This window comes from Actinoplanes sp. CA-051413, assembly GCF_050955795.1.
Lineage (GTDB): Bacteria > Actinomycetota > Actinomycetes > Mycobacteriales > Micromonosporaceae > Actinoplanes.
The window spans coordinates 2,617,731-2,675,401 of sequence record NZ_CP192100.1; the positions used below are offsets into that span (position 1 = coordinate 2,617,731).

A 57,671-nucleotide genomic window follows, 5' to 3' on the forward strand; every position below is an offset into this window, starting at 1 on the left:
TTCGGTATCGCGGCAGGATCCGTGCGGCTTGCGAGCGAGAACCGCTCGAAGAACTCTCGCACGGTCGAACAGAAGTACAGGTATGCGGCCGTCTCAGACACGATCTGAGCGAACTCGGAGCGGTGCCGGAGATCAGCGTCTGGCGCGGTGCTTGTAGGAACTTCGGCGAGAGCGTCGAACAAGCGAAGAGTGGAGTCGTGCATTTGCCTTCCCTCACTCGCCTCGGATGGGAGCCGGGCGACGAAGGCCGCGACCGCCGCGTCCAGACCGGTGTTCTGAGCGGCCAGGCGGGCCGCTGCAACCTTCCGCCGCACGTCGTTACCGGTGAGCACGGACGAAATCGTTGCCAGGTCTCCGGGCTTATCGACTGTCTGGGATAGCGCGACGAGGTCGCGGGTCACCCGAATGAGGTCGCGTGGAAGGCCACCCGACATCGCGTGGGCCAGTGCCACAAATTGTTCCGGCAAGCCGATCACCCGGCGCCGAAGTAGCCGACGGGATTGCGGGAAGTCTAGGCAGGGAACGTCGATGACCGCGTCGAAGGCGGAGTCAAACGCGTCGCGCAGCGGAAGGCCGCGGCGTTCGAAGGCGCTCATCGCATTTTCGGAGATGGAGATGAGGTAGTAGCAGCCGGGAATGCCGAAAATGTTCTTGATGTCATTGAGAAACTCGTAGATGTCGGTGCTGGAGTCGAACTTGTCCAGCTCGTCGATGCCCATGCACACCTGCCGTGATCCGGACACCTGTCGTAGGAACTCGCGGAATCTGCTGACGATCTCCGGGAGGCCCATGGGCTTTTCGGTCATGGTGGTGCTTGAGGAGATGCCGAATTCAATGCCGGCCGGCAACTTCACGCCGGTGCTCAGGCCTTGCCCGATCGACTGTTGAAACGCGAGTCCGGTCAACAGGGTTCGTGCCGAGGTGGTGAGAGTGTCTGCGTTTGTGGTCAGCGCCGTGGGTTGCGCGAATGCGGCTGCCGAGGAGCGTTGCCACTCGGAGGCCAGGTACAGGGTGGCGCCGGCCGCCAATACCAGGAAAAGGCCCGGCTGGAGATTCGGATCGGGCCTCCATCCACCTAGGGCGGCAACGATGAGGCACATACCCCAGGCCGCGCACAGTATCACTGCGACGGTCAGCGTGCGGAAGATCAGCTGGCGCCGGTATTCGCCGGCGTGGCCTCCGCGCGATTGGTCGAGCCGCCATGGATCGGCTGGACCAACGATGTCCTGGCAGACGCTCGCGAATAAGTGGAGGACAAATTCCCGCGGGTCGTACCGCACCGGAGCCGACAACAAAACTCGGACGGCTGAGGTGGACGCGTCATTCCGGGCGGCGAACTCGGGTGAACAGAAGTGTTGTAGGAGTGTCGTCTTGCCTGCGCCGCGCGGGCCCGAGATGCCGATACTTCCCCCAGGCATGGACCGGATGAGCTGCTCGACCTCTACCTGGGCGGTGGAGGGTACGACGTGGAGTGGATTGTGCATTTCAGCAAGCCCGTCGGCGCGACGTACCTGCAGGACCGTCTCGTAGCGGGGCAGCCTTATATTGATCTCCTCGCGGAGAATGCCCTTCAGGCCTCGATCGCGCAATGCCGTCTCCCAACCAGTTCTCGCGGCGTCCAGGCGGGCGACGAGTAGCCGAAGGTCAGATCCGTCGAGCGCCGCACGCTGCCGCCGGTTCACCGACCACGGGACGAGAGCGAGCACACTGACCGCTACTAGCCCGGACGCAATCCCCAGCCAGGTGCTCACCTGCGGCGACCGTGTCCACAGCACGCCCCACTCGCGATTGTGGAGAAGGCCCCACATGATCCAGGTGAAGATCGCGCCACTCGCCACAACGGCGAGAGCGACCGATGCGAGCGCTCGCGCCACCCGCACGTACGGATGTTCGCCCATGAGCTGTATGGCCTCCAAGCCTGCGGAGTGCTGCTTCTGCAGATCGGCCAGGAGGTTCTGCTCCTGGACACAACTGGCTCGCGCCTCGGAGAAACGTGGACGTACCGCTGCGCCGAGTTCCTCCAGCGAGACCTCGGCCGCCTGAGCGCCGTCACGAATTTCCTGGTCGGTCATCAGTATCTTGTTAAGCAGTTCTTCGAGAAGGGCCTCGTCCGCCATGCGGTCATCATCCACCCGCGAGGTGAGCAGACGGGAATCCGACAAGTGACTGTCGTTCATCGTCCAGGTCCGTGCGTGATGGGCTACGTGGATGGCACGACGGGAGTGAGGTCAGATCGTGGGTGACAGCACCGACGGCCGCCGGTTTCGAGATCTTTTCGAGAACCGAGCGGTCGTGATCGCCGAACTTCCGTCGGGAAGAGCCCGCGATCTCGCGGTGCAGGTCCATCGCCCCGCCAGCCCGGGTGACTCGACGCTGCGTACGGGTAAGGAGTTCGATGCACTGTTCGCCGCCATCTTGCATGAGGCCGGACCCGATCCCGCAGCGGTAGCGCGGCTTGTCGACCGCTACCGGGCCGCATCCGTCGGCAGAGAGGAGTTCTTTTCCGAGCCGATGTACCAGGTCCAGATCAGCGACTGGCAGGCGACCGAAATGCGGCCGGAGGAGCCGGTATGCGCCACGGGAGGCGCGCGGATCGCACTGTGGCGCATCGACCCTCAGGACCAGCAGCGGATACCGGGCCCCGAATCGGGGACGCTGTTCAGCAGCTCTGCGTTCACGTTGGTCAACAGCGGCAACCGTACGAAGTACGCGCCGAAACGCTCGTGGAAGATCGCTATGGAGCCGGGTGACGACGATGGCCGTATCGTCGGGATGGCACGGCTGAACCTCAAGTCGATGTACAACGACCCGTCGCAGATGCGCGAGGGCTTGGCGTTGGCGCTGTTCCGCCGCGCCGGTGTACCCGCCGCGCGGCGCACTTATGCGCGGCTGGCCATCAACGGCGCGTATCAGGGCTTGTACTCCCTGGTCGAGCAGCTGGACCGTGTCTTCCTATCGGAGTGGTTCGGCGCGAACGATCGGGGCAACCTGTACAAGACGTACTGCGGCGACGTCGGCTGCGCCACTCTGGAGAGACGGGTCGGCGCCGACGGTGACGACGGCGGTCGGCAGTACTTCACCCGTCAAGACAGCCCTGACCTGACGTACCGTCTCGAGACCAACGAGGACGATTCCGCGGCCAACGGCTATGACGATCTCGCGGAGTTCATCCGGGTCATCAACGGGACCGGCCTGCCTGGCGCAGGCGACCGGTTCGACACCGACCTGTTCCGTGAGTCGGTCGAGAGCGTCATGAACGTCCGCGCCTTCCTTCGGTGGGCCGGGTTGAACGTGCTCCTGGGCGCCTGGGACAACTATTTCGCCACACCTGCCAACTACTACCTTTTCAACTCAGGGCGCCATGGTGCTGCGAAACAGTTCATGACTGCACCTTACTTCACCTTCATCCCGTGCAACTACGACAACTGCCTCGGCATCGACTACTTCGACACCAGATGGCAAGACACTGATCTGCTCGACTGGCCGGGTAACACCGGCGGATATCACAGGTACGGCGGGAAGTCTCGCCTCCCGTTAATACAGAACCTGTTAGCCAATCACGAATTCGCCCAGTATTACCTCGACCATCTGGAACACCTGCTCGACACCGACTTCAACACGACCGCGATCGACGCGCGAACGGGCACGGCAGAGGCGCCGGGGCTGTGGCAGCGAGTCAGCCCTTCGGCCTACCTGGAGGCCGACTTTCCGAACTCACCGCCGTTCACTGGCCGCCCGTTCACCAACGATGAGGTGTACCGCGCCGGCTACGAGCAGCAGAACCTGCGGCACGGCAACGAGTCAATCCTAGGGATCCGCCACTACGTTTGGATGCGTTGCGACAGCGCGCGGGCGCAGCTGGCCATTCTTCGCAAGGCCTACCCCGCGGGCACGAGCAGTGGCCAGTTCACCGGTGCCCTCGAGCCGGTGCCGGGGACCGTCAAACGAACGATGTAACTGCGGATGTTGAGGGCTACTTGTGGGCCGCCGTGAGGCGGCCTTCGAAGGTCATCTCGAAGGCGTTCGGGGCCTTGAGCGCGAGCAGCGGAAGCGTTGCCGTAGCGCGGTCGGCTATAGCACATCCGCCGTGCTCGCCGCCGCCGTCACCCATCCGCAGACGTACCTGCCGGATTCGGTGACCGCGCTACGCACCAGTACCGGTGAGACCGATCCGCGGCTGGCGGCGGCTGTCACGGCGGTGCTCGCATACGTCGCCAACACCGCCTCGGTACAGCCTGGGATTGCGGTGAGCACCCTGACGGTGACGACACCGCAGCCGTGGGGGCCGAAGTCGCGGCACCGCCTCATCCTCGCCGCGACCACCGCGGGGCTCCCCGAACCGGCCGTCGTCATCGCCGCAGCCGCAGCCGCCGCCTTTGGCGGCCAGGGTCGTGACGGCGTGCAGGGCAGATTCGTGCTGGTTTTCACCCCGCGAACTCGCCAACGCCATCTGACGAGCAGGCGCGGTACAAGGTCACGCGCCGTCGATCTGCCGAGCCCCGGCGCTCAGCTGTCGCGGTCGGGGTGGTCCGCACCGGACTCTCGTCGAGCTGACGCTCTACCTTGCCTACTCGGCCGATGGCTATCCGCGATCTCCGTCGCTGGGTTCTTCGGCTACATGCCGCTCACCAGGGCCTGCCAGGGCCTGCCAGGTATTCGGCCCTACGATCTTGTCGACCGGGAAGCCGGCTATCTCGGCCGCGATCGCCTTCTGAAAACTGTTGGTGGCAGCCTCGGTGAGCGGGCCGAAAATCCCGTCCACGCGGAGCTTCTTGGCATCTCCGGGGAGGTCACGGGAGTTGAGTTCCTCCTGTGCTCCGCGTACGAAATCTCCCTTGCTACCCCGCTTCACGGAATCGATCAGGGCCTGACACGTCCTTGGCCCGGCGATGCCGTCGATCCCGACCTTCTTCTCCCGCTGGAAGGCCCGGACGGCGGCTTCCGTCGTCGGCCCGAAGGTGCCGTCCACGTCGACGGTGTGCTGACGCGCCCGGAGCAGATACTGCAGGGTCTTGCCCGGGTGTCCCCGGTGGCCCTTCCGGATCTCGGCCATGGGCGGAGGATGCCCGACGTGGCCGGCGCCGTCCGCAGCACACCGAGGCCGCGCACGCTGACGCCCGGTGTGCTCAACGGCTGGAGCTGCTCATCGCGGCTACGGCCGCTGGTGTCGACGACCCGGATCGCGGGCGTAGCTTTCAACTTGCCTGCGGCCAGTGAGAATGCTTGCGTGGTGCCCAACGACTCGCCCAGCTTCACCCACTTGCCGGTCGCCTTCGAGAGTGCCTCAACCAGGTAACCGCGCAGGTCTTTGTCGGCGGCGACGAACACGGTGACGTCGTCGTGCGCCGTGGCCACGACGGCCTTCTTGTCGACGCCGAGGACGACGCTGCCGCCCGCTCCGAGCGAGACGAACATGTCCTGGGGCTTCTTGACGACGTCGCCGAGTGCCGCCTTCGGGTCGGCGTGCCGATTCGCTTTGCGATCCGGGCCGGGGTCGTAAGAGACGACCTGGTCCGGGTACGTGAGCTCACCGAGCGGGACGACCCGTACCGGGTCGGTCACCCCCACCCCGCCGTACTCGAAGCCGATCGTCGGGGTGGCCTTGGGATCGAATTTCACCGTTGTCCGGTACGTGCCGTCGAGACCGCTGACGAGCGGCCCGACCTGGCCGTCGGAGGTCGTCACGGCGAACCCGCCCAGGGTCGCCGGATCGGCCAGCACCACGTTGCGGAATCGGTCGCGCGGGATGACCTGCACGGAAGCCAGGCCCGGCTGGAGCAGGGCCACCTCGAAGGTGCTGAGGACCGGGTCGGGGCGGACCAGCACGTGTGTCTCCATCTTGCCCTCGCACCGGAAGCTGACGCCGTCGGCGGTAACGCCGAACGCGGTGACGCAGAAGGTGTACGCCTCCGGCACCGAGGTGTTGGTGACAGTGGCACGATAGCTGCCGTCGTCATCGCGGTCGGTCATCGCGATGGTCGTCTGTCCGTCGCCGCCGGTGAAGTCGAACAAGGGCAGCCCGCCGCCAGTGCCGTCATCCACGCCGACGACATGATGGAAATCTACCTGTCAGCGGTGAGCTGGTTGACCCACACCGTGAGCGGCGCCCTCGCCGACCAGCCCCTGCGCCGTGCCCACCTGTCAGGTTGACCCCACCTACCTCGGCGAAATGGGGGTCACCGCGGTGGAGCTCGGAAGAAATCCGGGCGGCTACCACGCCCGGGCTTCGCCCGTCCGGTTGCCGTTACTGCCAGGGTTCTCCGGTCCAGCCGGCCGAGGACCAGCTACGGCCGCTCCAGGACCTGCCGAGCCAGGTGTCGGACGACCAGCTACGCCCGTTCCACACTGCGCTGGACCAGCTCCGGCCGGTCCAGGTTCCGCCGGACCAGGAGCGTCCAGTCCAGGTCACGGGTGCCCAGGCCGGTTGTCCGACGACGGCGGCGCCCCACGCGGTGCCGGTCCAGGCGGAGCCGTTCCAGGTGCCGCCGGTCCAGCTGCGCTGGGCCTTGGCCGCGGTCGTCCACGTGGAGGCGACCCAGGGCTTGCCGAAGATGTCCGTCTCTCCGGCCAGTGCGGCGCCGGTGACGGAGTCGTAGATGTGCGCCGAGCCGCGTGAGGCTTCGAGCTTGCCCGAACCGGTTGCGGCGGTGGTGGTCTGCTGGAAGACCGGTGTCTTCGTGGCAGCGGCTTTGACGACGTCGATTTGGCCCGCGCCGGCGGCGTACGGGTCGCCGTTCTTGATCGGCACAGCGGTCGACATGAGCAGCTTCTTGACCTGGTCGGGAGTCAAGGCAGGTCGCTGCTGCAGCAGCAGCGCCACGGCGCCCGAGGCGACCGCGGCGGCCTGCGAGGTGCCACTGCCGCGGAACAGCCTCTGCTCCGGATCGAGCGTGGTCGAGATGTGGGCGCTCGGGTAGGTGCGGTCGATGTACGAGCCGGGCGCGCGCAGCGACACGATCGATCGGCCGGCTGCGAGCACGTCGGGGTGGCGTGCGGCGTTACCGCGGTTGGTGAACGTGGCGACCGTGTCGTCGCCGCGGGCCTCGGTGCCCATCGGGTCCGCGGCGCCCACGGCGATCACCTTTGGGTTGGCGGCCGGCATGGTCAGGTTGCCGGCGGCGAAGCCGTCGTTGCCCGCGGCGACTACCGTCACGATGCCGTTGTTCCAGGCCTGCTCGACGGCGAACGACAGCGGGTCCAGCGCAGCGGACTGCACCGAGTCGGTGCCGAACGACAGGTTGAGGACGCGGATGTTGAGCCCCGGGTCGTTGCGATGCGCCACCACCCAGTCGATCGCGGCGATGACCTGCGACACGTCGGTGGCGCCGTCGGCCGTGGCGACCTTCAAGCTGATGATTTTCGCGCCGGGTGCCATGCCGTGCAGTCCGCTGCTGGTCGGGTCGCTGCCGGCGATGATGCCGGCCATGTGCGTGCCGTGGCCGTAGGTGTCGAGGTTGCGCAGGTTCGCGCTCTGCGACTCGAACGATAGGTCCGGGCCGTAGACGACCTGACCGACGTTGTAGAGACCCTTCACTGGCGCGACCCCGGAGTCGATCAGAGCGACACCGACACCAGCCCCGGTCAGGACCGAACCGGTCGCAGTGACACCGTCGTCGGGGTTGTCCTTGTCCGCCTTGTCGCCACCCGCGGCCTTGATGACCGGAGCCAGCATGGTGATGCCGATCTGATTCGCCCAGCTGTTCATGCCCTTCATCCGCACGGCGGCATCACTGGTGACCTGCACACCTGTCATGGCTTTCAGCTGGTCAACCGCGGCGCCCGGCACGGTGGCCGAGAAGCCGCGGATTAGACTCAGATCCTGCTTGACGGTGCCGCCGCCGCGCTGTACCACCATCTTGGCCGCTGTCACTGCCACAACCGAGTCGGCGCGTACCACCACGGCCACGGCGGCCTCATCGGTTGCGTCCACCGGCATGGACGCTACGCGACCGGCTGCGGCCGGGCTGGCCGTGGTGACGGTAGCGCCAAGCGTGAGCAGTACTGCCAGCCCGGTGGCTGCGGTTCTGCGTGACGTGTTCGCCCGCATCCGTGACTCCTTTTGTTTGACGCCGGTGCGCGGCCGGGGGAGGGGCCGTGATCTCGTCGTCAAGGTTCTCGGCCACTAGATCGGCCGCGCCTGCGAAAACTTGACCTGTTCGGCCGCCGCATCTTGCAGGCGCAGAGTGCGCCCCATGGCGGACGTCCGGAGCCGATCAGGCGGTCCGGGCCATGACCGTGCGGCCGTGGATCACCGCCCGATGCCCGACGATGGTCCCTTCGACTCGCATTGCCCCGCGAAGCTTGCCCTCGTTGACCCGAGATCGTTGGCGCATGTCAGCATAGGGCCGCGAATCGCGACCGATGTTTGTCTGCAAGCCTCGGCCGCCTGGCCGAAAGGCAAGGGCATGTACTCCTACGACACGGCAGGTCCTGTGCCATCGGAGATACCTGAAACCTTTCCCACCGGGCAGCGGCTACCGAGGACTGCCGACTGGTTCACCACCGCGGACGTGCTGGGTGACGCACTTGTCCCCGTGCTGGCGGACTGGTGCGCCGTACACGTGCGGGCCTCCATCGTCGAGGCGTTGCGCGCCGGCGCCGCTGTTCCCCTGGCCGAGCTCGGCCTGGCCCAGCCGGTCGACGGCGAGCTGTTGGAAATGGTCACGCTGCGCCACCGCGACGCCGAGCGTGAACCGATCATCAGGCAGTGGGCCGCCGAGAGGCCGGTACGGACCGGCGACGTCTACGGCGCGGGACGTGTCACCGCCACCGGGAAGACCCGCTACATGCCTCACGTCGCACCGACGATGGTGCATGCCGCGATCACCGATCCGGAGCAAGTGGCCCAGTTCCAACGCCTGGGCATCACCAGTTCCATCGTCGTGCCCCTGTACACCTCGACCGGCGCGCTGCTGGGCGCCATGACACTGCTGCGTGAGCTCGACACCCGCGAGGCATTCACCCCACAGGAGGTGGTGGCCGCCGAACATTTCGCCCGGTCGGCCGCCGAAGCACTCGACGCTGCCCGCATCGCGACGGTCATCGCCGAAACTCCGGCGCCGAGAACCGGCGATCAGCGCAGCGCCACCTGGCGACCGTCACACCCGCGTGCCGCCACCATCAGTACCGAAGGCCGCAACTGGGCTCGGCGCACGCTGCCGGAGATCTTGACGCATCAACCCCGGCGAGACCTGTACGACGACATGGACCTGGTCTTCACCGAGCTGCTCAGCAACGCCGTCCGGCACGGCGGAGGGCTGTGCGAGGCGCAGTTGTCCAACACCGGTGACCATCTACGCCTGGTCGCCGCCGACAACGATCCACGCGGCCCCGCGATCCGAGCACCCCGCTTCGACCGGCCCAACGGACGCGGTATGCATCTGATCGAAGCGATAGCCGACAGATGGGGCGTCCAACGGCAGCACACCGAGATCGGAAAACGCGTCTGGGCCGATCTGCGCATCACCGCGTAGGACCTGGGGAAGCACCTCATCCCACCTGAAGTCTCGATGTGATTGCCCCGGGATCGGGGGGATGCACCGCTCGCGACGCCGGTGAAGGTGTGCCTGTGCGGAGCCGCAACATGTCTTGAGCTGGAACCAGCAGCCATGTCGGCGGTTGGCGGCTGGCGGCTGGCGGAACCAGCGTTCGGCGGTATCGCCGGCGACGGATGGTCGACTGCGGCGTACGTGGTTCGGTCGACGGCAACGCTAGGCCGTTTCCGTGCTCGTTGGAGATGCGCCGGGTTCGCTGTTTGCCGTACGCACCCGGGAGCCTGCGTACGGGGTGCCTGCGGCCACTTCGTCGCGGAGGTCGTCCAGCCGGCCCCGGCTCAGGAGAACGTCGACCAGCTGCTCGGCGGCCGACCAATCCCCCTCGTCAGCGAGCTGGCGCAGCACGCCCACCGCTCTTCGACGTGATCGTGCTCCGCTAAAAGGGTGATGGTTCGGCCGACGTCGGCTTCCTCGCGCAATGCGGCGGTTGCCTCATCGAGACGGCCGTAGCGGGTAAGTAAGTCAATCTTCCGGCTTGCCGCGGACGGCTCGTACAACTTGCTGCTCCTCCAGAATGGCGATTCCATCGTCAAGCCGGCCTTGCCTAGCCAGCGACTCGACGAGGACGGGAACCGCCCGGTCGAAGTAGGTGTTTGGCTCGGAGATCGCGATAGCTCCGCGAGTCGGCAGGCGCGCGGTCATGCTGCCTCCACTAGTGGTCACGCTCGGCGGGCGGCTTCCGGCCTGCTGATCGCCGAGAACAGCGCGCGACTTTGGCATCCACGGCTCAAGCTCGCCGTCAGGACTGCCAGGCCGCAGCCACGCAGTAAGACCTTGCCCAGTTGATCGTCTCGGTCGGGTGCGACGTCCTCGCTACCAGGACACACAGGAAGTATGAGGGGCTCGTGCGTACGACCATCACAATAGGTCAGTGACCAAGGAGACCTACTTCGCGACGGCAGCGCAGGTTCTGCCTACGATCTTGATCGCCCTCGCAGTGGAGGCTAACTCACTCCTCCGACAGGTACGCAATGCCCTGTATGGCGCGTTCGACCGGGTGGTTGCCGCGCAGGAAAACCTGAAGCGGGAAAGTAATGCTGCGGACATTGAGAATGAAGCGGGTGCTGAGCACCAAGCTGAGCTGGACAGCGCCTTGCAGGCGGCGAGCTGGCACCAACAAAGTGCGAATGAGGTGCAACGGCGCGCGCTGATCATTGGCCTAACATTCATGATGGGCGAACTATCGGCCGTGTCGAGCCTCTTATTCGGTGCCGGCGCTCGCCTGTTTCCCACTTTTCCACTCTGGTGGGTTACCGCCCCGATCAGCATGACAGCACTAGTGCTCTTGTCGTTACTGGCGGCCACACTGCCGCGGTACAACTTGCCGCGGCTCCAGAACCTCAACTATCTCATTTCGTCGCCTGTTACCTCGTCGGAAGCGTTGACGGAACTCATCATGCGCGACGTGCGCCGTGCCCAAGTCGACCGCGTGCGGCGGACGGATTAGAAGCTCCCAACACGATTTTCTGAATCGACGGGGCTGATGGGGATGGGGTCTCGGAACTCGCCGGCCTGCCGCGGACGGCGTCGCCGTGGTCGGTAGACCAACCGGTGCTCAAGCTGCTGGCTGAACTTGGTATTCAGGAGATACCAATCGAGCGGTCCAGCGACTTGGTCGCGCGTTTCGCAGGGCATGCCGCAGGCCTGCGACCGAGTGCTGACGAATTCGCCGCAGTCCGGTTCCTAGCGCGGCTCGCCCCGGACCTCGACTATCCCGGCGGCCTCATCGGCGAGGCCTACTTCGCCTCTGAATGGTTGGACTGCGCGTGTCATGTCAACTCGCTCGAGCGAGATGCGGCGAACGCGCTGGAAGATGCCCTACGCACGAGTGATCCGGTGAACATCGGCGCTGGGCTGCTGGCGGCAGCGACCGCTACCTGGTTCTAGCCCATACGCCCCGACACCCGGATCTGCCGCCGACAAGGCGCGCATGCGCCGGCCGCCGCGCGACGAAGTAGTTCAGGGCGGCTGGGTCCGAGGGGTCGATCGACGGCCCGCGGCGGTACGCAGCGCTGGAGTCGGCGAGTACGCCGCTCGCGATCTCGACCGGCGACACTACGAAGGATCAGGCTTTGGTCGGATCTTGGCCAGTCGCCGCGAGGGGGCGGCGACTCGCCTTCTGACCTCACCTTTGCGTGGCGTTACGGTCTGGCGGGCAATGCGTCCAGCAATCGAGCGGTCAGGCTTCGGGCCGGCTGAGTGCGATGTCATCCCGCGCGGATCGGTACGGCAGTGCAGTGTGCGTCGGCCCGGTCGATCAGCAGGTCCTCGGGTGTCGGGTACCGGCGGTGCAACGCGGCAACGGCATGCTGGTGAGCCAGGCGGTCGTACGGTGTCTCCTGCATCCTGGCCACCGACTCTCGTACCACCGACAGGAAGCCGACCGGCCACCGAACCCGGTGCACCGCCCGGACCACCCTGCTGTCCCGGTCGGCCAGCACGATCCGTACCCCGTGCGTACCGTCGACGCCGGCCGGTCCCTCCTCGGCCGGAACCAGATGGGGGTGGAAGGTCACCTGCGCCCAGGGCAGCACCGGGCCGAGGCGGTACAACAGGACCCCCGCCGCGCCGACGTCGATCCACGCGAATCGGGTCGGGGCCGCGGTGACCGCTTGCACTTCCAGCTCGTGCGGGCGACTCAGCGCCAACAGCGGCTCCACCGGCGCCCCGGTGACCATTGTCAGGCCGGCATGCTCCGGGAGCGTGACGTCCGGATCCAACCGGCTGCCCTTGCTGAGGACGGTATGCACATCCCCAGCGTATTGGCACGGGAGCGAGCTCGTGGGCGCTTGGCCGGCCTGGTCAGTGGTTCACCGGCCTGGTCAGTGGTTCATCGGCCTGGTCAGTGGTTCATCAGCACGTCGTTGACCGGTCGCGGATCACGACCGGTCGCGGTGTGTACTCCGTCGCCGGGTACGGCCCCGCGTCCGGCGCGGATGCCGTCGAAGAGGGCGGCGAGCATCTCCGCGTAGTCGCGCGGCAATCCGGCCTCAACCGCGCCGGCGACCCAGGCGTCAGGCGGGACGTCGATGTAGCGGACGGGCCGCCCCCATCGCCTCGGTGAGCAGCGCCTGCCTTCGAGTCGGTTGGGTCACCGCGCCAGGCGCGGTGACCGGACCGAAGGTTCTGCCGGGGCCGCGCACTCTGTCGTTCTGTCGGGGGAGGGCAGGGTAGCTGCGGAGCGGTTAGGCTATGAGTATTTCAAGGTCGACGATCTGCCCTAATGGGGTATTGGTTTGTGTCGATCCCGACACACACCAAATTCCCATACCGAGGTCAGAGGCAGGTAGAGGTCTCGACCCGGGTCTACGATCCGAACCCCCATGCGCTGCCTTCAGGCGAAGTCCACCGAGCGAGCGGGAGTCTGCCTTGAGTGCACGGAGGCTCAAAGCCGGTATCCATTGCCGGTCCATCGGTAGATCTGGCTGGTGATCGTGCCGCCGGCTCAGTCCGGCTCGCAGTCGTTGGCGAATTGCTCGATATCCAGCGTGCCGTCGCCGTTCGCGTCCTTGTGCTCGGCGTAGTAGAACGGCCCTCTGTAGTCGTCCTCCGGTGGCAACGTGGTGAAGTTGTCGAAGCCGCCGGCCTTCGGGTGCAGCACGATGACACCGTTGTAGCGGCCGGGGTTGTAGTCGAGGAAGTAATGGCCGGCTTTGTCAGGCGCGGGATCGGCGATCGACAACTCGTACCAGTCCCCGCCGAAGTGATGCCAGCGGACCTTGCCGGACCGGTCGGGTGACCACGATGTTGGCCTGCCGCAACACCTCGCCGGCCGACAGCGTGGTGAGCAAGTTGATCTAACCCAGCTCGGGCGCAGGAACGACACATGGTCGTTGATCCGGCACGCCGACTCGCAGGTGCCCTGGCGGCGCAGGTCCGCCGGAGTCGGCACCGGCGCCGGGTCGTACCGGTACAGTTCCTAGGCGACCGCCCCCAGGATCTCGGCGGAATGTTCCGGCAAGCTGGCCTCGTGAATGTGGAAGCCGGACCCGGTCAGCCCCAGCCATACCGGAATGTCGGTGTTGCTGTCGAGGCGCATGCCGACGGTCTGCAGCAGGGTGTCGGCGCGCACCTTCATGGCAGCCGCGGTGAGCCGGCACTCAGCGACCTTCTGCGAGTGGGCCCCGGACGTGGCGGATGCACGGCTGACGACGAGGTCACCCAGGTCGACGGTGCCGGTATCCAGCCAGAACAATCACTGGTCGACCCTTGGACGGTGCTCGAGCAACAGGTTGCGCCTCCTGCCCGCAGCCGGCGATGACGCGCGCTTCCGCCCCGGCGTCCTTGCGCCAGGCGCCGACACGCTCTGGGCACAATCTGACCATGACAGCCGGGCCGGGAGACTTTGAGCCCCTGATCGTGCAGCAGACCGTGTTCGTCGGCGAGCGGTTCTGAGCGTCGCTGGACCGTCTCGCCGAACGTCGAGGCCACCAAGACCACCAGCGAGTACTGGTGGGCTCGGCGGAGCAGACCAGTCGTTACGAGCTGCGCTGTCTCTCCTGTGCCATGTCAGTCGCCACGATGAACGTGGTTCGTGAGTCGCCGACGGCCTGACCGGCACGCCGATGGCGTGGGCGCGCGCCAGGCGGGACCCGACAGCAGGGCGACCGCGAAGACCGCTGCCCGCGCTTCGCGGTGGGCTTGCGCTGCCACTTGGTGAAGCGATACGCGACCGAATGCTGCCCGGCTGGCTCGCTTACCTCGACGGTGAACGGCACGTCGGTGTCCAGCGGCACCCCGGTACCAGCCTCGACGCTCAGCGCGCCAACCTTTAAGCCTCGTGGGGTGTACTTCTTAACAGCTTGGGGGGGGTCGGCGACGTAGTGCGCTGGCGCATCGAGCACGACTACCGCGAAGTCAAGACCGGGCTCGGTCTGGATCACTACGAAGGCCGCACCTGGCAAGGCTGGCACCACCACACCACCCTGGTCTCGGCCGCCCACGCCTTTCTGACCCTGCAACGGCTGAACCCAAAAACCCCGGCGCCGGAATGACGCTCTACGCCGTACTCCGACGCCTGCAACACCTGCTCGCCCGCCTCATCGGCACCTGCCCGACCTGCCAAACCCACTTCCCGCAACGCCTACGGCGCGCGGGACGCGGACCATGACAAAGCCCTACTAGGCGCACGTGCTCGTTTCGACGGCGCAGAATGCCACCTCGGGGTAGCGTGTCGATGGCCCGTCCAGCAACGGTTGTGGCTTGTAACGCAGGTGCCGATCGAAGAACGCTCGGGTGTAGGCGCGGGTGATTTCCATCGAGCGGATCGCGGGCAGGCCGGTTCCGATGTCCAAGTTGATCTGTTCGGCGAGGATGGCCACGTCTGTGAAGGACGCGTGCACCGCGCCGGTGACCACGAGCCAGCGCTTCCACCCGGTCAGGTGTCGCCATTCGCGCTCCCACGACAACGCCGATGGCATTCCCGGGCTGAAGTTGGACTGGCGGCCCAGGAACAGGAACGGCCGGGACAGCACGGTGTCCCGGATCGGGTCGTTGGTGAGCCCGTCGATGTCGATTCCGGCGCGCAACCGGGTGTCCGCCGCCATCGCCGCCAACGCGCTCGCTCCGCCGGCCGAGTGACCCGCCATCGCGATCCGGGACGGGTCGATCAGCGAGGCGCCGTTCCACTTCGAGTGCGGCCGGATCAGCTCGTCGAGAACGAAGGAGACGTCGGCAGCCCGGCCCTGATCCATCTTCTTCCAGAATGTTTGGGTCCGGTCGGGGACCTCGCACGCGAGACACGTTGTGACCCGGCCGTCGGGGAACGTCGTGGCGACGCTCTCATAGGTGTGCTCGATGCCGGCCACGACGTAGCCGTGGCTGGCCAGGTCTTCGGCCAACGCGGTGAGTACGCGGCGGGGTTTGGTGAAGCCGGGTGAAAGCAGGATCAGCGGCAGGGAACGTTTTCGGCCGGTCGGTTTGGTATCGGTGAATGCGTTGGTTCTGGTCTTGCTGAACGTGTCGTACGGGACGCTGGTGATGCCGCCGTCCTTCAACAGCAGCTCCGACTCCACCGGCGTCATGTATTGTGCCCGCTGCTTACCCGTCGACTTCGCCGGGTACCACAGCGAGACCATCAACTCCCGGGCGTCCGCCTCGGCCACCCACGGGTCGGGGCGGGAGTTGTCTTTCAGGTAAAGCGACGTGGCGCCGACCGGTTGGGTACCGGTTGGTCTCGGCAGATATGGCGCGGAGGGTGTGTCGGTCGAGGTGTGTGCCGTCGTGGTCGCACCCCCGTCACTCTCGGTGGTCGCGGACGCCACGGACGTCAGTGCCGCCACGGTCGCGGTCACACCCACCGCGGTCGCGGTAATGAGTAGCCGTCTCAACATGGGTTTCCTTTCCAGGAGATCTATTCGGTACGCAACGCGACAGCGGTGCGGGTGCGGGCGGCCCAGCCGGCCGGCAGCAGCGCGCCCAGGACGGCGATCAGCAGGCCGCCGAGGCCGAGCAGCGCCAAGCCGGCGGGCTGGTAGACGTCGGTGACGGAGACGGGCAGGTTGACGCCGGCGCTGTGCCCCATCGCGGGCACGACCACGCGGTGCATGGCCACACCGGCCGACGCGCCGATCGTGCCTCCGGCCAGCCCGATCACGACGACCGAGGCGATGACCATCGCAATCGTTTGCCGGGGCGTCATCCCCAACGCCTTGTGGATGCCGAGGTCGCGGACGCGTTCGCGGGTGTCCAGCACGACCATGTTCAGCACGCCCATCCCGGCGACGGTGACCAGCATCAGCGTGAGCAGGGCGGCCAGCGCGTCGAGCAACACGATCGTGTCGCTGCTCCCCCGGGACTGACCGGACTGCGCGGTGAATCCCGACGACCCCAGCGCGGTGTTCAGCCCGGCCACGTAGGCGGCCACGTCCGCGCCGCCGGTGAGCTCGATGTGGTAGCTCGCGGCGACCAGGTTCGGTTTCGTGGCCGCGAACGTGGCGGCGTCGGTGAACACCATCAAGACGTTGGTGGGATGGAAGACCTCGCCCACGATCCGGACCGGCACCGCCTTGCCGTGGTTGGTCAGCATGACCGTGTCGCCGATCCGGGTGCCGGTGGCGGTCAGGAACGTGCCCGGCACCGCGGCTTCGCCGGGGCGGGTGAACCACCGGCCGGAGACAATCTCGTACCCGCCCCAGGACGCGTCACCGGTGAACGCGTAGAGCCGGGCGGAGCCGGCCATCCCGGCGACCGCGACTTCCGTGTTGGCCACGCTGTAGTACCTCGCCGCCCCAGGCTGGGCTTGGACCGTAGTGGTGATCGTGGCGATCTCGTCGGCGCTGAGCGCCTTCGGGGCGTCGGGGGTCGGCTTCGGGTCACCCGACGGGCCGAAGGTGTCGATGACCACGTCGGCGGCGGCGTGGTCCTTGGCGACCTGCACCTGGTTCAGCGAGGCGGCCACACCGACGGCGAACGTGACCGTGGTGGCGCCGAACACGATGGCCGCGAGCATCGCGGCCGCCCGGACCGGACGGGCGAACGGGTAGGCAAGCCCGAGACTCACCGACCGGGGTAGCGGAAGACGGGCGGTCAGCCGGGCCGCCCACTGGCCGCGGCCGGGACGTGGCGTGCGCCCGACGGCGATCGCGTCGACGGTGCGCATCCGGCCGGCGCGCAGCGCCGTCGCCCAGGCGACCAGCGCAACGACGCCGAGCGCGCCGGTGGCCACGACCGCGTCGACCCACCAGGCGACGCCGATGGTACTGGTGCCGTAGAGCTCGTCGGCATCGGCCAGCATCGGGATGGCGAGGAGATTGCCGGCCACGACGCCGGCCGCGATCCCGATCGTCGCCGGAATCAGCGCCTGGGCCACGTACGCCCGGACGACCTGCGCGGGCGTGAACCCGATGGCCTTGAGGATGCCGATCCGCCGGGTGCCGGCACCGACTGCGCCGGCGATCACGTTGCCGACGATGAGCACCGACATGATCACGCCCAGTGCACCGAACGCGACCAGGAACGGCAGGAACAGTGCGGCGTTGCGGTCGTTGGCCTCCTTGACGGTGAGCCAGGACTGCGTCCCGGTCAACGCCTCCGCGCCGGTCGCCGCGGCCACCGTGGCCCGGCCCTGGTCGACCTGCGCGGCGGTGCTCGCCGCGGCGAAGCGGTAGAGCATCTGGTAGCCGCCGGTCGCGCCGGGCACGGTCAGCGTGGCGATGTCGGATGGCGACACCCAGGCATCGGCGGTTTGGCTGACCGACCGGGCCACGCCGACCACCTTCAGCGTCGGGCTTCCCGGCAACTCGGCGAAGCGCAGGGTGATGCCGAGCGGGGACGGCCCGATGGGGTAGTCCGCGGAGATCACGATCTGGCCCGGGCCGGTCACCCACTGTCCCTGGCTCTGCAGCACGTCGTCGACACCGCCGCTCGGCGCGGCACGGCCGACGACGGTCATCGGAGGCAGTTCCCGGTCGGCGGCGGTGTCGCGCGGTGTCGCGGACGCAGTCGGGAACGGACCGGCCGCCGCGGTGACACCGGTGGCCCGCGTGGACGCCGACAACCGCGCGGCCGTGGTCTTGCCAGCGTCGAACTGTACGGTCAGGTGCGCACCGTGTTGCTGGGCGAACGCCCGGCCGAACGGCCCGCTGGACGCCACGACCAGCGACCCGCCGAGCACCGACGCGGTCACCGCGATCATCGTGGCCAACCCGATCACGACCGTCTGCACCCGGCGCCGGCCCACGCCCGAGCGCACCACACGTCCCAGCGCGCTCATCGGCCCCGCCCCGCCGCGACGCTGCGAACGTCGGCGACGACCCGGCCGTCAACGAGCCGGATCATGCGGGTCGCGCAGGATTCCGCCAGCGACAGGTCATGCGTGACCAGGACGATGGTCTGGCCGTCGTCGTGCAGGTCGTTGAGCAGACGCTTGACGTCCTCACCCGACGCGGTGTCCAGCGCGCCGGTCGGTTCGTCGGCCAGCAGCAGCGTCGGGCGGTTCATCAGCGCGCGGGCCACCGCGACGCGTTGCCGCTCGCCGCCGGAGAGCCGGCCCGGGTATGCGGCGGCGTGCCGGGCGACGCCGAGCGCGCCGATTAGCTCCCTGACGCGGTGGTGGGCGGCGCCGCGCGCCATCCCGGCCAGCTGCGCTGGCAGGACGACGTTGTCGGCGACGGTCAGGTCGTCGAGCAGGTTGAAGAACTGGAACACCATGCCGATCTTGTCCCGCCGGTAACGGGCCGAGCCGGCTTCGTTGAGCTGGTCGACGCGGACGCCGTCGACGGTCACGGTGCCGCTGCTCGGCCGGTCCAGACCGGCGATCAGGTTAAGCAGCGTGGACTTGCCGCTGCCGGACGGCCCGAGGATCGCGACCGCCTCGCCGGGCGCGATGCTCAGCGATGTGTTGTGCAGCGCGGGCGGCCCTTCGTCGTACTTGCGGCTCACGTTGTGCAACTCGATCACCGGCGCGGTCATGCTCGTCTCCCTTGGTTCGGCCTGCCCTTGCGGAGATCGACGCTAGGGGTGCGAGGGCGTCAGGCGCGTCGGCCCGAGGAGGCATCCTGGTTGGCCCACAGGGATGTAGGTGTCCGGCCTCATCCCTGAGGACTAGGCGAGCGGTGGAGCCCGCTGGTTCTCCGGACCAATACCGCAGCCCATGGCGGGCCGGGGAGAATAGGCGCGGTGGGGATCACTGACCGACTGTGGGCCTGGGGCCGGCAACTGCTGCGCCCGTCCGGTCCGCTGCCCCGACCATCGCGGCGCAGCCAGGTATTCGACGCGATACTCGCGCTGGGTATCAGTGCCATCGTGATCCAGCCGAGCTACGGCGTGTTTCCCAGGCCCGCCGGTCGCGGCACGCCGGGCCCGGCGCTGCCGGAGCCACTGGGACCGCCGATCCAGGTGAAACCAACGGACACGCTCGACCCGCTCGCGTACCATCATGTCGCCTGGGTGATCGTGATGCTGCTGATTGCCGCGCCGCTCGTGAGTCGTCGCAGATATCCGCTCGCGGTGCTCTGGATCGTCATGGCCATGGCCGTGGTGGTGTCGGCGGTCACGGAGGACCGCGCGACGATCCGGTTCTCGTTCTACGTCTGTGTGATCGCCGCGTACAGTGCCGCGGTCTATAGTCCGTACCGGATGCCGGTGCTGGCCAGTCAGCTCGTGGCGGCCCTGCTGTACAGCCAGCTCCAGCAGCTCCAGTCACCGACGCTGCCCACCGTCTCCAGTGACGCCGTCCCGGCCCTGGTCCTGCTCCCGCTCGCGATCGCAACCGACGGGCTACGCCGGTGGCGGCGCCGGGCCGACGAGGAACGCGCGCGGACGGCCGCGTTGGAACGCGAACGGGACGAGGCGTCGCGTCGCGCGGCCGAGCAGGAACGCGCCCGTATCGCACGGGAACTGCACGACGTCGTCACGCACAACGTCAGCATGATGGTCATCCAGGCTGGCGCCGCCCGCACAATAATGCGGCCCGACCAGGAGCAAGTCCGGGAGGCGTTGCTCGCGGTCGAGGCAGGCGGTCGGGCGGCGATGTCCGAGCTGCGCCATGTCATGGGGCTGCTGACGATGAACGTCTCCGGCTCCGACCCGGCCGACCCCGCGGAACTCGCACCCCAACCCGGCCTGGACCGACTGGAGGCCCTGCTCGCAGGCGTACGGGCCAGCGGCGTACCGGTCGAGTTGAACGTGGCCGGGCAACCGCGCCCGATGCTGCCCGGGATCGAACTGGCAGCCTACCGGGTGGTGCAGGAAGCGCTGACAAACACCGTCAAGCACGCGCGCGGCGCATCCGCGACCGTCGCCGTCGCGTACGGCACCAGCCACCTCCGCGTAGAGGTGGCCGACACCGGCGGCGCGCCGCGTGCGTCAGCCACGACCGGTAACGGACGCGGGCTGATCGGGCTCCAGGAACGCCTCGCCGTCTATGGCGGAACTTTGCACGCGGGGCCGCGCCTCAGCGGCGGCTACCGTGTCCACGCACAGATTCCCCTGGAGGCCCCATGACCCTGCCACTACGCGTAGTGATCGCCGATGATCAGGCATTGGTCCGGGCCGGTTTCCGGATGATCCTGTCGGGCCACGGCATCGACGTCGTCGCCGAGGCGACCGACGGCACCGAAGCGGTCGACGCGGTCCGACGTACCCGCCCCGACGTGGTCCTCATGGACATCAGAATGCCTGAGCTGGACGGTTTGGAGGCCACTCGACGCATCCTGATCGGTGCCGCGGACGAGCCACGCGTGATCATGCTCACCACGTTCGACCTCGACCAGTACGTGTACGCGGCGCTGTCCGCCGGGGCCAGTGGCTTCCTCCTCAAGGACGTCAGCCCCGAATACCTGGTCGCCGCCGTGCGCCTGGTCCGCTCCGGCGACGCGTTGCTCGCGCCCGCCATCACCCGCCGCCTCGTCGAACGGTTCGCCCGCCGCGACACCGACACGCCCGCGATCCACCGCGACCTGAGCGCACTGACCGTCCGTGAGCTGGAAGTGCTGCGCCTGCTCGCCGAAGGTCTCAGCAACGCCGAACTCGCCGAACGCTTGCACCTGTCCGAGGCCACCGTGAAGTCGCACGTCGCCCGCATCCTCGCCAAACTCGGCCTGCGTGACCGAGTTCAAGCCGTTGTCGTGGCGTACCGAACCGGTGTAGCGAATCCTGCACCACCGGACTGACCGCATCACCGGGACTGTCAAACGAACGGCACCTCTCTGCGGCGTGGCCGCGGTTGGTGTTGATCGTTTGGTGTGGTCGTGTTCGCCGGGTTCCGGGTGATGCCGGAAGGGCAAGGCCGAAGGCTCGGCTGCCGGTCATCCATTCGCCTCGCGCTGGTGGGGGCATGGTGATTTACGACCGTGACCGGACGGGGTCAATCAAGAAGGCGGCCACGCCGCCGACCGGCGGGGGTCAGACACAGAACGACCCGCGTCCGGTCACGTCCGAGCCCGCTCACGCCGCCGTCGGGGTCTGCTCGAGGGCGCGGATGTGCCCGTCGCGCAGGCCGTAGAAGACGTAGGTGAGCAGCTTGCGGGCCACCGCGACGGTGGCGATGTTGCGGCCTCGCCGTTCCGCGATCCGCGTGCGGGTAGGGGTAAGCCAGTCAGCGTTGCGGGCGCCTTGAGCGGCTTCGACCGCGGCCCACCGGACCAGCGTCGAGCCTTGCTTGGTGATCGGGCCGTGCCGCACCACGGTGTCGGACTCGTGATGCTTGGGCGTCAGCCCAGCCCACGAGCTCAGATGCGCCGGGCTGGCGAAGCGGGTGACATCGCCGATCTCCGCGACGAAGACCGCCGCCAGCGTCGGGCCGACGCCGGGAACCTTCTGCACCGCCCGGAAGCCGGCGTGGTCGGCGAGGGCTGCGCGTAGTGGTCCGGCGACTGCGGTGATCTCGAAGTCGATCGCGTCGATCAGTCGCAGCAGCGCGTTGACGCGCAGCCGGTAGGCCGCGTCCAGCGGCGCTGCGTTCAGCCATTGCCGGCCGGTGACGCCGAACAGGTCCGTCACTGGTGGGTGCAGGCCCTGTTTGGCCAACACACCGTGCACGGAGGCTTCAGTCCGCTGCGCCAGGCGACCAGCTTGGCCCGGTGTCGCACCATCTCCCGCAGCTCCCGGACCGCCGGTGGAGCGATCCAGCCTTCGGGTAGCCGGTTCATGCGCAGCAGATCCGCGAGATCCGCGGCGTCGCGGACGTCGTTCTTGACCCGCCGGTAGGCGAACCCCTTCACGCCGAGCGGGTGCGCGAGGTGCACTTCGGCGCTGGCGTCCTGGAGCACGTCGGCGGCCCAGTACCAGCCGTAAGTGGCTTCCAGCACCACCTGCGGATTCTCGCCGGCTTGGCACTGTCATACGCACCGGCGCTCGTCGGATGCTTGGCTGAACACTTGGCGCGGGCACCCGTCCGGGGGTGGTGCGGTTCTACGGCGGGCAGGGCGGAACTGCGCCCGTCAACTTTGATACCGGGCGACCGCTGCGTCTGGTGCGAAAGTCGGCATATCGGCTCCGGGAACCGGCGCAGCGCGAGCCGCTCGGCGGCGTTCGCGTGCACTCTGTATGCGCACGGGTCAACCCGTCCGCACGATGCGCGCCGTTGCCGTCGCGGTGGCGATGAGGTCGCCGTCAGCGTCGCGGAGCTCGCCCGCCAGGAAGGCGATGGTGCCGCCGCGGTGCACGATGCGGCCGGAACCGACCAGGCGGCCGGGCCGGGCCGGCCTGAGGAAGCTGACCTTCAGTTCCAGCGTGGGGGCGAACTGGCCAGGCTCGAGGGTGGCAACGAGCGCGGGGCCGAGCGTGTCGTCGAGCATCGCGGCGAGGAAGCCGCCCTGGATGTTGCCCATCGGATTACGAAAGGCCGTACTGGCCTCGAACGCAACCTGCACCGTGCCCGCCACGGGATCGACCGCCTCGAGCCGCCAGCCGAGCGTCTCGGCAGCCGGCGGCGCAGGAACGCGACCGGCGATGGCGTCCCAGAACGGCCCGGTGCGGCCGTCAGCGACCGCGTCGATTTCCATGCCCGACTGTGTAACACACGCCTACGACAGACGGGTCCAGACTCCCGCGCCGCCGTCACGACCGCCGGGAATCGGCGGGTAGCAGCCCGTGCCGTGCCGTTTGACCCGCCGGGTCGGCGACGAGCGTCGTGTCCATGTTCGGGACTGTCAAACGAACGGCACCCCTCTCTGTCAAGGCGTCGCCGATAGAGAGGTTCCCAACTTGTTTGATCGGTGGCGGTGATCGTGGTCTGCAGCCATGATCGTCGAGGCCGTGGCAGGGGTCGCTCGAGTTACACCTGCCGCCTGCGGGCTGGCTGCCGAACGGCATGCGTCCCGGCCACGGCCGCCGGCGAGAGTGGCTCGAGAGAGGTCTGTGACACCCGAAGTTGGTCTGCCCTCCTCGCCGGATCCAAGCCCCCCTTGCTTCCGGCTATGAGGAGAACGCGTGCCTTCCACCTCCGCCCTGGCGTCCAGCCCGGTGATCATTGCTATTGATCCGCACAAGGCGTCCTGGACCGCTGTCGCGGTCGACACCCGGCTGCAGCCAGTGGCATCGATCCGGGTGCCGGTCAACCGCGACGGCTACCGCCAGCTTCGGCGTTTCGCCCGCCGCTGGCCGGACGCGAGTTGGGCGATCGAAGGCGCCGCCGGTCTCGGCGCACCGCTGACCACCCGCCTGGCCGCCGACGATATCCAGGCGGTCAACGTTCCCGCGAAGCTAGCCCGGCGAGTCCGGCTGCTGTCCACCGGCCACGGCCGCAAGACCGATGAAGCTGACGCCCTCTCGGTCGGCATCGCTGCACTGACCGCCACCCGCCTGAACACCACGGTGATCGACGAGGCCCTGGCCGCTCTGCGGGCAGTAACCGAACACCGCGACGACCTGGTCCGCACCCGCACCCAGACGGTCAACCGCCTGCACGTCCTGCTGGCTCAACTCATCCCATCCGGCCTGCCCCGCAAGCTGACCGCCGAGGCCGCGGCTGCGGCGCTACGCACTATCCGGCCCCGCACGCTGCTGGCCCGCACCCTGCGGCGGCTGGCCGTCGAGCTGCTCGCCGAGCTCCGCCGGCTTGACCGGCGGATCACCGAGGCCACCGCCACGCTCAGCGCCGCCGTCACGGCCAGCGGCACGACATTGACCGACCTGCACGGCATCGGCGACGTCATGGCCGCCAAAATCCTCGCCCGGACCGGCTCGGTCAGCCGGTTCCGATCCGAGTCAGCGTTCGCCTCGTTCTGCGGCGTTGCGCCCATAGAAGTCTCCTCCGGAGACGTTCAGCGGCATCGCCTCTCGCGGGCCGGCGACCGCCAGCTGAACTATGCCCTGCATGTCATGGCGATGACCCAAACCCAGAGGCCAACACAGGGAAGGGACTACTACCAGCGCAAACGCGCCGCCGGGAAGACCCATAAGGGGGCCATGCGCTGCCTCAAGCGACGCCTCGCCGACGTCGTCTTCCGCACCATGATCAAGGACACGGGAACCTCTCTATTGGCGACGCCTTGACAGAGAGAGGTGCCGTTCGTTGTACAGACCCTACGGACTCCGAGCGGTTTGAAAGATGACGCGTACGATCGTCGGGTGCGATCTGCCAGGCCGGTCCGCGTCGGTGCACCTGCTTGGGACATCGCGGTCCCGTTGCGGCCGAGTCGGCTGGTGGGCGTCACCATGGCGGGATTCAGCGATCGGGCCAACAGCCTCGTCGACGTTGAGGTGGTGCCGCATCCGACTGTCATGATGGTCTTTGACCTCGGCGACGGGGCTATGGTCCTCGAGGACGGCAATGGGCAGAAACAACAAGGGCGTGTGGTCGCCGGACTCGCGCCTAAGCGCGTTCGAGGGCAGGGCCAGGCTGGTAGCTTCACCTGCCTTCAGGTACGGCTGTCGCCCGTGGCCGCGCACGCGGTCCTAGGTGCTGCGACGGAGCTGAGCGGGGCAGTACTCGACCTCGACGACCTCTGGGGAGCCGACGCCGTGCGGACTCAGGAGCGGCTGCGCGCCGCCAAGTCGTGGGATGACCGGTTCACGATCGTGGAGGTCGCGCTGGCCCGGCGTCACGACGCAGGCCGCGGGGTCGATCCGGAAGTCGCATTCTGTTGGGGACGGATGACGGCCAGCCGGGGGCGGACGCGGGTCGAGCGGTTGGCGGCTGAGGTCGGATGGAGCCGCAAACGCTTGTGGTCCCGGTTCGGGTCGCAGATTGGCATCACCCCCAAGCGCGCCGCCCAGCTCATCCGGTTCGATTACGCGGCCCACCGCCTCGCCGCTGGTCACACCGCCGCCCGGGTGGCGGCTGACAGCGGTTACGCCGACCAGTCTCACCTTCATCGCGACGTCATAACCTTCACCGGGGTGACACCCGCGGCAGTGGCGAGCGCGCCGTTCCTCGCCGTCGACGATGTCGCGTGGCCTGCCCGGCCCTAACGCAGCACTCGGTCGGAGGTCCGTGGCTGACGGCCCGGGAACATTCGTCCAATCCACAAGCCGGCGGTGGCTGTGACAGTGGGCTCATAGCGTTTTTGCACCTCGGAGGACACATGAGAAGCACGGCTCCTCTAGGCACCCGCATTCTCAGGGACACCCAGGACTGGGAGGCCCTGACCGACAATCAGGTGATCACCGCGCGTGAGAAGGCCAATCGGGCAGCATCATCCCGTGCCGCACGGATCATCACCGGCCTGCCCGACCGTCGCGCGCACGTCAAGGAGACCACGATCGATCTTCCGGGCCGCCGCCTGATGCTGCGCGTACACCGCCCCAAGGACGCAGGTCGGAAACTGCCGCTGATCGTGTCGTTCCACGGCGGAGGGTTCTTCGCGGGGACCGCGGCGCAGAACGACTGGCTCAACAGCCACCTCGCGGCCTGCTGCCCCGCAGTGGTCGTATCGGTGGAGTACCGCCTCGCCCCGGAGCACCCGCTGCCCCAGCCGATCGACGACGGCTACGACACCGTCGTCCGGCTCGTCAAAGACGCCGCCGGCTGGGGCGTCGATCCCGGCGCCGTCGCGGTCATGGGCGAAAGCGCCGGCGGCACGATCGCCGCGCTCATCGCCCTGCGCGCCGGCAAGGACGGCCCGCCGCTCCTTGCCCAGGTGCTGAACTACCCCGCCACAGACTGGACCGAGACCATGACCGAGTACTCCTCGATCGAGGAGAACGCCGACAATCCCACCCTGTCGCTGTCCCGGTTGCGCATAGCCCGCAAGCTGAGCGTCCCACCGGGCCTTGACGCTCGCGACGTGTCACCCCTCAAGTTCGACAGCCTCGCCGGGCTGCCACCGACACTGGTCATCACGGCCGCACTGGATCCGCTGGCCGACCATGGACGTCGCTACGTCGAACGACTCCGTGAAGACGGCACCGACGCTCGCCTGACCTGCTACCCGAGGGCCACCCACACCTTCCTGAGCATCCCAGGTCTAGTGCCGGCCGCCCGACCAGCGCGGCGCGAAATCCTCACCTTCCTACGTAACCGTCTTTACCCGGCCTCGCGAGGATGACCGACCCTCAGACGGCATCCGCTTCTGCCGCCGTCCGTGCGCGCCGGTTGGCGGGGTGACGGTGGCTGACGTGAGGTTCCATCGGCCGGGAGGACCGTGTTCGAACTACGCCGTCGGCTCCTCGAGGAGGTGTTGCAGACGCGATGACACACCTGGCAGGGACCAGCTCATCGCCGCGTCGAGCGAGCTGCGAGCCATCAGGCGGTCGACCAGATTCTCGCCGAGCCAGTATCCGCACCGACCAGGCAGGTCGCCGTCGCGGTCGGCGGCGCCGCTGAACCAGAGGTCGGACACGTCCGAACGTCGCAGGTCGGCCAGCGCGCGTCGTTGCAGAGGGGTCTGCAGGTGCCGGCATCGCGCGATCCACCCGTCGTATCCCGGCGCGAACCAGAGCCGTCCACTCGCCGGCGTCTCGGGCATCAGCAGGGCCGTCACGTGCACGGCGAGTCCTTCCCGGAACAGATCGTCATCGACCCGGCTGTCCGGCCAATAGTGGGTCGTCCGCCGGAGGTGCTCGGCATGCACCATCTCGTGCAGGGCGAGGACGACGTCGTACCCGGGCTCCGGCAGCCGGTCGACGGCCAGGAACAGCGTTGGCCGACCGTTGACCGGCGTTGCCCACCCATTGGCCTCGCCGAGCCCGACAAGCACGACAGCGTCGATCGGGCCGGCGTCCGGCAGGCCTGCCTCAGCAACGCATAGGCCCGATACACTGCTTCGTGAGCCCGCTGCCCCTTACGGACAAGATCCGCGTGACGATGTACTAGTTCCGGGAGTTTCCGCCCGGCGTCGGCCGGGTCCAGCCACGGCTCGATCGCGCGATAAAGCTCCGCATGAGGCTCGACAATCATCTTCTGCCATCGGGCAACCAGGTCATCGTTCGTCTCCACCGCGGCGAACTCGGCGAACGGTTCCACAAGATCCCGGATCCTCACGGTGACATCGTCGCAGCGGCGCATGACCATGGGAAGACACTGATACCGCAGCGCACTGATCTGCCGCCGACCGTGCATGCAGCCCAGCCACGCTCCGCGACTGCCGGTGCTCCGCCCGTGCCGCTCCTTGCCTGACATGCCGAGCCGAGGATGTAATCATTCCGCGGCGACACCTGTTGATGCGACAGTTGCGGGAGGGATTAAGGCTTCGCCGGCGAGGTCTGATCAGCTGGGACATACTGATCATGCGTACGAGGAGATCCTTTGGCGGTACACCGATCTGCTGAACGAGTCGCATCTATGGCTCACCGACGCGATGTCATGGACGGTGGTCACCGGTGGAGTCAACGTCGAGTCGGCCGTAAGGCGCTTGGGCGGAGATCCGGGCAAGGTTGTCCGGCAGCGGCCGGTAGACGACGACTACGAGCAGCAGACGTACACGCGGTGGTATCTCGACGCGAGCGGTAGCGGGGTCACGCTGCTTGAGGTGAACGGCTTCCAGGCGAGTCGGCCGGAAGTCTTGCGACGCCTCAGTGGCACGGTCAACGCGGTGTACAGCGCGTACTGGAACATCGAGAATGACAACTCCTTCGGCTACGCACATGCTGGCGAGGTCGTCACGGAGTTCGATGGTGGGGATCCGCTGCAGCGCTGGGGAACGGTGCCGGACGCGCTGGAGGCTCAACGGGGACCACTGTGGGCCACGGCCGGTGAGTCGTGGCGGGCCGCGATGCTGGCGCTCGTGGAGATCCGGACCGGTGTGCGGCTCGACTTCTCCTGGTTCGAACGGCCCCGCCTCACCGTGCTCACGCCCGAAATTCCCAGCGATCCGCCCGTACCGACACCGGAGGGCGAGATCGTCGATCTGCTCGGGCAGAAGGAGAACCCTCGTCGCCACGCCGCTCTCGCCTGGCTGGCACAGATACTCGCCGACCGCTTTGGCCTTAACGACCCGGCTCTGGCCCGTGCCATCGAGGCGCGCCGAGCGAACGTACGGGTTGACGAGGCGACGAAGCGACAGGTGAGAAACACGACACGCAACCTTGTCCAGCAGATGCTCGCCCGTGACGAGACGGTGCCGCAGAAATCGACCCGGTCTGGCGACGCGGACAGGCAGCCATGGTAGCCGTCGAGGTCCTCGACTTCTTCGATCCATCAATCCTCGTCCTGCACGCCGAGAACGCCATGGGCGACGACTGGCCGCAGACCGTCCCCCAGCTCCGCGCTCGCCTTGAAGACCACGGAGCCGATGGCTTAGGGACATCAAACGCGACTGATAGCCCTCAGTGCACTCTATGCCGCCGATAGTGCGCGGCATCGAGGAGCAGCGCCCCGCGCACAAGCTTGCTGGACGGTCGACCACGGCTCAGCCCGTACGACGGATCCTGCGCATCAGCATCGCCCAGACGCCGTATCCGGAGCCGGTGTTCCCGGTGATGGCTCCCGCGGCGGATCCCATGAACAGGGCATTCGCGCAGTCCGGGCACACCTCTCGACCCGTGATCGTCTTCTGGAAGGAATCCCGCACTTTGCGGTGACAGTCAGGGCATTCGCGAGCTGACAATCCCATAGGGCTCCCTTTACGGTCGGCTACGCGCAGCGTACGGCCGCGGGGCACCCCCTGGCGCGACCTTCGTGCTAATGCTGGCGGTGTCCTCATCTGCCACGATCCGCTTGGCAACGGTGCGACACTGGAGCTTGGCAACAGCGGCCCGCGGCAGGCTCCGACGCTTCGGCGACGCCGTTGGGGATTCGGCCTGCGCCGCGTCCGGGGCGAAGGCGGACTCGCACCATGAGGTGCCAATGAAGGTCTACGCGTTCGAAGGTTCGAACGAGGTGTACGTCTCCGAGTCCTTGGCGCACGCCGAGGCCTACTTCGAGGCGATCGACGTCGAGAACGACGAGTACGTCTTCTTCGGCGCCGATGGCACCTGCATCAGCCCGTCGGTCCGGGACGGGCGCGTGGCGCTTACACCGATGGATGAGAGGCGGCCAGTGGAACTACGGGGTCGGCTCCGCACCTACCTGGAGCACCCGCAGGTGGCAATGGATCCGGCGCTCGCGGACGATCTCCCGGCGCTCGCGGACCTCCTGTTCGAGCAGGAGCAAACCCGGCGATGGCCTCGAATCCTGGGCTGGCCACGTTTCCGTTGATCCCGCTGATCTCCACGGAGTCGCGTATTCGAGGTCATTCGTTGGGACGTCGGCCCCCCGCTGGCGCCGCGCATTGTTCTGCGGCAGAGAACGCGCGGCGCCCTGGCGCCGAAGTTGGCCGCGACCGCTGACGGTGGTGCGCGGCGTGTACCGCAGGGCATCCAGGAGATCCGGCCAACGGAGCGCTCAGATGTCACAAGTCGTCAAGTTGCGGATCGGGTAGCCGAAAGGAAGCGCGGACCGCTGTCTAGTACTGCAACGGCAGTAAGCAGGCGAGACGTCTTCATGATCGGCTCGTTGGACATGGTGTGACGGATGTCGATGTTGCGGTGTGGTCGGCCGAGTTGGACCGGTTGGATGCCCGTTTCGCGGGCCGGTTCACACGTTCGGAACCGCGGCGGCGGGCCCGGCAGTACTTGTCCGGACTGGTCGCGGGCCTGGACCGCACGAACGGCTGGACCTTGGCCGAGCAGGCCGGTGACATCTCACCGGACGGTATGCAGCGGCTGTTGCGGTGGGCGGACTGGGACGTTGACGCGGTGCGTGACGATGTCCGCGACTACGTGATCGAGCACCTCGGCGACCCGAACGGGGTGCTGATCATCGATGACACCGGCTTCTTGAAGAAGGGCATCAAGTCTGCCGGGGTGGCCCGGCAGTACTCCGGCACCGCCGGCAGGGTCGAGAACTGCCAGGTCGGGGTGTTCATGGCCTACCGCTCGAGCAAAGGTCATGCGTTGATCGACCGGCAGTTATATCTCCCCACGGCGTGGACCGACGACCGGGACCGTTGCCGGGCCGCCGGTGTCCCGGACGAGGTCGGCTTCGCCACCAAGGTGCAGATGGCCCGGGAGATGCTGGCCAGGGCGTTCGCCTCTGGTGTTCCGGCCGGGTGGGTGACGATGGACGAGGCCTACGGGCAGTCGAAGTCGCTGCGGGTCTGGATGGAGGAACACGACCAGCCGCACGTGGTCGCGACCCGCCGTAACGACGACGTTGTCACCACCAGCATGGGTTTCGCCCGCGTCGACGAGCTGATCGCGTCCCTGCCAGGCCGGGCCTGGTCGCGGATCTCCTGCGGGGCGGGCGCTCACGGACCGCGCGAGTATTACTGGGCACGGATCCCGATCCGGGTGTTCTGGCAGACCGGGCGTGGGTATTGGCTGCTCGCCCGACGCAACATGAGCACAGGTGAGCTGGCCTACTACGTCTGCTACGGACCTCGAAAGACCAGGCTGATGGACCTGGCCCGCATCGCCGGATCCCGGTGGGCGGTCGAGGAATGCTTCCAGCAGGCCAAGAACACCGCCGGCCTGGACGAATACCAGGTCCGTGACTGGCGGGCCTGGTACGCCCACATCACCTTGTCCATGGCGGCTCACGCGTGGCTCGTCGTCGCCAGAACCCCTTACGTTAAAGGGGGAACCAGCACCAACGAGCATATGAAAATCGGCTACACCGTACCCGAGATCAGACGCCTGCTCGCCGCACTGTTCGTCCGCATCCACCAGCCCAAACACCACGTCTGGTGGTGGTCAGACTGGCGCCGAAGACGCCAGCACCAAGCCCGCCTCAGCCACTACAAACGCCGCGGCTACCCACTCAGCTAAGTGCCGTTGCAGTACTAGGCGCTGTTGGAGCCGCATGTGACGAACGAATACCCGCAGCCGTGCGGTGGCGGCTACCCGCCCCCATGGCCATCGGCACCCCACCCCGTTCCGTACGGACATGACCCGGCGATTTACACCCCTGGCTATCCGCAGGCGCCGACCGAAACGGCTCCGGGTGTGGCACTGATCGTCCTCGCCACGCGGTTTTCCGGCATTCTCGGGCTGGCTTTGGTCATCAACCGCGCCGGCACCGCGCGCCGCATGGGCCTGCCGACCGGGCGCTACTGGCTGGCCTGGACCATCCCGCTGACCGTCTGGTTGCCTCTGGTCATCTACATCAACGTCTACGCCAGCGACCCGAGCTGCTCCTGCTGAACTCCGCCGACCAGCCGGGGTGTAGCCACGATTCCGCCCACGCCCGGTCGCGGTCTTCCGGACGACGCCAGTCCGGGACTCCTCGATCTCCAGCTCACTGAGGCGACACGATCATCGCCAGCCCATGCCCCTGATCGGTCGGAGGCGCTGTGGTGGCCTACGGCCTGCGCTTTATCCCCGCATACGAGAGCCACCCTTTCGTCACCTCGATCGGGTGGTTCGACTCTTTGATCCTCGACCGGCGGCCGCACCGAACAGTTATCGCGGGGCGACGCCCGAGACCACCGCGGACTCCGGCAGGCCGAGCGCCTGACGCACCTGACCGGTCAGGGAACTGGTCACCGGCACCTCGCCTGCGGCTGCGAGGTATTCGACGACGGTGCTGGCGGCGGCGACGCGTTTGTACGCGGTCGCGCGTTGCTGAAGGTGCTCGTCCAAGTTGGCGATGATGGGCCGGACCTCGGTGGGCCAGTGATGTTTGCGGAGTCCCTCGGAGAAGGCGACGGTGGCATCGGCCGCGCCGGCTGCGAGCTTCTTGTGCCGGGCCAGATTTGCCTCTGTCGGTTGGGGGGCGCCCATCCATCTGTCTCGGGCGGCGTTGGAAGCAGCGCTGAGCTTCGCGTACGTCTCACCGGCCTGCTTGATCGTCATGACCGGCCCGGCCGGGGCCGAACTGGCCGAAGCGGCACTTGCCGGTGGCGACGCCTGGACATTCTCGGAGGCGCATCCGGTCAGACCTGTCAGGGACAAACTGATAGCGGCAGCGATGACAACACGGTTGCGCTTCACGAAATGGTCGGCCTCTCGTTGGTCAGAACTCGCCGGCCATCATCGGCAGGAAGTTGCTCCAGAGGAGGAAAAGGCGGTGTCCAGATGGAGATCGCAGCCGCAGACGGGTCCGATCAGCGTGCCGGAGCCGGGCGTTGAGGAGCTAACCCAGCCTGATGATGCACTGCGCCGATCTTGCGTCACTTGACGTACTGATCTGCCGCCGAGCGTGCGCGGTGGCAGGCGACGGCCTTAACGCCGTGTGACGCAGGCCAGGGTAGGCCTAACGCGCGGTCGTGCCGAGTTGATCGCACTTGATCATGCCGAATAGGCGTCCGCACTGGGACATGCGAGTCGAGGTATCCCGAAAGGGGAGCGGGATCCTTAAGAGGGCATCTGATCCTCTAAGGGGATAGTTCGCGTTCGCGCACGTCATCGGCCGTGATCGCTCGTTGGGTCAGCATGGGGATGGAGCGGCTTCCATATCGTACGGATCTTTCGGATGCCCGGTGGGCGTTGATCGAGCCCGTTCTGGTGCGGTGGCGTGAGGCTCGGCGGGGTCTGGGGATCCGGCCGCCGGTGCATGATCTGCGAGAGATCGTCAATGCGATCTTGTACGTGGCACGGACCGGCATGGCGTGGGAGTATCTGCCGCACGACTTCCCGCCGGCGAAGACGGTCTACGACTATTACGCCAAGTGGGAGAGAGACGGCACCACGGCTCGCATCCACGATCTTCTGCGGTCGCGGGTGCGTGAGGCGCTGGGCCGTGACCCCGAGCCGAGCGCCGCTGTGCTGGATGCTCAGAGTGTCAAAACCTCCTGCAACGTAAAGGAATCCGAGCAGGGCATCGATGCCGCGAAGAAGATCAAAGGACGGAAACGGCACATCGCCACCGACACCCTCGGACTTCTGCTCGCGGTAGTGGTCACGGCGGCGTCGGTGTCTGACTCCGCCGCCGGCAAGGGCCTGTTGAGCACGCTGGCCGCTGAGCATCCGACGGTGAGCAAGGTCTGGGTTGATGGCGGCTACCAGAACTCGGTGCTGCGTCACGGTGCGGGCCTAGGCATCAACGTTGAGGTAGTGCCACGCCGGACAGAGAAGGGCTTTCGCGTCCTTCCGCGCCGATGGGTAGTCGAGCGGACGTTCGGGTGGCTGATGCAGCACCGGCGCCTGGTCCGCGACTACGAGTCGCTGCCGCAGCGTTCCGCGGCAATGGTCCAGTGGGCGATGTCTAACACAATCATGCTCAGGCTGACCGAAGAATCCACCCAAACCTGGCATGGGTTATGACCGCATTGCTGGCTAATCGGACAGGCTGGGATCAGATGCCCTCTTAGAGGATCAGATGCCCTCTTACGTCGGCCTAGTCCACTTGTCATCGCCCCAAAGCTGAGCAACCGGCATCCGCGTGGGCCAGTGGGCCTGAATACGGGGTAGAAGTGGAAGTAGATGAGCAAGAAGGCCGGAAGGGCTGACCGGCACGTCAGATCTCGGCGGGTGCATTTTCACCTCGGCTCAACAGCGGAGCTAGCAGTTGGGCACCGGCCAGACTGCCCGCGAGCAGGGCCCTCTCGGGTACGCCCTGAGCCGCGAACGCCGCCCGCAACTTGGCGACCAGCGTGGAGAACTCCAGCGCCCGGTGCGGGGCACAGATCTCGTCGGCCGTGGCATCCGGCACGCTCCAGCCGAGCAGGGCGGCCCGGGCATCACCGGCTAGGCCCGTGCGGGCGCCGGCGGCCAGCGAGTACGGGGAGATCTCGTCGATGCCGACGAGCACCGCGGCATGATCCTCCCGGGTACGGCACTGGAACCTGTCCAGAGTCGAGACGGTCTGTAGGTTCTGCAGCGGCAGCGGCGTGCTGACCTGCGGCTGTGCGTGAAACCAGGCCAGGTCGAACGGACGGCCTGAGGCCGAGAAGTCGGCGGCGTCACGGGTTGCTCGCAGCAGGTCGGCCTGGAACGGCTCGGCGAATCGGCGGACCGGGTCGCTGAACTCGTCCAGGAGCCGGGCGGCCCGGGCCGGAGCGGGCGCGTGGCTGCGCCCGCGCCGGATGAACAATCCCTGTTCGGTCACGTGGATCGCCAGCATCCCGATCAGCGAGCCCAGCGCGGCACCGGTCTCGGGAAGGTCGATGCCGGTGCCGGCCGGTATCCGGGCGGCGTCGCGCCGGCCGACGTGGGCGGCCGCCCGGTAGCCGAGCAGATCCGCTTCGAACTCCTGCTGCTCGCTCAGCGGGCACGCGGACAGGTCGTCGGCAGGCGGGGAGTCGCTGGTGGCGGGACGGTGGTCGAGCACGTGGTGGGCGATCTCGTGACCCAGCACGAACGTCACGGCCTGGGCGGTGAGCCATACACCGAGCGGCTCGGCCGATGACGTCAGGCGGTGACTCAGCTTGGCCGCGAGTGCGTGGATCCGCTGGTTGACCAGGTAGTACCGCAGCAGGCCGCCGAGCAGAGCCGGGTCGGCTCCCAACCGCTGGTGATTGCGGACCGACCGAGCCACCCGCCACAGGTCGCGCAGGCGGCCGCCCGAATAGAGGCCGGTCAGGCCCTCGGCCGCGCAGCCGGCGTAGAGGTGGCAAAGGGTGAACGTCGCGTCGGAGAAGTAGACGAGCGCGGAGCCGTCGGCCAACTGCCGCAGGCGAGCCGCCACACTCTCCTGTTTAAGGGTGACCACGAAGACCCGCGCGAGCCGCTCGGGTCGGTCGGTCAGGTCGGCCATGGCGGCCATCACCTCGGCGATCAGCTCCGCCATCAGCCCGTCGACCGGGTTGGCGTGCCGGGCGCTCCACTCGCTCTGCCGCCAGCCGCGGGTGTTCTCGTCGAGCTGGGCGAGGTCGTCGGCCGCGTCCAGCTCGGTCAGCCGCTGGATCATTTCCTCCAGCTGGTCCTCACGGTCGCTCCTGATCCTGGTGGCCAGGATCTCGGCCATGGACTTGGCGCCCGGGCCGGTACTCATCTGGGCTGAGGCGCGTTGCGGCAGAACTCGCCGAGGCCGACCCGGGCGATCAGTACGGCGACCAGACCGATCGCCGGCAGCGACGCGTCATCGAGCAGCCGCAGCGTCTCGGCCACGGTGATCGCGTCGACGAGCCGGTCCGAGCCGGTCGTGCCGAGCAACGGCTGGATCCGCTCGTCGTGGCAGACCTTGCGCTGCAGCTCCCGGTGCTTGTTACTAAACCACTCCTTGCCGAAGCGCCGGTGGCTCTCGTCGCCCTCCGGTGACAGGCCGACGCCCTCACCGAGGAGCTCGGCGCCCAGCAGGGCGTACAGCTCGTCGTCGGTCTTGGTCCAGTACTGCTCTACCGTCATCGGTCGCCTCTCGGGGGGGGGGGGGGGGGGGGGGGGGGATCGTCACTACAATGCTGTCGCACCGCCGATGGGCGGCGTCAGGGAGCGGAACCGCAGGATCTCGTGGGAATGACCTTCGCGTTGACCTCGCGCGGACCGGACGCCCAGTTCTGGATGTAAGGCGACACGCCGTCCAGGCTGGCCAGCAGTGAAATGGCCGTCGCGCCGGTCAGGGCGACGTCGGTCCGGGCGGCCAGGCTAGCCTCGACGATTGTCGACGCGGCGGCGTCGGCCACGGCGGCGCTCGCCGACTCGACGCGAACCGGGCCGGACACGCTCCGGAAGGCGGCAGCCGCGGCCTCGTACAGATTGCCCTTGTACTAGGCGATCGTCTTCTCGGCCTGGGCGACGTGCTCTCCAGCAGGCCGACGAAGAGTCCTGCGGCCTCGGCCGAGGCGAATTCAGTGATCGGTGGCAGCTCCTGAAGCTTGGCCGCCAGATCCTGGCCCACACCGGGGACCATCGCCGTCCAGGCTGGGGTCCAGACGCGGACCGGCCAGTCGAGCGCCACGAAGGCGCGCTGTTCCTCGGCGGACGTCGAGGCGTCGACCGGGCTTTTGAGCAAGGACCGATTCTGCGACCGGTGCTTGTCCGACAGCGATTCCTTCAGCCCGGCCGTCAGGACGTTCAGAAGTACCAAGGCCGACTCGGGCCGGCGGGGTGCGAGTGGTGGTGTGAGTGGGCAGTTGGTCGGTTGAGCGTTTCGCTTTCTGAAGAACGACACGTCTGCCTCCTAGGTCCAGCGCCGGGGATCGTACGCACCCGATCCATCGTGGAACTGTCGGATTGCTGACGCTCATGGCGATCTAGACCGGGACGTGGGAGGACCCGACTCGGTGGCACGGCAAGAGCAACCATTCGAGGGAGGCGGCGGTCAATGATCGACACGCGCCGACATCAGCCCGCTCTGGCACCCCACGTCGCGCTAGCGGTCATGCCGCGGCAATCAGTGCAGGTCGAGCCGCTGCTGGTTGGCGAGATCGTGGTCGATCAGGCGTACGACCGGGATCGGTATCGCGCCATCCGGTTCGGGCCCTGCGCATCCGGGACCTCGCCCCCGACGACGCGGAAAGGTGGCGGCCGTAGGCGCTCGAGGACTGGTTGGGGCGGCCGCACCATCGGGTGACGCGTCCTGGCAACTTCTGTCTCGTTGAGCAGTTCGGAGTGGATCATAGGTCGCGAGAGTGGGGGGTTCGGTGTCGGATCGCAAGCCGCACCGGGATCCTCCCGTGCTGGTCATCGTGGGAGAGACCCCCGCGCGGGCCGCGGCCGCGTTGGAGCAATACGTCGGGCGCACGGTTGCCGATCGGGCATCGATCGATCTCGGCGGTGTCGTGTGTCGTTTCGAGCGGTGGGAACGCAGCCGCTTCGTCCGGCTGTCGGCCGGTCCGCGGCACGGCCTGCGGACAAGTGTGGCGAGCCTGGTGGCCTTCTTCCGCCGCGATCGGGGGGACAACGCGGGACGTTATCTGCTCATCCTCGACGATCTTGACGCCGCGTTCCGCGAATGGGGTGAGGAGGGGACCAACAAACTCCTGGGCGGGCTGAGCGAGTTCTGGGTCAGCACCGTCGTAGTCACCACGGACCCCCGGCACCTCGTGCCCATCCGGAAGAAGCCTCTGAACTTCGCCGAAATCATCGCGGTCGACGCGGCCGGCGAAACCGTGCGCGGTCCGTTGTGGCAAGTCCTGCAGGAACGCCGCACTCCGTATGTCACCCGATTGCGGACGGCATACCGGGAAGCCTTGCCGCCCCTTCGTCCTCTCGGAGCGGCCGCACCGGTCCACGACGAAACGACAGCGAATGAAGCAGTCGGGGACGCCAGCCGACGATTCGCCAACGTACTGGTGCAGGACATGGAGACGCGGGAAACGATTAGAGGAGCTCTGCGACCGAACCAATACGTCGACGTACTCCTCAACATCGGTCCTCTACACCCGGACAGCGTGGTCGCCAACAGTGAAAACGCCCCATTCCCGGCCGACCGCCTTCCGCCCACTCCCACTGGATGGTGGCTGGATGCGGTCCTGACGGCGCCGGGACATCAGCCCATCAGGACGCGGGCATTCTTCCTTCCCCGGACCGGCCCCAGCTGGTGGTGCAGCTGCAACAAGGGTGGTCTGCACTACTGCACCGAGGCAAACCGCACCAAATGGGTGGAATGGGCGGTCGATGTGGACCGGTCCCTGGAGGCCGCCATGTGGCAGCTGGCCATTTACATCGGTCCCACCCTGCTCCAACTTTTTCTAGTCGAACTAGCGCCTGGCAAGCCCGCCAGTGCCTCGGTGAGCTGGACCCTAGACCGGGACTTCGGTGATCCGGGCAGCTTCGCCCACCGTAGTCTCAGCCTGGTGCCGACGTCCCATGCCGGCGTGCCAGGGCTGCAGATCAAAGGATCGCAGCGTGCCCGTGTACTGGATTTTTCGGACAGCCAGGCGGCGACTGCCGCCGAGCATCTTCGAACGTTACTGTTCGACGCCCAGCTCTCGGCGGCCGACGGCGAGCTGCGATGCCGATACGACGCCAACGCCGCGAAAGATTTCGATGACTTTCTCGTCGATTTAGCCGACCTGGCGTACGCGGGAAGCGAGCTGCTGGCCGCCCTTCTTCCGGACTCCCGTGATTGCGCAGAGATGGTCACCGGCCTCCGCGACGACGGTCAGGCCACCGGCGAGGTGCAGGTGATCCAGGTCGTCAAGACGCCCGGGCAGCGGATGTCGGTGCCGTGGCAGCTCGTCTACGACATCCCCGGTGAGGGTGACCCGAGCGGCTGGAAGGTGTGCCGCAGCGCCCGGGAATTTGGTCCGGGCTCGGCCTGGGCAGGTTTGGTTCCGGTCCAGTGCCCTCACGAAGATGATCACGAGGGCAACCCAGGCACCTTGTGCCCTTTCGGATTCTGGGGGCTCTCCCACCTCTTGGAGGTGCCGCCGTCCAGTTCCGTGCGCGAGCTGGCGATCACCACCGGCGACGAACGGCCTCCTGCACTGGTCGTCGCCGTTAATCCGGCATTGGCAAACGCGACCTGGGACAGTCATATCCGCGCGCTCGCCGACCTGACAGAGAGGCCGCAACTTCCCACCGAGGCTGAGGAAGGATCCTGGCGCACGACGGTAGCCGCGGGAGCCGACGTCTTGTACTTCTATTGCCACGGCCGACGCATCGATCGCCCGGGAAGTAGATCGTTCCGACCGACGCTCGACCTGGGACCACGGTCCCGGCTGACACCCCAGGACGTGACCAATTGGCCGCGGCTCTCGCCGCCACTGCTCTGGGAGACGCGGCGCCCCCTCGTCGTGCTGAACGCCTGCAGCAGCGGCGAGGTCATGCCCGACACGCTGACCGAATTCGCCACCGCCTTCGTGGCCGCCGCGGGCGCGTCCGGCGTCATCGCCACCGAGATCGCCATGGAGTCCACGCTCGCCTGCCACGCCATGGAGCGCTTCTTCGTGGCGTTGTGGTCAGGCCTGGGTGTCAGCGCCGCCCTGCGACAAATGCGCTGGGAAATGCTCGCGCGCGGCAACCTGATGGGCCTGGCCTACACGCCTTACTGCGACGCGAATCTGCACCTCCCCGTCGTCAACACCGGACACTAGGGAACCGACATGGCATACAGCGACACGGTCATGAGCACGGGAGCCGTCTGTTTCGGCGTCGTCACCGGATACATCACCTACCGTACGCTGGCCCGGACAACGGCATCCGCGCGCGTCTCCGACCTCGCCAGCGTGCTGGGGGCCGTTGGCGGAGGCTTAGTCACCACGCTGCTGCCGCAGGAATCGGACGCCTTTGGCTGGTATGCGATCGGACTGGCCATCGGCATGTTGACCTACTTCGTCGTCTCCCTAATCGTGCGCGGCAAGCCGGCGACGGCCGAAGTACTAGGCGGACCCGACGACGTGCGGCCTCGCTCCCGTTAGCAGCCGTGCCGCCAGCCCCTGGTGCGGGCAAGCCACGGCTGCCATGGGGCCGGTCAGCCGTCTCCATGAGGTGGCTCTACCTGGAACGGCGCGGATGGAGTCCGCGCCGCCTCAGCATCACATTCGCCCGTCATTTCGTGCGCCGTTGACTGTTGTCAGTCGTTGGCCTCCGGGTGCGCCTGCCGTCGAGTTGGGCGGGTCACCGCGCCTGGCGCAGTGACCCATCCGAAGTTCTGCCGGTGTGACGCAATTGTCGTGCCGTCGGGGGAGTGCAGGTCGGTGCGGAGCGGTTAGGCTATGAGCAGTTCGAGGTCGACGATCTGCCCTAATGGGGTATTGGTTTGTGTCGATCCCGACACACACCAAATTCCCATACCGAGGTCAGAGGCCTGCAGAGGCTTCGACTCGGTCTACGATCCCAACCCCCATGCGCTGGTTTCGGGCGAAGTCGGCCGAGCGAGCGGAAGTCGGTCTTGAGTGGCAACCGTGAGAGTCGGCCACGCGGGTTCGCCTCCATGGGATCACAACTCCGGCCGATCCCATCCCGAGGGCCCGTCAGAACCGCTCAGAGCCACCGCCGTTTGCCCGCGCCTGCCGCACCCACCAGGATGGGTGGGTGCGTCGGTGGCTCATCGGGATCGGGATCTCCGGATTTCTTCTGCTCGTCTACTTCCTGACCCGGGAGGGGCGCAGCCACGCGGACCAGTGGATGAGCATCCTCGGTGGGCTGGCCGGGGTCGCCAGCACGGCGGTGCTGTTCGGACCACTCGTCCTGCAGGCGCTCGGTCGGCCGCAACGGCAGGGCCGGCGTGAGGTTCTGCGGCGGTGCGCGCTGCACCTGTCCAAGGGGGATTTGCCCCGGGTCCGCGACGTACGCCCCGCACAACTCGGAGTCAAGGCGGCTATCGGCTCCACCGGACCGGCCGCCCGGAACGCCCTGCCTTACCTCGGGCGCGAACGGGACCAAGAGCTGGACTGGCTGGTGGCCGGCGGCGGCGTGGTGCTGGTGCACGGCCGCGCCGCGGCGGGGAAGACCCGTACCGCTTGTGAGGCGATCCACCGCCTGCGGCCCGAGTACGGACTGCTGGTGCCGGAGTCGGGCCGGGCGCTGCGGGAGCTGGCCGACTCCGGGGAAGAACTGCGGAACGTGGTCGTCTGGCTCGACGACCTCGAGCGCTACCTGACGCCCCGAGGGCTCGACCGCGGCGTGCTGGAGCGGCTGTGCCCGCCGGGTCGTCCCGACATCGTCGTCCTCGCCACGATGCGGGGTGAGGAACTCGACCGGCTGCACCGGCGACCGGCCGGCCCAGACAGCACGCCGCACGCTGAGGAGTTCTGGACCGGTGTCGGGGTGCTCGAACGCATCCCGGAGGACCGTCGTGTCCGAATTGATCAATATCTGAGTCCGAATGAGCAGCAGGTCGCCCGGCGCAGCGACGACGACCGGATCGTGGCGGCGGCCAGCGCCGACGCCGGCTTCGCCGAGTATCTGGCCGCCGGCCCGCAGCTGATGCAGCGCTGGACGGCCGAGGGGAATCGACAGGCGGATCTGGGCCAGGCGCTGATCAGCGCCGCTGTGGACTGCCGCCGCGCCGGATGGTCTTCGCCGATTCCCGAAGACCTGCTGACCACGGTCTTCCGGCACTATCTGACGCCCGCCCTGCGGGAGCGTGGTGACCTACCGCCGGCTGCGACCGGATTGGCCTGGGCGAGTGAGCCACTTCTGGGCGCGAGCTCGTGCCTCTGGCCTCGGGTAGGCGACGGATACGAGGTCGCCGACTATCTCGTCGACCGCACCGACCACGGAGAGGGCCGGCTCGCCAAGGCGACGGTCCCGAAGGGCGTCTGGGACGCGCTGCTCGGGCGGGCCGGATCCGAGACCCGCTTCCTGATCGGCACCGCCGCGTACATCCGGGGCGAATACGACGTCGCCGAGGCGGCGATGCGGCCGCTGGCCGAGGCGGGGGATCCGCTCGCGATGTTCAACCTCGCGGTCCTGATCAGCCGCCGGACAGCCTGGCACGAGGCGCAGGACTGGTATCGGCGCGCCGCGGACGCCGGCCATATCGCCGCGATGGTGAACCTCGCGATGATGTTGCGAGAGTCCGGCGAGGACGTCGAGGCGGAGCAGTGGTACCGGCGGGCCGCGGAGCACGGGCACGCGGCGGCAATGACAAACCTCGGCGTGCTCCGCAAGATCAGCGGGGACCACGCCGGGGCGGCCTACTGGTACCGGCAGGCGGTGGCGGCCGGAGACACCGACGCGATGTACAACCTGGGCCTACTGATGGAGGAACGAGAGGAGCCGGAGCACGCATGTATTTGGTACCAGCAGGCCGCCGAGCAGGGGCATCTACTCGCCGCCGAACAGCTGCCCGAACTGGCTGAGACCGAAACCGAGGCCGGACCAGCCGAAACCGCGCCTAAGGCGATGATCTTCGACGATGACAGGGCGGTGGCACCGGCCCGCATCGACCCCGGGCCCGTCTGGCGGCTGTGCCGCAACCACCTGATCGCGAACCTCTGGTTCCCTCGCGCCGTATTGTCCGCCGTCCAGGAACAGACGGAGGAGCTAATTCGCCGGATGCCGCCGGTCGGGTCGGCGACATCATTCCGGGGCCTGGTAGTTGGTCATGTTGGCGCGGGTATCTGGCCATGGATGATCGCCACCATCGCGATGGCGCTGGACCAGGGCTACCGCCACATCATCGTGCTGACCGGCCCTCTCAACACACAGGCGCAGCAGATCCAGCGCCAGATCGGGCGGGCATTCGGCCCCCTGAGTGGATCGAGCTCGATCCGGATCTTCGTCGTGAAGAAGAACGCAGCGGTGCTGCGACGGCTGCTTGACAAGATCGACAGTGAGGACCTGGACGGACGGCCGTCTCTGGTCATCGACGACGTCAGTGACGAAGCGACCGTCTCGGCGATGCCCCGCCGGGACTGGGAGCGCACGGAACGGACTGAGACTTCGCTTGCGAGCATGCTTCATCGGCTGCTGACCCAGCAACTGCCCCAAGCTGCCTACATTGCATTCGGCAAAACCTTGTTCACGAACGCGCTGGTGGACCCTGCCCATCCAGCGGCACTGTTCCCACGGGACCTCGTGATGTGCCTTCCGCCGTCGCCCGGCTACATCGGGCCAGAGATCCTGCGGGACCTCGACCCGGAGTCGCTGGCGTCCGCCGACCCTGCGGTGATTGCGGAACGGCCGGCCCACGTCCGGCTCTTCGACGAGGACGACCTGGACGAGTCACTGCGCACAGCGCTCGACCTCTGGGTCCTCACCGGAGCAGTCCGGCGGCATCGCGAGCGATCGCGATCCGACCGGGTCCGGGACCACGTCCTGCTCGTGCACGGCCCACGTCGGACCGACGAACGGCGGCAGTTCGCGGAACGTATCGAGACGCTCTGGCGCGAGGAGAACGGCGACCAGGAACGGAGGTTGCGCCACCGGTACGAAACCGACATCCTCCCCGTCAGCCGGTCGATCGCTCCGGAACTGCCGATGCCGGACTTCGAAGACCTGCAGACCGATCTGGCCGATGTCCTGCGACGGATTGGTAAGCGGCCGGTGCAGGTGGACTTGGGCGCCAACCGCGAGTCGACGGCCCACGCGGCGGGATGGTCGGTCCTGGTGCTCTCTGGTGCAAGCCGGACCACCGTGTCAAACGCCACCGTGATCACGCACGCCTGGCACACCGCAGCCTCGCTCGACCGGCTGTCCCAGGCCGGACAATCGCTGGGCTTCCGCGCGGCCTACCGGGACTTGATCCGCTTCGTGACCACGCCGGCGCTACACCGGCCATTGCTGGCGGCCTTCCGCGCGGAGGTAGCCGCCCGCCACGAGCTCGCAATGTTCGGCCCGCTAGCGCCCCGCCAACTGCCGCCCGCCCTCGTCGCCCTACGCCCCGATGTCCGAATCCAACGCCCGGACCGGAACTTCAACGCGCTCCTGCTCGAACTGCGGCTACCAGGACGCACAATCATGCCGCTTAACTACCCGGTCGACGGCGCGGCGATCCGCCGAAATCTCCACGCCTGGGAACCGGTCCTATCGACCCCGCGAACATGGCACCACTTCCGCTCCGGAGACCGAGACGAACAGTTTCCCGCCCAGGTCTCGGTCGTCGACCATCAGACACTGATGTCTGTGCTGGGCGGACTCAACTGGGTGGCAGAGGACTACTTCCGACCCCACCTGACCTGGTTGCGGAGCCTAACCGGGCGGCAGCTCGCCCGATGGGTGATCATCTTTCCCGAGCATCCGCGCTCGGACAGCGGCTGGACGATCCTGGGCCACGGACCAATCACACTCTGGGCTCGCCGTCGCACCGAGGACGGCCAATTCTGGGTCATGTCCGACCCAATGCACCAGGCGGCCGCCCGCCGGATCGCCGGCCTCTCCTCACCCGTCGCCGACGAGGTCGCGGACCGGCTCAGCGGACCAGCCACCGGGTGCCTTCTGGTCTACGCCGTCGCAGAGAACCCCCCGGCCGAAGCCGCCGGCGGGCCCGCCGATGAGAAGGCCACCACCCTGGCCTTCCACATGGTCACCCCCATGAGCACCGCACCGGCCGACGGCGCGCTCAGCGCCTGGGGCGTCCGCTCACCCGGCGAACCCGCAGCGGTGACGATCGACGGTGCCTGACAGGTATCCGCAACCGGCAAGCGGGCGACTCGTGCGGGGGATCACCCGTTGCTGACCTCCGTCCTTCATTGAGCGCCGCTGCTTGAGCTGGCTCTTGATCGATGCGGCGGGCCTTGGCGTTGACTGTGGTCCGGGCAGGTGTTGTCGCCCAGCCGGAGGCCGGGTTTCTCCGTGGGGCCCTGGTCGTTGGTGCGGCGAAGACGTTGTCAGGTAACGGGTTCGGGTAGTTCGGCGAGTCGCTGGAAGCCGGTGATGAGGTCATTGGGCCAGGGCCAGCCGGCGGCGATGCGCATCGTGGCGGGGCTGAAGCCATGCTCGTCGACCGGCCCCAGGTGCAACAGCGTCAGGTTGATCGCGGCCATCGACCGAGGGCCGCTGTCTGGCCGCCGGAGCACCAGTGCCGGCAGCGCCGCGGCGACTAGCTAGCCCAGCTCGATGAACGTCGGCACGAGCCGGCATCCATCGTCGTCCTTGAGAGTTAATTCGTCGACAACAGGGGTGGCCTTGGCGAATAGCCGGTACAGCCAGGACACCTGCGCATCGGCTGGTAGTCCCAGGATCGCGACGCCTCGCACGACGGCAACAAACGGCCTCGGACTCATTCCAGCCACTGCCCAGCCTACGGTGCCGTTTGGCCGCCCTGCCTTGATCGAGTGCACTGACCTGCCGCCGATCGCGCGCTACGGCCGGCGGTGAGCCGCCACGGGCGTGACGCACGTCGAGGCGGCCCAACGCACGGTCGTGCCGACGAGCGGACACCGGATCAGAAGACCGCCAGGAGTAAGCCGCGCGCTTTTCTACATCATTCGTCTCTGAACTCTGCGTCAGTGAGCCCTCCGCTCTACCGTAGAGAGAGGCGGCGCTGTCCATCTGCCTGTAGGCCTAGAAGATGCTGGGTAGAGCGTGGCGAGCAGATGCACGCCGCCAAGCTTCAGCAGCGCACCGGGCAGGCTGGCCACATTCATGAGGAGGCCTGCGGCGAGTCCACCAGCGGAGTGACAAGCTGGACCGCGGCTGTCGTCGCACTCAGCACGTGGCTGCGTAGTTCCTCGGGCACCGTCTCACGGTCACGGTGGCTCGAGAGTCGGGGCGTCGGAGCGCGTCTCCCCGTCGACGAACGAAAATGTCGTACGGCTCGGTTGCGGTCGCCGTATGGTGTGGCACGACACGTACGACGCAGATCTCGGCCCGGCCGCGTATGCCAACGTAGTCCGCTCCGATCGCGACGCCGAGGGGTCTGCTGCACCGATAGGTGACATCTGAGATGGCTTGCCGTGCAGGCGGGCTGGAAGGATGTTGCTGTGCCCAAGCCCTACCCTCGTGCGTTCCGCGATGATGTTGTGCGGGTGACCCGTGACCGTGAGCCCGGCGTAACGGTCGAGCAGATCGCCAAGGACTTCGGGGTCCATCCGATGACGTTGTTCAAATGGCTGCGCCAGGCCGACATCGATGAAGGCGTCAAGCCCGGTGTCAGTGGCACGGAGTCGGCCGAGCTGCGTGAGGCGCGTAAGCGGATCAAGCTGCTGGAGCAGGAGAACGAAGTCCTGCGCCGGGCCGCGGCGTATCTGTCACAGGCCAATCTGCCGGGAAAAGGCTCTACCCGCTCGTGAACGAGCTGGCCGCGGACGGGATCCCCGTGGCGGTGACGTGCCGGGTGTTGAACATCGCTCGACAGCCCTACTACCGGTGGCTTGCCCGTCCGGTCACCGACGCCGAACTGGCCGAGGCGTATCGGGCGGACGCGTTGTTTGACGCCCACCGCGATGATCCGGAGTTCGGCTATCGGTTCCTGGCCGATGAGGCCCGCGCCGCCGGAGAGTCGATGGTCGAGCGCACCGCGTGGAAGATCTGCTCCGGCATGGGCTGGTGGAGCGCGTTCAGCCGCAAACAACGGCGGGGCAAAGGTGGTAGGCCGGGCCCGCCGGTCCACGACGATCTGGTCCGCCGCGACTTCAGCGCGGACGGCCCGAATCGGTTGTGGTTGGCCGACATCACCGAACACCGCACCGGTGAGGGCAAGCTCTACCTGTGCGCGATCAAGGACGTGTGGTCGAACCGGATCGTCGGCTACTCCATCGACTCGCGCATGAAATCGCGGCTGGCGGTCAACGCGCTGCACCACGCCGTCGCCCGGCGTGGTGAGGTGGCCGGCTGCGTGCTGCACACCGACCGCGGATCGCAATTTCGATCAAACAAGTTTGTCCGCGCTCTGAAACAGCACCACATGATCGGGTCGATGGGTCGAGTCGGCGCCGCCGGCGACAACGCCGCCATGGAATCGTTCTTCGGCCTGCTGCAGAACAACGTCCTCGACCGCCACACCTGGCCGACCCGGCAGCGGCTGAGGACCGCGATCGTGACCTGGATCGAACGGACCTACCACCGCCGCCGACGCCAACGATCCCTGTCCCGGTTGACCCCTATCGAGTACGAAACCATCATGACAGCACCGGCCAGTCAGGCCGCGTGACTGAACCTGTCACCTATCGGTGCAGCAGACCCGAGAACCTTGCAGGACTCTGGCTTCATCGGCTTGGATATACAGATGCGGCGCTCACCGCACCTGGTCACGACTACGGTATTGACGTCGTTTCGAAGGGTGCGGTGGCGCAGGTAAAGCGTTGGCGGACGAAGAACGTCGGAATCCGGGAAGTGCAGAGACTAGCGAGTTCCGCTGAGCCGGGGCAGACATGCTTGTTCTTCGCTTCCCGCGGCTATACGAAAGCTGCACAAGCTTGGGCCGGACACAGCGAGCAAAGAGTGAGCCTGTTCGTCATGCGGGACAACGGCACACTAATCGCGATAAATCGATGGGCCTACCAAGCGCTCTGCCGTGCCCCCAAGAAATGCTGGAGGCCTGGAGAAGTGCCGTCGACCCCACCCATGACGAGGTGGAACATATTCTTCCTAGCGGTAGCGCCGCTCCTGCTACTGGCCATGTCTTGGACATTGACGGCCGCTTGGTTGTCCAATGGAGACTACAGCCGGGGCGCGTTCATGGCCATCTTCTTCGCAGTGCTGCCGGTCGCGTTAATCCTAGGCATCGTGAAAGTCTCGTTCTCCGGGTTGCGTCGTGGATTAAGGGCACTGTATGAGGCGCTGACCACGAGGTCGGTTGCGCCAGTGAAGCGGGCACTGGAGATTTACGCCCCGAGCTTTGCTGGAGGGGCGGCTCCGGACCAGTTCGTCGGAATTCATCTAGATAACATGACCCGCCTCTTCAACTGGTGTGAGGACACCGCGATGAAAATGCGCATCGCAAGACGACGTAGATCGATCTTTAGCCTCCGACGTCGAACTCCGAGGGCCGCAGCCAGTTCGGAGGTTTTCTGGAATTGTTGAGCCCGCCACCATTCCGGGATCGAAGTCACTCACTCAGTGTAGAGTCACGCACAGCTCCACCCGTTGTCGTCGCCCGGCGCCCTCTTCTGGCCCGACAAGGCGGTCGGCAGCGCCAGAGGGGCAGGAGCTTGCCTTTGCCCCTCGATGCGGAGTTGGTACGGGCGTGAGAAGCGGAAACAACCGGTAGACGCTCGGGTGTGCCTGCCTTCGACGCCGTCCGCGGCTGACCCGCCAAAGCCGGGCCGTTCGACCTGCACGCCTTCGAGGACGAGTTCCGGCACGCGTTGCGTACCCTCGCCGCCACGGACCGGATACTGGAGGTCAACACCCGCATCCCGCTGGCCTCTGAGATCGTCCGCTGGTGGCGCGATGAAGGCGGCAAGGTGGTCACCTTCGGCAGCGATGCCCACGTCCCGGATGCCGTCGGCGCCGGCCTGTCGGCGGCTGTCGACATGGTCGAGGCACACGGTTTCCGGCCGGGCCGTCGTCCGTACGACCGGTGGACCGTTCCCGGGTGACCGTCACCCACGGCGGTTTACTCTTCATGCCGCCGAAACGCGCGAAGTCCTTGATCTTCTGCGGGGCGGCGCGTAGGTCGCTCGATCGGCGGTTGGCCACCGTCCACGAACTCGGCCGCCGACGGGTTGACGAGATCGGTTTATTTGCTTCATCGAATCGCCGCCGGCCCCCAGTTGACCCCGAATATCCGCGAGCTGATGCTGCTGTTGAGCAATCTTCCGGCGCCCAGACCAGCAGGCATGACCAGGCGCACCGTCGCTGAGCGCCTTAAGAGCTGACCCCCTGGACAGGGCGGCCGTCCTCGAGGTAGCGCACCTGTTTTGTCTTCCAGGCGGCGCGTACCCGACGTCGGACTGGTCCGCTGAGCAGAGGCAGCGCTGTGTCGATCGGCAGGATCCGGCTTTCGGCGATCTCGATCGGTTGGATGACCACCGTGTCCAGGACGGCGTCGGCGAAGACGCCGCAGTCGAACAGGAACCGCATACCGCCCGGACGGTCGGGTCGTGGGTGCAGGAAGTCCACGCAGACAAGCCGCCCGGTGGTGACGTCGAGGCCGCACTCCTCCTTGGTTTCGCGGCGACACGCTTCCCAGGGTGATTCGCCGATTTCGACGATCCCACCTGGGATCGTCCAGCCGCCCTTGTACGTCGGCTTCAGGATGAGCAGTCGGCCCTTGCGGCCACGTACCAGAGCTCCGGCGGAGGCCGGGATGGTCGGGAGTGTGAACGTCAGCTCGGGTAGCTCACCGGCGGTGACGTCGCTCATGGAGAGCATGCTAGAGCTGGCTCGACTGATCGGCCGGCTCCTCGATCGTTCTCGGGCCGAGGAGCCAGAAACTCGGTTACGGAAGGACGCGGCATGGCTGGTCGGCCCATTCGGTGGGACGGGCGCCCAGGGACAGTCGGATGTCGAGCCGGTTGTTCTGTTCGTTCTCCTCCGCGATCTCGTGCTGGGGGTCGACTGTCGCGACCAGATGGTGGATTCGGCCGTAGTCGCTCGGCCGGAGGTCGGCCTGCATGCCGGTGGCCGCGGTCCCGTCGCTGATTCCAGAGTTGCCCCCGCCTTTCAGACCGGTGTCGCTGCTCAGGCTGAACGGCACCAGATGTTGATACGGCGCCGTACCCTTGTCCAGGACCGCGATGAAGACTGTGAGACCGTCGGCGCCACTCAATGAACCTCTGCGTACCACTGAGCAGCGCAGGTTCGCCGCGGACAGGTACAGATCAGGCCCGGGTTTCGGCGGAACGGACGGGCTCGCCGGGATGCCCACGGCGGTCAGCGCCACCCTCGAGGCTGGCCCGTCGAGGTTCTGGTGGATGACGAGCGTGGCCTTACCGCTGAGAGCACCCTCGTACGCAAGCTTGATCGTGCAGTTCTGACCCGTTCCGAGAGTCCGGCCGGCGCAGCCGTCATCGCGCCGGAAGCCTTTCGCCGCACCACCGGTGATCTCGACTGCGCCGATCCGCAGGCTCCGGCTGCCGGGGTTGCTCACGACGACTGGCGGGCAAGATTCGGCGGTGCACGCCACCTGTCGAGGTGTCACTTGAATACAGAGTGAGCCTTCGCAGTTGGGCCCGATTGTGCCTTTGGACGTCGTTGGCACCGGCGTCGCCGAGGTTGGGGTCGCGCGCGGCCCGGCGGTGCCGATGATTTCCGGCCCGCCGGCTTCCTCCACCGCCTTGGCTCCGCCGAAAGTGAGCAGCACCGCGAGGATGGTGATCCCAACGGCAGCCGTCGCTCGTACGTTCACGAACGGCCCGTTGACGGTCAGCAGGGCCGCCACGACGATGCCTACAAAGGCCCCGATCAGACGCGTTCTCGGCGAGCCGTCGAAGACGGCGGTGAGCACGATGCCGCAGACCCCGGCGAGGATCTCCACTACCAGGGTGGTCGTCAGCGATCGCACGTCGTTGGCCGCCGGCGCTTCCGCGGCGCCGCGGGGTACGGGCGGAGAACCGCTCGCGACCCGCGTGTTCCGATCGTCATGCCATGAAGTACGCATGGATGGCCTTCTCTGCCGCCGCCTTGCCGTACTCGCCGATCCGCTCGACGAACTTGTCCCCGAACTGGTCGAGCCACGCCTTGCTATCCGACCAACCGAGGTCACCGCTGATGTCGCGGTCGAACTCGACGAAAAACAACCGAATCTTCTCGTTGTAAACGGCCAGATATTGGCCCCGGGGCGCCGGCTGCCCAACCTTGCCGCCTAGGATGGTCCATGCAAAAGTGGCCTGCCCGAACCATTCGAGGTCGATACCGAACTCACGTTCGGCGTAGTGGAGCCAGAAGCCTCCTTTGCCGTTGGCCAGAGCGATCGTCTCACCGAAGGTAATCGGCCCGGTCCGGGCGCCGTTACGGGTGAAGAACCAGCGCGCCTCTCGCTTGGCGGACTCGGAGGACGCGTCCTCGGTCCAGCCCAGGTTGATTCCCCACGTCTGGTGCCCGTACTGCAGAAACTTGCGCGGCCTACTGTTCTTCAGGGTGTAGCTGCGCTCCGGGTGATCCTCGAAACGGGACTTCCCGAAAACCTGGCCGGGCTCGCCGGCGCCGATGCTCCACTGCTTGTACTTTTCGGCGAGCTGGGCGACCTGGTCGAGGCTGTCGGTCATAGCGAAACTCCTAGTGATTGGTCAGGCGGAGCGAGGACGTCCGGGCCGGTCAGGACGAGGATGTCGCCGGGTCCCGGGGCGGTCGAGGGTGTAGTGCTGAACCTGATCATTCGGCTCGCCTGGTCCCAGGGTGGTGGTGCGCCGGGCGTATGGACGTGGCGCGGTGGCGGGCATGACCAGAAATACGCAGTTCCGAGGCCGTGTTCCGTGCGATGAATGGCAACTTCCGATCATCGACCGGTCCGTGGACCGCGGTTACCGTCGGAAGATGGCCCCGCACTGCCGGGCGCGGACGAGGCCGCTCGTCGTCGGTGGTCTGGTCGACGTGGCAGGTGAACCAGTGCAGGGTTTGTACGCCGTCGGCGAGGGCGAGGGCCTCGCCGAGAAGGCCGAGGTCCAGGACCACAGGGTCACGGTCCACAACCCACGACCAGCTTCAAAAAAACTTCCGTACGGGTCACCAAGCCAAAGGCTGTCGTTGCCCTCCAGCTTGGCCGTGGTGATTGAGGTGCCGATGACAGCAGCCATCACGATCACGCCCGCACGGCAATGGAGGTGGATGCGAGACGAGCCTGGTGCTCGTGTACGTCGGCGCAGAGCGGCCCTGTACCGCCCGGCCGCGGCCCGTACAGGTCGATGGTATGTACGCCGGCCGTGGCGGACCTCGGCACGACCATGGTCATGAACACCTCGGACCGGTCGGCGTCCAACCGGCCGGCGTATCCGACGATCTGCTGCGTCGTTGGTACGCCGTCGAACCACAGCTGCGCCGGCCCGCACAACCGGCGATCGCGGAAGCCGACCACCGGCACCCGTTCCCCGGGAGCGGCGGTCCGCGGAGCGATTACTCGCCACATGGTATGGGCGGCCGGGGCGGGAACGGCGACCGGCGCGGCGACCGGGATCGTGCGACCGCCGTCCATGTGTACGACCAACAGGACGAGACCGGCCGCGACAAGCGCTAGCGCCGGTTCGACGAGCCGTCGTACGAGCCGCGGCCGGCGATCGTCGCCGTACGCGATCTCGTGGGTCGTAGTGTCGGTCATGGACAACACCTCCGTGGATGTGCCCGGTCGGTGACTACCTCCGGTGCCGGGCGACTGGCAAGATGGATTGCTGCAGGCCCCATGGCATGTGTCCGACGTGGTGTCCGGCAATGTTCCCGGACAGTCGACGGACGGCCGATCGCGACTCCGAAAGGGGGTCGGAGAGGGTGGTAGACGGGCACGCCGATCCGGTACGGACGTTCTCCGATCGCCTGCGCCGCCTTCAGGCCGAGTCCGGCGGGCCCTCGGTGCGCGACCTGGTCCGGCTCACCGCGAAGATCGGTGCGCCGTACACCCGAGGGACGATCCACGACAAGCTCGCGGGACGATCGGTGGCGTCCTGGGAGTTCACCGAAGCCTTCGTACGGGCATGCGCGCTGCACACCGGCGTCGTCACCGATCCCGACCTCGGCCCGTGGCGGGAGTGGCACGCTGAGATGGCCCGGGACATCGCCGTCCAGCGCGCGGGCCGCCGCCGGACGGTCAAGCCGGACGTCTGCCCGTACCGCGGCCTGGAGTCGTTCAAGGCCGAGCACGCGGCGTGGTTTCACGGACGCGGCGTGGCCGTACGCGAAATTGTCGACGGATTGGCCGAGCACCGCCGCGGCCTGGTGCTGCTCGGTCCCTCTGGCGCCGGCAAGTCCTCGGTGGTTCAGGCCGGCGTGCTCCCGGCGCTGGCCGAGGGGAGAGTGCCGGGCAGCGACGACTGGACGATCGTTTTCGCGCGCCCGGGCAAGGATCTGTACGACGCGCTCGACGGCAGGTCGATCGTGGACGCGGTGGCCGGCCATCGCGCCGCCGGGTCGCGGTTGCTGCTGGTCGTCGACCAGTTCGAGGAGCTGCTGACGCCCGGGGACGGCGACAATCGCGGCGCGCTGGACGAGTTGACGGCGGCGGTGGGCGTACCCGGGATGTCCTTAGTCTTGATCTTGCGCGACGACTTCTATCCGCAAATGGCCGCTGAAGCGCCCGCGTTGCTGGCGGCGCTGCTGCCCGGCTTGATCAACGTGTCGACCACGCTGAGCGGCCAGGACTTGCGCGAGATCATCACGAAGCCGGCCACCGCGGTCGGCCTGGAGTGCCAGGACGGGCTGCCCGAGCGGATCATCGCGGACGTGCTGGCGGCCGACCGGCGCGCCACGGTCACCGTGCTGCCGCTGCTCGAACTGGCCTTGGAGCAACTGTGGCAGCGGCGGCAGGACGGGATGCTGACGCACGAGGCGTACCAGCGGATCGGCGGCATCGCGGGCGCGTTGACCACCTGGTGCGACACCGCGGTCGAGCAGTTGGCCGGCGAGCGGCAGGCGACGGCGCGCCGGATCTTGACCGCGCTGGTGCGCCCGGCCGACGACGAGCGCGGCATCCCGGCCGTGCGGCAGCAGGTGCCGATCACGGCGCTGCGGCGGCTGGCCGGGGGCGACGAGGCGGACGAGGTCCTGGCGGCGCTGACCGATCAACGGATTGTGACCACGCGTACGGTCGGCGACGTCCCGGTGGCCGAACTCGTGCACGAGGCGCTGATCCGCGACTGGGTGAGCCTGCGTGAATGGGTGCGGCAGGATCACCGCTTCCACGACTGGCTTCGGCGCGCCGACGAGCAGCACGCCCGCTGGTCCATGCAGCACGACGCCGGCGATCTTCTGCACGGCACCGACCTGTCCGAAGGCGTCGACTGGGCAACGCGGCGGCGCCTGCCCGAGAACGTGGACGAGTTCCTCACCGCGAGCAGGAACGATCAAAGAGCCGGAATCAGACGTACGCGTGCCCTGATCGCCATTCTTGCCACGTTTCTCGTGGTCGCGTTGGCGGCGGCGGGTCTGGCGTGGGCGCAACGGCAGAGCGCTGTGTCGGCGGAGAGGGCGGCCCAGTCGCGGCAGTTGGCCGCGCAGTCAGCCACGCTGAACAACACCAACCCCGATCTGGCCGCCTTGCTGGCGGTGCAGGCGTACCGCACGAGTCCGACCGACGAGGCGACCGAGAGCGTCTTCGCGGTGTCGGCGTCGCCGCTGCGGTACCGCCTGGACGACGGGCTGGTCGCGGAGCAGACGACATCGTTCAGCCCGGACGGGCGGTTACTGGTAACCGCCGGAGACGACGCAAAAATCCGGCTGTGGACCATGCCGGGTGGGCGGCTCAGCACCGTTCTGGACGATCACGTGGGTGCGGTCCGGTCCGCCGAGTTCAGCGCGGACGGGCGAACCCTGGCGACCGGCGGTAACGACGGGGTGGTCCGATTGTGGGACGTGGCCTCGGCGCGGCTGCTCGCCGCGATGCCGGGGCACACGGACGCGATCGCCACGGTGATGTTCAGCCGGGACGGCGGGACCCTCGTCTCGCGGTCACTGGACAAGACCATCGGGCTGTGGGACGTGCCAGGACGACACCGCCGAGCCGTCCTGCCGGCACCCGACGAGCTCGGCAATTACGCCTATGCGACCGCGATCAGCCCGGACGGGCGAGTCCTCGCGGTCTCCGGGAGCGACGGCCAGGTGCGCCTCCACGACGTGTTGCGCGGTACAAGGCTGCGGATCCTCGACGGCCGGCACGCCGGCGGCACGAGAACGGTGGCGTTCAGCCCGGACGGCCGCATCCTGGCCACGGCCGGTGAGGAAGGCGCGGTGTGGATCTCCGATGTGTTCACCGGACGCCGGTTGGCCACCATCGTCGCCCACACCGGTGGCGCGCGAGCGGTGAGCTTCAGCCCGGACGGGCGCACGCTCGCCACCGGTGGAGACGATCGGACGGTGCGGTTGTGGCGCCTCGTGGACCACAAGAACGTAGTTACCATTGCCGGGCACGGCGCCGAGGTCAATGAGGTGGTCTTCAGTCGCGACGGTCGTACCGTGATCACCCGCACCCAAGAGGGGATTGTCCGGCTCTGGGAGGTGGCGACCGGTCAACTGCAGGTGGCCATTCCGGGCAACGCGGTGTCTGAGTTCGCCGTCACCCGCGACGGCCGCACACTGGCCACGGCCGGGACCAACGGGACACGCCTGTGGGACCTCGCGGCCGGGCGGTCACGGCCGTCGCTGAGCGAGGGCGGCCCGAACGTGGCCGATGTGACCTTCAGCCCGAACAGGCGCACCCTGGCCTCGTCGAACTGGTCCGGCCACATCCAGATGTGGGACGTCGCCTCCGCGCGGCCGGGTCGTGGGTTCACCGCGTTCGACGGCGGTACCCCGTGGCTCGGCTTCAGCCCGGATGGGCGCACGCTGCTTACGGCCAGCGTCGAACACGGCGTACGGCTGTGGGAGGCCGCCACCGGACGGCTGCAGCGCTCGATCGACGGCGGGGTCTCGGCCACCGCACTCGCCCGAGACGGCCGTACGTTGGCGACGGGTGGTGACGACGGCAAGATCCGGATCTGGGACGTGACCACCGGCGGACGGCTCGGCGAACTGGCCAAGCACACGCAGACGGTGGAATCGCTGGAGTTCAGCCCGGACGGTCGACTCCTGGCCAGCAGCAGTCTGGACCACACAGTGATCTTGTGGGATGTCCGCCGCCGGGCGGCCGTTGCGTCCCTGGTGGGCCACACCGGCGAGGTCTACGCGATCGCGTTCAGCCCGGATGGTCACACGTTGGCGACCGGGAGCTGGGATGGGGTACGGCTCTGGGAGGTGGCGACCCGTCGGCAGCTCAGGTTGCTCACCGGGCACACCCAGCAGGTGGTCTCCCTGGCGTTCAGCCCGGACGGGCGGACGCTGGCCAGCGGCAGTTACGACCGAACGACCCGGCTCTGGGACGTCGCGACCGGGCTCAACCGGGCGACGCTGGTCGGCCACTCCAACACAGTGACCGGCCTGGAGTTCAGCCCGGACGGGCGGCTGCTCGTCACCGGCAGCTGGGACGGGACCGTACGGCTGTGGGACCTGTCGCTGCCGACCGTCGATCAGGCGATCGCCAAGATTTGCCGGGCGGTGCATCGCGACCTGAGCCCGGACGAGCGCGCCCTCTACCTGCGCACCCGCCAAACGGGGTCGCCGGTCTGCGATTGAAGTGCCAAGAGCCGTACGTGTCGGGGTGAAACCGCCTCTGTCGGGATCGCCCAGGTTCAGATCCGCACCGCCCCCGATGCGCTCCGAAAGGGTCAACGAACAGGACGACGTCGCCGGGCTGGAGCGCACGCAATCTCGGCCGTCAGATGCTCTACGACGATGATTCAGCGCCTGCTTCGCGACCGAATACGCCCGCCTTCTAGAGATCTAAATGGCCCGAACGGAAAGGATTTCGGGGTTGACCGATGCACGTTCGATATTCATCCCATGCTCTTGACGTACCGACGCAATGCCTCATGAAGCGATGTCATTTTCAGACAATCAGCCTACCGGCGCATGAACCAGTTCTGCCCCGGTCTTCGCGATGCGCTCTTCGCGTGCGAAGGTTGCTAGGTATCGTCGAAGAACCAGGATTTTCGGTAATGCAGAACATGAACAGGGTTCGCCGTCGATTCGGGACGTTATTCCGTGGGCTACGTGCCAGCGCACTGATTTGCCGCTGACAAGGCGACCACGCGTTGGTCGCTGCGCGCCGAAGTAGTTAGGGCGCTGGATTCCGGGGGGCGTTCAACGTTTAGCGTTGCGCGGCGCGGGAGTTGGCGAGTACGCCACTAGCGATCTTGACCGGCGAGACCACGGCGGATCGGGCTCCGGTGGGTTCTGACCGGTTACGCGACAGCGCTGTCCGAGCTGGCTGCGACGGTGCAGCACTCGCCGAATTTCAAGCTGCGCGACGAATCGCGAAGGTCAGATCTGCAGCAGCAAGGGCGGCCGGGCTGAGGAGGTATGCGGCGCCGGTGACCTTGACGCCCAGCAGACGTCCGTCAGCATCGAAAAGTCGAGAACGGTGACAGCCCGGGCGCTGCGTCGGCGAGCATGGTCCGGTGAACAGTCACCTCATTGACATGATCGCCGGCCGCAACGGCGAGCTAGAAGCTCGTCTCGTTCGGAACGGAACGAGCAGAACCCGGAAGTGATCGACTTTTCTGACCTGTTCGGTGACATTGCCTTGGCGTTGTGGCGTGAGCAGCCGTACGCGGCGGTCCAAATGACGTCCGCACTCCTCACGAAGCTTGAAGGCCAGCTCATCGTGCTCGGATCGCTCACCGACCGTGTCTTCGTCAGCCTGCCCGCCGTGATCCCCACCGAGGTCGACGGTGAAGACGCAAGGATTGCCGCGGAGCTGCAAACGCTGACGGAAGAGGCGTTAGGCCGGAAGCCGTAGTGCTGAAGAGACGAGTCTGACGGGGGATAGGCGGGACTCTTGGGGCCCACCGCTTCCGCTGACCTGAGCTCCCGGCACGAGCGACGATACCGTCACCTCAGCTCGGCGACACAAGATCGACAATCGAAGTCCACGCCTGCGGCTTGCCTCACTATGCCGACCTGGACCAGGTTGATCAGCGTGTGGCGGCGGACCGCATCCGGGTTTGGCACCCCGTGTATCTCTAGGTCGCTCTGCACCACGTCGGCCAGGGGCCCGAGCAGTGCCTTCTAACGACGACAATCCTCCTTCCTTTTGCCACAGGTTTGGCATCATGTCGATGCAGACGCCAACTTGGCTGTGTGAATAGTCTCTGGGTGCTTGGTCGGGTGACGCGTTCACCAACTATGCGGGTTCACTCCCGTCGACGTCTCTCAAGAAGATCTAGTGCACTCTCATGGCCGCTATCGTGCTCGGTTCCAGAGCGGCGACGTCGCCGACGCGTCCAGGACGGCTCGCTCGAGTGTCACCGTGGCCGGCCGGTCCGCTGTGATTCCCACCGGATGTGCAGGTCGGCCCATCGCAAGGCGTCTTGGGCCCACATCGCAGCGCGCTTGGGTTGGCCGGCGAGAAGTTGCTCAAGTTGCCCCTGCACGAACGTCGCATCGGCGAGTGCCCTATCCAAGACGGCTTCTCCGAGCCCA

At 67.3% G+C, this 57,671-nt stretch carries 49 protein-coding genes and 2 pseudogenes (1 of these 51 only partly in view); 26 read left to right on the top strand and 25 right to left on the bottom strand.

Going from position 1 to position 57,671, the window contains the following annotated elements; all coding sequences use genetic code 11:
• Positions 1-2,177, bottom strand: the 5' portion of a protein-coding gene (locus ACQP2Y_RS12470) for a hypothetical protein (RefSeq protein ID WP_433727465.1). The gene continues 133 nt to the left of window position 1, outside the view; only the first 2,177 of its 2,310 coding nucleotides appear in the window; its start codon is at positions 2,175-2,177; the stop codon falls past the left edge of the window.
• 58 nt (positions 2,178-2,235) lie between these two features.
• On the opposite strand from ACQP2Y_RS12470, the gene ACQP2Y_RS12475 reads away from it, so the two are divergent.
• On the top strand, positions 2,236-3,957 hold the full coding sequence (locus ACQP2Y_RS12475; protein WP_433727467.1) for a CotH kinase family protein: 1,722 nt from the start codon (positions 2,236-2,238) through the stop codon (positions 3,955-3,957).
• Between the two features lie 625 nt (positions 3,958-4,582).
• Here ACQP2Y_RS12475 and ACQP2Y_RS12480 read toward each other — a convergent pair.
• From ACQP2Y_RS12480 to ACQP2Y_RS12490, 3 genes are all read right to left on the bottom strand, one after another.
• The gene (locus ACQP2Y_RS12480) at positions 4,583-4,969 is read right to left on the bottom strand and encodes a peptidoglycan-binding domain-containing protein (RefSeq protein WP_433727469.1); all 387 of its coding nucleotides are present in this window, start codon (positions 4,967-4,969) and stop codon (positions 4,583-4,585) included.
• On the bottom strand, positions 4,861-6,042 hold the full coding sequence (locus ACQP2Y_RS12485) for a hypothetical protein (protein ID WP_433727471.1): 1,182 nt from the start codon (positions 6,040-6,042) through the stop codon (positions 4,861-4,863). Before ACQP2Y_RS12485 ends, ACQP2Y_RS12480 begins: the two co-directional genes overlap by 109 nt.
• Before the next feature lie 202 nt (positions 6,043-6,244).
• Entirely contained in the window at positions 6,245-7,936 is a 1,692-nt protein-coding gene (locus tag ACQP2Y_RS12490) for a S8 family serine peptidase (RefSeq protein WP_433727473.1), read from the bottom strand.
• A gap of 307 nt (positions 7,937-8,243) precedes the next feature.
• Between ACQP2Y_RS12490 and ACQP2Y_RS12495 the strand changes: the two genes are divergently transcribed.
• Positions 8,244-9,473: a GAF domain-containing protein gene (locus ACQP2Y_RS12495; RefSeq protein ID WP_433727475.1), complete on the top strand. Its 1,230-nt coding sequence runs from the start codon at positions 8,244-8,246 to the stop codon at positions 9,471-9,473.
• A 543-nt stretch (positions 9,474-10,016) separates the two neighbouring features.
• Here ACQP2Y_RS12495 and ACQP2Y_RS12500 read toward each other — a convergent pair.
• Positions 10,017-10,196: a hypothetical protein gene (locus tag ACQP2Y_RS12500; RefSeq protein ID WP_433727477.1), complete on the bottom strand. Its 180-nt coding sequence runs from the start codon at positions 10,194-10,196 to the stop codon at positions 10,017-10,019.
• A gap of 229 nt (positions 10,197-10,425) precedes the next feature.
• Here ACQP2Y_RS12500 and ACQP2Y_RS12505 point away from each other — a divergent pair, with 229 nt between their 5' ends.
• Both ACQP2Y_RS12505 and ACQP2Y_RS12510 read left to right on the top strand, forming a co-directional pair.
• Positions 10,426-11,001, top strand: a complete 576-nt coding sequence (locus tag ACQP2Y_RS12505) for a hypothetical protein (RefSeq protein WP_433727479.1) — start codon at positions 10,426-10,428, stop codon at positions 10,999-11,001.
• Positions 11,002-11,105: 104 nt separating this feature from the next.
• Positions 11,106-11,441 carry a hypothetical protein gene (locus tag ACQP2Y_RS12510; RefSeq protein ID WP_433727481.1) on the top strand — a complete coding sequence of 112 codons (336 nt, stop codon included), beginning with the start codon at positions 11,106-11,108 and terminating at the stop codon, positions 11,439-11,441.
• Positions 11,442-11,761: 320 nt separating this feature from the next.
• On the opposite strand, the gene ACQP2Y_RS12515 is transcribed toward ACQP2Y_RS12510, so the two are convergent.
• From ACQP2Y_RS12515 to ACQP2Y_RS12530, 4 genes are all read right to left on the bottom strand, one after another.
• Entirely contained in the window at positions 11,762-12,304 is a 543-nt protein-coding gene (locus tag ACQP2Y_RS12515; protein ID WP_433727483.1) for a hypothetical protein, read from the bottom strand.
• A gap of 92 nt (positions 12,305-12,396) precedes the next feature.
• The gene (locus ACQP2Y_RS12520; protein WP_433727484.1) at positions 12,397-12,537 is read right to left on the bottom strand and encodes a hypothetical protein; all 141 of its coding nucleotides are present in this window, start codon (positions 12,535-12,537) and stop codon (positions 12,397-12,399) included.
• Between the two features lie 462 nt (positions 12,538-12,999).
• On the bottom strand, positions 13,000-13,236 hold the full coding sequence (locus tag ACQP2Y_RS12525; RefSeq protein ID WP_433727486.1) for a hypothetical protein: 237 nt from the start codon (positions 13,234-13,236) through the stop codon (positions 13,000-13,002).
• A 237-nt stretch (positions 13,237-13,473) separates the two neighbouring features.
• Positions 13,474-13,749 (bottom strand): hypothetical protein, encoded by a 276-nt coding sequence (locus ACQP2Y_RS12530; RefSeq protein ID WP_433727488.1) that lies wholly within the window; start codon positions 13,747-13,749, stop codon positions 13,474-13,476.
• A 628-nt stretch (positions 13,750-14,377) separates the two neighbouring features.
• On the opposite strand from ACQP2Y_RS12530, the pseudogene ACQP2Y_RS12535 reads away from it, so the two are divergent.
• Positions 14,378-14,548 (top strand): annotated as a pseudogene (locus tag ACQP2Y_RS12535) (IS701 family transposase); the annotation flags it as partial.
• Positions 14,549-14,674: 126 nt separating this feature from the next.
• Here ACQP2Y_RS12535 and ACQP2Y_RS12540 read toward each other — a convergent pair.
• From ACQP2Y_RS12540 to ACQP2Y_RS12550, 3 genes are read right to left on the bottom strand one after another with little or no spacing between them, the layout of a single operon-like run.
• Entirely contained in the window at positions 14,675-15,847 is a 1,173-nt protein-coding gene (locus tag ACQP2Y_RS12540; RefSeq protein ID WP_433727490.1) for an alpha/beta hydrolase family protein, read from the bottom strand.
• Positions 15,848-15,906: 59 nt separating this feature from the next.
• Complete coding sequence (locus ACQP2Y_RS12545; RefSeq protein ID WP_433727492.1) at positions 15,907-18,267, bottom strand: ABC transporter permease; 2,361 nt, start codon at positions 18,265-18,267, stop codon at positions 15,907-15,909.
• A complete protein-coding gene (locus ACQP2Y_RS12550; RefSeq protein ID WP_433727494.1) occupies positions 18,264-18,965 on the bottom strand; it encodes an ABC transporter ATP-binding protein in 702 nt (233 codons plus the stop codon). The genes ACQP2Y_RS12545 and ACQP2Y_RS12550 overlap by 4 nt, the downstream gene beginning before the upstream one ends.
• 207 nt (positions 18,966-19,172) lie before the next feature.
• Between ACQP2Y_RS12550 and ACQP2Y_RS12555 the strand changes: the two genes are divergently transcribed.
• Both ACQP2Y_RS12555 and ACQP2Y_RS12560 read left to right on the top strand, forming a co-directional pair.
• Positions 19,173-20,498 carry a sensor histidine kinase gene (locus ACQP2Y_RS12555; RefSeq protein WP_433727496.1) on the top strand — a complete coding sequence of 442 codons (1,326 nt, stop codon included), beginning with the start codon at positions 19,173-19,175 and terminating at the stop codon, positions 20,496-20,498.
• Positions 20,495-21,166 carry a response regulator gene (locus ACQP2Y_RS12560; protein ID WP_433727498.1) on the top strand — a complete coding sequence of 224 codons (672 nt, stop codon included), beginning with the start codon at positions 20,495-20,497 and terminating at the stop codon, positions 21,164-21,166. Before ACQP2Y_RS12555 ends, ACQP2Y_RS12560 begins: the two co-directional genes overlap by 4 nt.
• A gap of 274 nt (positions 21,167-21,440) precedes the next feature.
• Here ACQP2Y_RS12560 and ACQP2Y_RS12565 read toward each other — a convergent pair whose 3' ends face one another.
• From ACQP2Y_RS12565 to ACQP2Y_RS12575, 3 genes are all read right to left on the bottom strand, one after another.
• On the bottom strand, positions 21,441-22,034 hold the full coding sequence (locus ACQP2Y_RS12565; RefSeq protein ID WP_433727500.1) for a transposase: 594 nt from the start codon (positions 22,032-22,034) through the stop codon (positions 21,441-21,443).
• Positions 21,992-22,306 (bottom strand): IS110 family transposase, encoded by a 315-nt coding sequence (locus ACQP2Y_RS12570; RefSeq protein WP_433727502.1) that lies wholly within the window; start codon positions 22,304-22,306, stop codon positions 21,992-21,994. Before ACQP2Y_RS12570 ends, ACQP2Y_RS12565 begins: the two co-directional genes overlap by 43 nt.
• Positions 22,307-22,552: 246 nt before the next feature.
• On the bottom strand, positions 22,553-22,999 hold the full coding sequence (locus ACQP2Y_RS12575; RefSeq protein WP_433727504.1) for a PaaI family thioesterase: 447 nt from the start codon (positions 22,997-22,999) through the stop codon (positions 22,553-22,555).
• A gap of 427 nt (positions 23,000-23,426) precedes the next feature.
• Between ACQP2Y_RS12575 and ACQP2Y_RS12580 the strand changes: the two genes are divergently transcribed.
• The 3 genes from ACQP2Y_RS12580 to ACQP2Y_RS12590 all read left to right on the top strand — a co-directional run bounded on the left by ACQP2Y_RS12580 (position 23,427) and on the right by ACQP2Y_RS12590 (position 26,485).
• Positions 23,427-24,491: an IS110 family transposase gene (locus ACQP2Y_RS12580; protein ID WP_433727506.1), complete on the top strand. Its 1,065-nt coding sequence runs from the start codon at positions 23,427-23,429 to the stop codon at positions 24,489-24,491.
• Between the two features lie 150 nt (positions 24,492-24,641).
• Positions 24,642-25,409 (top strand): helix-turn-helix domain-containing protein, encoded by a 768-nt coding sequence (locus ACQP2Y_RS12585; protein WP_433727508.1) that lies wholly within the window; start codon positions 24,642-24,644, stop codon positions 25,407-25,409.
• Between the two features lie 113 nt (positions 25,410-25,522).
• Complete coding sequence (locus ACQP2Y_RS12590; protein WP_433727510.1) at positions 25,523-26,485, top strand: alpha/beta hydrolase; 963 nt, start codon at positions 25,523-25,525, stop codon at positions 26,483-26,485.
• 105 nt (positions 26,486-26,590) lie between these two features.
• On the opposite strand, the gene ACQP2Y_RS12595 is transcribed toward ACQP2Y_RS12590, so the two are convergent.
• Positions 26,591-27,136: a DUF2268 domain-containing putative Zn-dependent protease gene (locus ACQP2Y_RS12595; protein WP_433727512.1), complete on the bottom strand. Its 546-nt coding sequence runs from the start codon at positions 27,134-27,136 to the stop codon at positions 26,591-26,593.
• 182 nt (positions 27,137-27,318) lie between these two features.
• Between ACQP2Y_RS12595 and ACQP2Y_RS12600 the strand changes: the two genes are divergently transcribed.
• The 6 genes and pseudogenes from ACQP2Y_RS12600 to ACQP2Y_RS12625 all read left to right on the top strand — a co-directional run bounded on the left by ACQP2Y_RS12600 (position 27,319) and on the right by ACQP2Y_RS12625 (position 31,559).
• Positions 27,319-27,555 carry a hypothetical protein gene (locus ACQP2Y_RS12600; protein ID WP_433727514.1) on the top strand — a complete coding sequence of 79 codons (237 nt, stop codon included), beginning with the start codon at positions 27,319-27,321 and terminating at the stop codon, positions 27,553-27,555.
• Positions 27,556-27,736: 181 nt separating this feature from the next.
• On the top strand, positions 27,737-28,546 hold the full coding sequence (locus ACQP2Y_RS12605) for a DUF6461 domain-containing protein (RefSeq protein WP_433727516.1): 810 nt from the start codon (positions 27,737-27,739) through the stop codon (positions 28,544-28,546).
• Positions 28,547-28,727: 181 nt separating this feature from the next.
• Positions 28,728-28,958 (top strand): hypothetical protein, encoded by a 231-nt coding sequence (locus tag ACQP2Y_RS12610; protein ID WP_433727518.1) that lies wholly within the window; start codon positions 28,728-28,730, stop codon positions 28,956-28,958.
• 265 nt (positions 28,959-29,223) lie between these two features.
• On the top strand, positions 29,224-29,574 hold the full coding sequence (locus tag ACQP2Y_RS12615; protein WP_433727520.1) for a hypothetical protein: 351 nt from the start codon (positions 29,224-29,226) through the stop codon (positions 29,572-29,574).
• Positions 29,575-29,882: 308 nt separating this feature from the next.
• A pseudogene (locus tag ACQP2Y_RS12620) lies at positions 29,883-30,995 on the top strand (IS701 family transposase); the annotation flags it as partial.
• 225 nt (positions 30,996-31,220) lie between these two features.
• A complete protein-coding gene (locus ACQP2Y_RS12625) occupies positions 31,221-31,559 on the top strand; it encodes a hypothetical protein (RefSeq protein WP_433727522.1) in 339 nt (112 codons plus the stop codon).
• Positions 31,560-31,817: 258 nt separating this feature from the next.
• Here ACQP2Y_RS12625 and ACQP2Y_RS12630 read toward each other — a convergent pair whose 3' ends face one another.
• Entirely contained in the window at positions 31,818-32,348 is a 531-nt protein-coding gene (locus tag ACQP2Y_RS12630) for a hypothetical protein (protein ID WP_433727524.1), read from the bottom strand.
• Between the two features lie 447 nt (positions 32,349-32,795).
• On the opposite strand from ACQP2Y_RS12630, the gene ACQP2Y_RS12635 reads away from it, so the two are divergent.
• Complete coding sequence (locus tag ACQP2Y_RS12635; protein ID WP_433731919.1) at positions 32,796-33,620, top strand: IS5 family transposase; 825 nt, start codon at positions 32,796-32,798, stop codon at positions 33,618-33,620.
• Positions 33,621-33,813: 193 nt separating this feature from the next.
• Here the strand turns inward: ACQP2Y_RS12635 and ACQP2Y_RS12640 are convergent, their stop codons facing one another.
• From ACQP2Y_RS12640 to ACQP2Y_RS12650, 3 genes are all read right to left on the bottom strand, one after another.
• On the bottom strand, positions 33,814-35,289 hold the full coding sequence (locus ACQP2Y_RS12640; protein WP_433727526.1) for a hypothetical protein: 1,476 nt from the start codon (positions 35,287-35,289) through the stop codon (positions 33,814-33,816).
• Positions 35,286-35,642 carry a hypothetical protein gene (locus ACQP2Y_RS12645; RefSeq protein WP_433727528.1) on the bottom strand — a complete coding sequence of 119 codons (357 nt, stop codon included), beginning with the start codon at positions 35,640-35,642 and terminating at the stop codon, positions 35,286-35,288. Before ACQP2Y_RS12645 ends, ACQP2Y_RS12640 begins: the two co-directional genes overlap by 4 nt.
• A gap of 77 nt (positions 35,643-35,719) precedes the next feature.
• Complete coding sequence (locus tag ACQP2Y_RS12650) at positions 35,720-35,956, bottom strand: hypothetical protein (protein ID WP_433727530.1); 237 nt, start codon at positions 35,954-35,956, stop codon at positions 35,720-35,722.
• 954 nt (positions 35,957-36,910) lie between these two features.
• Here ACQP2Y_RS12650 and ACQP2Y_RS12655 point away from each other — a divergent pair.
• The 3 genes from ACQP2Y_RS12655 (at position 36,911) to ACQP2Y_RS12665 (ending at position 44,249) form a co-directional block, all read left to right on the top strand.
• Positions 36,911-39,274, top strand: coding sequence for a CHAT domain-containing protein (locus ACQP2Y_RS12655; RefSeq protein ID WP_433727532.1), 2,364 nt, complete (start codon positions 36,911-36,913; stop codon positions 39,272-39,274).
• A gap of 9 nt (positions 39,275-39,283) precedes the next feature.
• Positions 39,284-39,598, top strand: a complete 315-nt coding sequence (locus ACQP2Y_RS12660) for a hypothetical protein (protein ID WP_433727534.1) — start codon at positions 39,284-39,286, stop codon at positions 39,596-39,598.
• Positions 39,599-40,214: 616 nt separating this feature from the next.
• Positions 40,215-44,249: a Z1 domain-containing protein gene (locus ACQP2Y_RS12665; protein WP_433727536.1), complete on the top strand. Its 4,035-nt coding sequence runs from the start codon at positions 40,215-40,217 to the stop codon at positions 44,247-44,249.
• A 206-nt stretch (positions 44,250-44,455) separates the two neighbouring features.
• On the opposite strand, the gene ACQP2Y_RS12670 is transcribed toward ACQP2Y_RS12665, so the two are convergent.
• The gene (locus ACQP2Y_RS12670; RefSeq protein WP_433727538.1) at positions 44,456-44,611 is read right to left on the bottom strand and encodes a hypothetical protein; all 156 of its coding nucleotides are present in this window, start codon (positions 44,609-44,611) and stop codon (positions 44,456-44,458) included.
• A 939-nt stretch (positions 44,612-45,550) separates the two neighbouring features.
• On the opposite strand from ACQP2Y_RS12670, the gene ACQP2Y_RS12675 reads away from it, so the two are divergent.
• From ACQP2Y_RS12675 to ACQP2Y_RS12690, 4 genes are all read left to right on the top strand, one after another.
• Positions 45,551-46,719 (top strand): IS3 family transposase gene (locus ACQP2Y_RS12675; RefSeq protein ID WP_433731921.1). Its coding sequence is split into 2 segments (ribosomal slippage): positions 45,551-45,835 and positions 45,838-46,719, totalling 1,167 coding nucleotides; the frame shifts between segments, so codons are not numbered across the junction.
• Positions 46,716-47,591, top strand: a complete 876-nt coding sequence (locus ACQP2Y_RS12680; RefSeq protein ID WP_433727540.1) for a restriction endonuclease — start codon at positions 46,716-46,718, stop codon at positions 47,589-47,591. The genes ACQP2Y_RS12675 and ACQP2Y_RS12680 overlap by 4 nt, the downstream gene beginning before the upstream one ends.
• A gap of 284 nt (positions 47,592-47,875) precedes the next feature.
• Positions 47,876-48,109 (top strand): hypothetical protein, encoded by a 234-nt coding sequence (locus ACQP2Y_RS12685; RefSeq protein WP_433727542.1) that lies wholly within the window; start codon positions 47,876-47,878, stop codon positions 48,107-48,109.
• On the top strand, positions 48,106-48,372 hold the full coding sequence (locus tag ACQP2Y_RS12690; RefSeq protein WP_433727544.1) for a hypothetical protein: 267 nt from the start codon (positions 48,106-48,108) through the stop codon (positions 48,370-48,372). Before ACQP2Y_RS12685 ends, ACQP2Y_RS12690 begins: the two co-directional genes overlap by 4 nt.
• 5 nt (positions 48,373-48,377) lie before the next feature.
• Here the strand turns inward: ACQP2Y_RS12690 and ACQP2Y_RS12695 are convergent, their stop codons facing one another.
• From ACQP2Y_RS12695 to ACQP2Y_RS12710, 4 genes are all read right to left on the bottom strand, one after another.
• Entirely contained in the window at positions 48,378-48,875 is a 498-nt protein-coding gene (locus tag ACQP2Y_RS12695) for an NUDIX domain-containing protein (RefSeq protein ID WP_433727546.1), read from the bottom strand.
• A gap of 76 nt (positions 48,876-48,951) precedes the next feature.
• A complete protein-coding gene (locus ACQP2Y_RS12700; RefSeq protein WP_433727548.1) occupies positions 48,952-50,112 on the bottom strand; it encodes a hypothetical protein in 1,161 nt (386 codons plus the stop codon).
• On the bottom strand, positions 50,093-50,719 hold the full coding sequence (locus ACQP2Y_RS12705) for a hypothetical protein (protein WP_433727550.1): 627 nt from the start codon (positions 50,717-50,719) through the stop codon (positions 50,093-50,095). Before ACQP2Y_RS12705 ends, ACQP2Y_RS12700 begins: the two co-directional genes overlap by 20 nt.
• Positions 50,720-51,252: 533 nt before the next feature.
• Complete coding sequence (locus ACQP2Y_RS12710) at positions 51,253-51,765, bottom strand: hypothetical protein (protein WP_433727552.1); 513 nt, start codon at positions 51,763-51,765, stop codon at positions 51,253-51,255.
• A gap of 167 nt (positions 51,766-51,932) precedes the next feature.
• Between ACQP2Y_RS12710 and ACQP2Y_RS12715 the strand changes: the two genes are divergently transcribed.
• Entirely contained in the window at positions 51,933-55,763 is a 3,831-nt protein-coding gene (locus tag ACQP2Y_RS12715) for a WD40 repeat domain-containing protein (protein ID WP_433727554.1), read from the top strand.
• A gap of 973 nt (positions 55,764-56,736) precedes the next feature.
• Positions 56,737-56,988, top strand: a complete 252-nt coding sequence (locus ACQP2Y_RS12720; RefSeq protein WP_433727556.1) for a hypothetical protein — start codon at positions 56,737-56,739, stop codon at positions 56,986-56,988.
• Positions 56,989-57,671 lie beyond the last annotated feature (683 nt).

Coding starts and splice junctions, on each gene's coding strand:
- ACQP2Y_RS12700 (WP_433727548.1), bottom strand. CDS start 50,112: ATGCGTACTTCATGGCATGACGATCGGAACACGCGGGTCGCGAGCGGT.
- ACQP2Y_RS12600 (WP_433727514.1), top strand. CDS start 27,319: ATGAGGCTCGACAATCATCTTCTGCCATCGGGCAACCAGGTCATCGTT.
- ACQP2Y_RS12560 (WP_433727498.1), top strand. CDS start 20,495: ATGACCCTGCCACTACGCGTAGTGATCGCCGATGATCAGGCATTGGTC.
- ACQP2Y_RS12575 (WP_433727504.1), bottom strand. CDS start 22,999: ATGGAAATCGACGCGGTCGCTGACGGCCGCACCGGGCCGTTCTGGGAC.
- ACQP2Y_RS12605 (WP_433727516.1), top strand. CDS start 27,737: ATGTCATGGACGGTGGTCACCGGTGGAGTCAACGTCGAGTCGGCCGTA.
- ACQP2Y_RS12645 (WP_433727528.1), bottom strand. CDS start 35,642: ATGACGGTAGAGCAGTACTGGACCAAGACCGACGACGAGCTGTACGCC.
- ACQP2Y_RS12615 (WP_433727520.1), top strand. CDS start 29,224: ATGAAGGTCTACGCGTTCGAAGGTTCGAACGAGGTGTACGTCTCCGAG.
- ACQP2Y_RS12550 (WP_433727494.1), bottom strand. CDS start 18,965: ATGACCGCGCCGGTGATCGAGTTGCACAACGTGAGCCGCAAGTACGAC.
- ACQP2Y_RS12670 (WP_433727538.1), bottom strand. CDS start 44,611: ATGGCCGCGATCAACCTGACGCTGTTGCACCTGGGGCCGGTCGACGAG.
- ACQP2Y_RS12490 (WP_433727473.1), bottom strand. CDS start 7,936: ATGCCGGTGGACGCAACCGATGAGGCCGCCGTGGCCGTGGTGGTACGC.
- ACQP2Y_RS12500 (WP_433727477.1), bottom strand. CDS start 10,196: ATGACCGCGCGCCTGCCGACTCGCGGAGCTATCGCGATCTCCGAGCCA.
- ACQP2Y_RS12710 (WP_433727552.1), bottom strand. CDS start 51,765: ATGACCGACACTACGACCCACGAGATCGCGTACGGCGACGATCGCCGG.
- ACQP2Y_RS12590 (WP_433727510.1), top strand. CDS start 25,523: ATGAGAAGCACGGCTCCTCTAGGCACCCGCATTCTCAGGGACACCCAG.
- ACQP2Y_RS12660 (WP_433727534.1), top strand. CDS start 39,284: ATGGCATACAGCGACACGGTCATGAGCACGGGAGCCGTCTGTTTCGGC.
- ACQP2Y_RS12635 (WP_433731919.1), top strand. CDS start 32,796: ATGGAGCGGCTTCCATATCGTACGGATCTTTCGGATGCCCGGTGGGCG.
- ACQP2Y_RS12640 (WP_433727526.1), bottom strand. CDS start 35,289: ATGAGTACCGGCCCGGGCGCCAAGTCCATGGCCGAGATCCTGGCCACC.
- ACQP2Y_RS12705 (WP_433727550.1), bottom strand. CDS start 50,719: ATGACCGACAGCCTCGACCAGGTCGCCCAGCTCGCCGAAAAGTACAAG.
- ACQP2Y_RS12695 (WP_433727546.1), bottom strand. CDS start 48,875: ATGAGCGACGTCACCGCCGGTGAGCTACCCGAGCTGACGTTCACACTC.
- ACQP2Y_RS12545 (WP_433727492.1), bottom strand. CDS start 18,267: ATGAGCGCGCTGGGACGTGTGGTGCGCTCGGGCGTGGGCCGGCGCCGG.